Raw genomic sequence first — 49,991 nt, forward strand, 5'->3', positions numbered from 1 at the left:
AGCAAGGGTTTGGCATTGCTGATATTGCGGAAAAGAGAGGGCTGGTGGAAAATACGATCCAGGGTCATTTATCCCACTATATTGAAACCGGTGATTTGGATATTGACCAGCTGCTCTCGCCGGAAAAGCGATCCCGGATGGAGGAACTTCTTGCACACGCGTCGTATTCATCACTTAAAACGCTTAAAACAGACCTTGGGGACGACTTTTCCTATGGTGATATCAAACTGATGATGTCCCATTTGAAATATATGGATTCGGCAGGGAAGAATTAAGCAAGGTATGAGGGCGTTATTTTTTGGAGGCGTAGATTGATCAGTGCCCGGGTTTGGGATATTGAAGTCCCATCGCCTCAAAACTGATTTCCGGTTACTTATTTATAGATTTATTGACATATCCTGTTTTTGTTGTTACGGTTGCCGGCATATTATAACTATATTACAAGGAGGAACAGATGAAGAAGGAAGCTGTGAAGTTTTTTACTGTCGTCGTAATGTTTTTCTGTCTTGTCATCTCTGCCCAGGCCGGTGATTTCAAAAATGTTGTCGTCTTCGGCGACAGCCTGTGTGACAGCGGTAACGTGTTTGCCCTTAAAGGAGGAACCTATCCCCCGGCGCCCTACGAGGGCCGTTTCTCCGATGGGCCGGTGTGGGTCGAGTATCTGGTGAAGACCCTTGGTATCCCGGGGGCTTTCTGCAATTATGCCCACGGCGGGGCCATGACCGGCGAGACAAATACCTATGATGATCCTACGGGTTTCACCAACCAGGTTTTGGCCTATACCACGTTTCTGGATGCTGCCGCCGGCTTTCCCACCGCCTTTCCCCAGCCGAAGGAGACGCTGTTCATTATCTGGATCGGGGCCAATGATTTTCTGTCGCTGAGCACCGATGTTGCTACTGCCATCGGCAACGCTGTGACCAATGTCTATAACGGTATGACCCAGCTTGCCTCGGCGGGCGCTGTAACGTTTATGGTCGTCAACCTGCCTGATCTTGGCAGTACACCGAAAATGAATGGAGATCCCGCGCTTGCAACCCAGGGTGTTATGCTTGCCGGTAATTTCAACAGCGCGCTCGAAACAATGCTTCAAGGGTTTGAAGCTGCCATTCCGGCGGTTGAAATAATCCGGCTTGATACCTTTGCCCTGCTGACCCAAATTATCAATAATCCCGCGGCCTATGGTTTTACCAACGTGACTGATAAAAAGTTTGATGAAGATGCCGAAACCGTTGCCGAGGGGAATTATCTTTTCTGGGATGAAATCCATCCGACGACCATGACCCACAAGCTTGTTGCCGGCTTCGCGGCAAGCCTGCTGTCGTGCAGCAGTTGTGCGGGCGTGCCCAGTTTCGGAACAACAGATCTGGCACTGACGGTGCCCTACGCCGAACTGGGAACTGCCGCCGTTGGCTTTAAGCTTGATTATTGTGGCGTAGATCCAACTGTCGATCCGGACGGGTACTACTGGAAGCTCGATCCTTTGAGCATCACGGTGGATTAACTGAGATTACGGAATCAATGGGGTCATACTCGATTGATTTTGCTTTTACAAAAAAACCGGCTGTCGATGGAAATATCGACAGCCGGTTTTGCTATTTGGTAGGCGGTACTGGATTTGAACCAGTGACTTCCACCGTGTGAAGGTGGCACTCTCCCACTGAGTTAACCGCCCTAATGGCAGAGGTTTTATATCATGGTGATAAACAGGGATGCAAGATAAAATCATATTTTTTTATTGATTATTCATACACCTTTTCCTGCTCATCAAGGCCGCCGGCATCCTGTTCCAGGTTTCTGGTTTGCTGCTGTCGAGCGCCCAGCTCACGGTAGTATTCATGCTGAATCAGCAGGTTCATGATTTCATTGGTGCCGGTCCAGATCATCATCAGGCGGATATCGCGCAGCAGGCGCTCCACCGGGTAGACATCAGTGTAGCCGATGCCGCCCATCACCTGCATGGCGTTGTTGACCACATCCCAGGCGGCTTCGGTGGCCACTTTCTTGGCTTCGGAAACCAGGCGCCTGGCATCCCGGCCGCTGTCAATCAGGCGGGCGGCTGCATAAGATAGAGAGGTCGCCGCGTCGAGGGCGGCGATGCTGTCGGCGATTTTAAAATTTACTCCCTGAAACTTCATGATGGTACGGCCAAAAGCCTGCCGCCTGGTGGTATAGATAGTTGCTACTTCAAGTGCTCCCCGGGCGGCTCCCAGGGCCCCGCCGGCACTGGTCATTCTTTCGGGGATCATCATCTGGTTGAAGATTTCGCCACCGGCATTTTCCTCGCCCAACAGGCAGCTTGGGGGAATCCTGAGCTGGTCAAAAATAATTCTTCCCGTACCCCCACCCCGTGTCCCCATGAGGCCATAGACCTTTTTTACTTCTACCCCCATATCCCTTTCAACGATGAAAAGGCTGATGGACTTTTGCGGTGGATTTTCCGGGGCGGTTTTGGCGTAGACCAGGAAAACATCGGCACCTTCAGCCCCGACGACGAAACGTTTCTGCCCGTTGAGGATGTATTCCCCTCCTACTTTTCGCGCCGTAGTGGCGGCCCCGAAAAAATCGGAACCGCCCCGGGGTTCAGTCAGGGCCTCGGCACAGAATATCTCGGCGTTCAGGATCGGTTTTAAATATTTTTCTTTCTGTTCTTTGGTTCCATAGATACTCAGTGCTTCACCGACAATAGAGGGCATGGCATAATGACAGCCCAGGGTGGAGCCTAAGATGCCGACTTCTTCCATGGCTGTCATTTCCGCCACCCAGTTCAGCCCCCGGCCCTGGTAATCAGGGGGGAAACGCAGCCCCAGGAGATTTTTCCGGGCGGCTGAAGTGATAAATTCCCGGGCAAATTCAATTTCGCCGCTATCCATGGCCCTTACCAGTTCAGAGGGCACGTTTTTGACAAATTCACGGACTTCTTGTTTGAGTTTTTTTTCTTCTTCGGTCAGGAGAAAATCAAACATGATAATTACCTGCTCATCAGGACCTTGGCGATGGTCATAATTTCAGCTTCCTTGGTTCCTTCATATAACTCGAGAATCTTGGCGTCACGGTACCATCTCTGGACGTCGTATTCGGCAATATAGCCATAACCTCCATGGATTTCCAGGGCGGCATTGGCGCAGAAAACCGCCGTCTGGCCGCAGAAATATTTGGCCATGGCCGCCAGAGTATAGTCCGGGGTATCCTGGTCATAGAGCCAGGCAGCTTTATATACCATGTTGCGCAGCGCTTCTATGCGGATAGCCATTTCGGCCAGTTTTGCCTGGGTCAACTGAAAATTGCCGATGGAGGTCCCAAAAGCTTTTCTTTCCTTGGCATAACGGATTGAGGCATCCAGACATCCCTGGGAAATGCCTACTCCCTGGGCGGCCACCATGATCCGGGTCATGTCAAAGAAATGCATAACCTGGTGAAATCCCCTGCCTTCCTGGCCGATGAGATTTTCCTGGGGAACCAGGACATCTGCAAAGGCTATTTCGCCGGTATCACTGGCGCGGATTCCCAATTTACCTTTGATTTTAGTCTTGGTAATGCCGGCTGCATCAGCTGGAACGATAATCATGCTGAAGCGGTCATGGAGCCTGGCGGCATCAGGGTTGGTGATTGCCAGTACGATCATGAAGTCACAAATGGTAGCATTAGTGATAAACATTTTACTGCCATTAATGATGTAGTTGCTGCCGTTTCTGACCGCCCGGGTTCCAATGCCGGAAACGTCAGTACCGGCATTGGGTTCGGTGAAAGCACCGGCACTGACCATTTCACCGCGGCAAACCGGAGGCAGATACTTCTGCTTTTGTTCTTCAGTGCCGAATTGATAAATGGCTTCACAGCCGAAAGAGGCGACGACAATATTAATGCCGATACCCATGTCGACCCGGGAAAGTTCTTCGGTGATAATGCTGTTTCCCAGCGCACCGAAACCGGCACCGCCGTATTTTTCCGGCAGCCAGGAGGCGATCAGACCAAGGTCAGCCGCTTTTTTGTGAATTTCCGGAGTGTATTCTTCTTTTTGATCATATTCTTCGGAAAATGGGGCAATTTCATTTTTGGCAAATTTATAGGTCATTTCTTTCAGCATTTTCATTTCTTCAGATAACAGGTAATTCATCAGTATTTCCTCCATGCGTTACATGTTTTGCAGAATCTGTAGATTGATTGTTTCTCAGTTGTTGCCATTTAGCATTTAGCGATGTTGCTTGAAAAGAAATTTGCAAACAAGTTATATCATTTTCATGAATGAGCGCTCATTTATTTTTTGATGTTAAACATAAAGATGGTTTGGAGTCAAGATAAAATACTTTTTTATTGCAAAATTTTTTGAAGGATATGCTGTTGGATTAAACTCGGTAAGATTATTCCTGGATCGGAAATGTTGTGGTGGAAGGATCAAACTGTCTGGCTGTCACTTTAACGGTCCACATTTCGGGCTTTCACTTTCTTGCAGGTGAATCATTTCTGCAGGGGATGGTGGCAAGGAGAAGTGCTGTACCTGTTTGCTTTTTTTGATAATGCAATCAACGAAAGTCAGCATCTCCGGCATTAAATTTTTGTTTTTGTTTAAGACAATGGCAATGTCCAGGTGAAATTTATGTTTTCCCAGATTTACTCTTTTAACCAGTCCTTCTGATAACTCTTTGCGAATTTTGGTGCGGGTCAGAAAACCTATTCCCTTTCCTTCCAGTATTAATTCCTTGACCAGATCAGGACTTTCACACTCGATACTTATTGGCAGAGTAACCCCTCTTTTTTTGAATTCTCTGAGTATATATTTTCGGGTTGCGGACTGTTCATCCCGCATGATGAACTTTTCTGATTGCAGGTCTTTAAGTGAAGTATATGTTTGTTTTTGCAGGTGATAGTCAGGGGCTGAGAGTAAAATAACTTCTTCCTGTCCGAGAGGGTAAACGAGGAAGTTTTTTAAGGAAAGCTTTTTCCAGAGGGCCATGATAATAACATCAAGCTTGTGTTGCTTGAGGCTTTCGAGTAGGGAAATTGAACTTCCCGAAGTTACCTTGATGTGGCACTGGGGGAACAGGCCGGCATAGTTTTCGAAGATGTACGGCAAAATAAACTTGCCATAGGTAGGGGTTGTGCCGATGGTAATGTGGGTTTGTTCATCAGCCGCCATTTTTTTTAATTCAGCTTCTGCTTTATCCAGCAGTTTGAAAACTCTGTCAAGGTATTCGTAGAGTTTCCTGCCTTCAGGGGTGGGCTGAATTTTTTTGCAATTTTTTTCCCTGATTAATTTTATCCCGCAGCAGTTTTCCAGCTTTTTGATTTGCATCGATATGGCCGGCTGAGAAATAAAAAGTTTTTTTGCCGCGGTGGAGATATTATTATTTTTAACTGACTCATAAAAATAATAAAGTTGTTTAAGATTGTCTTTTAAAATTGACATAATTCCATGTAAATCAAATAGTTATATAGATTTTTTGGAGGTATATCTATAAGAAAAACTTATAGATTCAGTTAAAATAAATGACTTGTTTATAATGCTATTTTATGCAATTAATAAAAAAATGAAACCTCTACAACAGGTTGCAGTATAATCTATTTATATACTTATATCGGAGATAACAGTCAAATATAATCTTTGGGGGTTAGGGTCATGAATATACTTTTAGCACAGCATTGGGATGTCAAAAATGAAAAAGAGGATGATTATCTGTCTTTCATCGCCGAAAAATATAATCCGACCGTAACTTCCCTGGGATTGCGGATTGTGGGTGGATATTATGTTGAGGTTGGAGACGGTCCTTCTACTGTCGCTGTACTAAGTTCCGATAATATCAGCCAGGTCAATGAAATAGTGGTTTCGGAAGAATACCGTAAAATTACCAATGAGCTCAATTTTTTTGTCAGCAATCGTAGAGCGGCTCTGGGAATTTCAACCGGAAGGGTGGGCCTGGAAGTTTATGCCATTCAGGAAGGTGTCTGGAAATGGAATCATTATTATAATGTCAGGCCCAATAAAAAGGATGATTATAAACTTTTTCTGCAGAAAATCTCGAAGGATCTTGAGCAGTTGGATTTTGTTGAGCTGACCCAGGAATGGCATATGCTTTACGGGGGCACGGCTGATTACCTGCTGGAGATGACTTTTAAGGATCCGATAGATGTTTCACGCCTGTTGAATAATCAGCAATTCAGGGAGCTGGAAAAACTGGTTAAAAAAGAGCTGATCATTAATTATTCAAGCCGAATTTTAAGGTCCACGGAGAGATTTGAAAAACCCCGTTGGATTACCCTGTAAGCTGCGAGGTTTTACCTGAGAGGTCAGGTTTTTAGGGAAATGTCAGTAAATCATTAGCTGGTGAGGGGGTAAGTGATTATGGCTAAACAGTTTTTGGATCCGCATGATGTTCCGGTTATTGAAGGTACCGAAGGATGGGAAAGAATGTATCCTTATTATTATCAGTTTTCTACTGATGATAAAGAACGAAACGAGTACGAGAGCGGGCAGCTCTGGTATTACGATGGTCTTCATTATCCCGAACCGCATACCCCTTTTGATCTGATCTGGGATGAAGCCTGGTATCTGGCTCTTTCCCAGTATAACTCGAGAATTTTTATGGTACCGCCGGCCAAAGGCATAGATCATCGCATTGTCAATGGCCATGTTTATATTACCCCTATCGGCATCGCTGATCCCAAAGAAATTGAAGCTCGTATCCCTCTTTTTATGAAACGGGCGGGCTACTACTACCAGAACTGGGATAAAATTTATGATGACTGGGTTGAGAAAACCAAGGAACTGATTGCTGAATTGGAGGCAGTTGAATTTAAAAACCTGCCTGAAATGGAAGATGAGAGTGTGGTTTTCGAACATCGGGGGATGGGAAGCGGTTACGATCTTTGCGTTCAGTATGACCACCTGATTAATATGGGATTCAAGGTCTGGCAGTATCATTTTGAAATGCTCAATCTTGGCTATGCCGCCTATGTAACCTTTATCAATACCGCGAACCAGTTTTTTCCTGATATCCCGATGGCGACCCTGACCAAAATGGTTTCCGGCATCGATGTGGTCATGTATCGACCCGATATCGAGTTAATCAAACTGGCGAAGATGGCCTTGGAGTTGAAACTTGAAGGGAAACTGGATGCCCAAACCAGTTTTGCCGCCCTGCAACAGGAGCTGGGAAGTTCCGATGCGGGTAAGAAGTGGCTGGCGGCTTTCGAGGCAGCCCGCTATCCCTGGTTCTGGATCTCGACAGGGACCGGCTGGTTCCATCATGATAAATCCTGGAATGATGATCTGGATGTTCCTCTGGCCAACATCAAAATGCATATTGAATCCCTGCAGGCGGGCAAAGATCCCAGTCGACCGACCGAAAAGCTGATTGCCGAACGTGATCGTATTGTTGATGAATATCTGGATTTGTTTCAAAATGACGATGATAAAAAAGCTTTTGCCGAAGCTTTAGGTATTGCCCGTAAAGTTTTCCCTTATGTTGAAAATCATCTCTTCTATGTTGAACACTGGTTCCATTCAGTTTTCTGGAACAAGATGAGGGATTTGTCCCGGGTCCTGGTTGATGGTGGCATGATCAAAGATGTTGAGGATATCTGGTATCTGAATCGCGCTGATATCAAAGTGCTAATTGATGATATGGTCCGGGCCTGGGCCACCGGGATAGTACCGGCCGGTCGTAATAAATGGCCGCAGGAGATCGAATGGCGTAAAGGGGTAATGGCTAAATTCCGTGAATGGACACCGCCGCCGGCCCTGGGGGTGCCGCCCGAAGTGGTTACCGAACCCTTCTCCATTGTCCTCTGGGGGGTGACTACCAGTGTCCTGAAAAAATGGCTCACCAGTCTCGATACCGCCGATGGAGAGATCAGCGAGCTGCATGGATCGCCAGGTTCCAGCGGTGTGGTTCAGGGAAAGGCCCGGGTTATCAGAAAGGTCGAAGATCTGGCCCTGCTGCAAGCCGGTGAAATCCTGGTTGCACCCACGACTTCACCAAGCTGGGCTCCGGCTTTTACCAAAATTGCCGGGGCGGTTACCGATGTTGGTGGCCCCATGTGCCATGCCGCTATTGTCTGCCGCGAGTATGGATTGCCGACGGTCGTTGGTACCGGCAATGGTACTTCGGTCATCAAGACCGGCGACATGATCAAACTTGATGGTGATAGCGGGGTGGTGGAACTTCTTAAATAGGATAACTGGTTGAAACTGAAACGAGAGGGGTTGAAAATCCTGCGCCCCTCTCGTTACAGAAAAATCTTGACTACATTATCGGAAGTGAAAATGGAAAATCTAGAGGAAAGATTAACGCTTTGGTACAACGAACTGAAAGGGGATAATTTCCCTTTGGTCGGCAAGAAAAACGCGAATCTCGGTGAAATGTTAAAGGCCGGCATCCCCATCAGCCCCGGGTTTGCCATTACTATCCATGCCAATGACGTTTTCATGCGGGAGTCCGGGGTCAAGTCTGAACTGGAAAAATTAATTGCCAATGAGTGTCGGGAATCGACCCCTGATAACATTGCTTATTTAAGTAAGTTTGCCATGGCGGCCATAGAAAAAGCTTCCATGCCGCCGGCCCTGGAAAAACATATTCTGGAGGAGTATCACCGCCTATGTGAGCATTGTGGGGTTGAGGCTTTGCCGGTTGCGGTACGTTCGAGCGGGGCTGTGAGTATGCCGGGACAGATGGAGACCTATCTCAATATCAGGGGTGATCGGGATTTATCCGATTATATTCGCAAGTGCTGGGCAAGTTCGTATTGTGTCGAGGCGCTTACCTATCGGATAAATCGTGAGCTTGGAGTCCTTTTCAATATCGGCGTCGGCATTCCGAAAATGGTTAACTCCAGAATCGCCGGGGTTATTTTTACGATTAATCCGCTGAATGGCGATCCTTCAAAGATTTCTATCGATGCCAGCTACGGTCTGGGTGAAGCGGTGGTCAGCGGACTGGTGACTCCGGATACCTATTTGATTGATAAGATCACTTTGGATCCGGTCAAAATTGTCAGGGGAAGCAAAGAGATTGAGTGTGTCTATCGTGAAGGTGGCAGTGACATCGTCGAACGGGAGGTGGATGAAGAACGTCGCCAGATCAATGCTTTAAGTCAGAAAGAGCTGCGACATTTGTGCATTGTATCTAAAAAAATAGAAAAGTATTATGGTAAAGCCTATGATATAGAATTTGGGATTGATGCCGATTTGCTGTTCCCTGAAAATGTTATCATTCTCCAGGTTCGGCCGGAATCAATCTGGAACAAAAAAAAGGCCGAGAAAAAAACCGCGGAACCGACCGATGCCATGAATATGATTTTGAAACAATTGATGACTGGAGTTAAGTTCAATTGAACTTAAACCAGTCTCCAGTCTCAAAAGAATTAACCATTGCCAGGAGACAATTCAATTTTAAGAAGAATGGACGGGCATTAAACCAACAACACATACATTGAGGTGCAAAAAATGGATTTAAGAGAGTTTATTTCCAAGTGTGAAGCAGCCAACAAATTAAAGCGTATTAGCAAGGAAGTTGACTGGAACCTGGAATTGTCCCATATTTCCAAGATCAACGAGGAAAAAGATGGTGGAGCCCTGCTTTTCGAAAATGTCAAAGGCTATAAAAACTCGGTCCTGACCGGCGCCTATTCAACCAAGGAGAATTTTGCCATTGCCCTGGGGATGCCCATTGGCACTTCCATGTGTGAGATGTCAAGAAAGTGGATGCAGCTGGCCATCAAAAAACTCATTCCGCCGCGAGTGGTTAAAGATGGTCCGATTTTAGAAAATATTATCGAGCGCGATCAGGTCAACCTCTTTGATTTTCCGGTGCCGCAGATGTATCCACAGGACGGCGGGCGCTTTATTGGTACTGCATACTCACTGGTTACCAGAGATCCCGAAACCGGTTGGGTTAACCTGGGCACCTACCGTATGCAGATTCTTGATGAAAAAAGTGCCGGAATTCAGATCATCAAGGGTAAGCATGCCGATTTCATGATGAAAAAATATCTGGAAATGGGGAAAAAGATGCCGGCTCTGGCCGTAATCGGTGGCGATCCCTTAGGTTTTCTCACCGGTTCAACCCTGGTTTCAGCAGAGACCAGTGAATACGAAGTAATGGGGGCTCTGCGTGGTGAACCGATTGATGTTATTGAGAGTGAAAGTAATGGCCTGCCCTTCCTCGCTAATGCAGAAATTGTCCTCGAGGGTGAGGTTGACCCTAATTCTGATAACTGGCGCCAAGAAGGTCCCTTTGGAGAATATACTGGTTACTATTCAGGGAAAAAGAGTGATGAATGGCCTAAACCCTGGCTTGATGTTCAGCGTATATACCATCGTAACGATTACATCTTATGGTCCACCACGGTCGGGAAACCGATTACAGATACCCATATGATTCAGTCTTTGAACCGGACTGCAACCTTATGGACAGATCTTGAAACGGCGAGGGTTCCTGGAATCCAGTCGGTCTATATCCCGGCCTCATCCACCGGTCGTTTCTGGGCCATAGTTTCGGTCAAACAGATGTATCCAGGACATCCAAACCATATAGCCGATGCCGTTTACGGCTCAACCACCGGCCATTATGGCATGAAGGGAGTCATTGTTGTTGATGATGATATCCCTGCTGATGACTGGAACAAAGTTATGTGGGCCATGTCTGTACGTTACGATCCCAAACGGGATACGGAGATTATCAAACGGGGGCGTTCCACTCCGCTTGACCCCGCCCTGCACCATAGTGAACGTGAAATCGTTTCGCGGATTATCATCGATGCCTGTACTCCGTATGAATGGGATCGTAAGCCGATGGAGATTTTTCTTGATAAAGATATGGAGAAAAAAGTTCGGGACAACTGGGACAGTTACGGTATCTAAACAGTAAAGTTAAAGCTGGCGGAGCATTGCCAACAGCTCCGCCACCTTTGACTATTTTCAAATCATATCAACTTTCTGACTTGTATTGCCAGGGACATATTAGCAGGATGTTCGGGCTTGGCTCATAGCGGTATTGGCCGCCGAACGAATCACACGATGTGATTCGCGGCGGACGCCTCGGAAGCGGGCCATGGACGGCCGGCGAGAATGAGCGAGAGCCATGCCGGAACATCCCTGGAAATTTCTTTCCGCTGTTTTTAGAACAACTCAGAAAGTTTAACTATTTTCAAATCATGAAAAAAATAGAGTCAATTTACAGCGACAAAAATAGTGATTACTCATTAATGGCAACCATAATAGGTCTTGACAGCGATGATGTAGTTGTCGTGGTTACGGGAGGCTATGATCATATCGGCGCAATCGGTCTGGCGATTCCCCGGCCCAGCCTTGAAGATCAAAGCCGTACCAGTGCTACCTCATCCATATTAACCATGTTAGGGCATAAAGAAGATGTCGTGGCCAGGTATGTCAGCGAAGAAGTTGCGGCCGCCACTAACCGCAATGTCGTAGTTATAGCTGGGATTCATTATGATAATTTGGTTCAGGAGGATCTTGAAACTTTGCGTGAACAGTGGGTTGTACTGACAAAAAAAATAATCGCCCACATCAACCAATAGCAATTATCTGTTGCTTTATTTGAAATTTTAAAACTAATGAAAAAAAGAAAGATCATAATCGGTATATCAGGGGCATCAGGAACCATTTATGGCGTCAGACTGCTGGAAACGTTGAAAAACTACCAGGAGATTGAAACTCATTTGGTTATTTCTGATATCGCAAAAGAGATAATTCAACATGAAAACGGTCGGGATCCTGATGAAGTTTTAAGACTGGCTGATATCGTCCACCCGATTACTAATCTCGGGGCGGCAATTTCAAGCGGATCTTTTCTGACTGAAGGGATGATTATTGCGCCCTGTTCGATCAAATCCCTGTCCGGAATTGCCAACTCATATAATGACAACCTGTTGGTAAGGGCGGCGGATGTCTGTCTTAAAGAGAGGCGTAAATTGATTATCGTTTTGCGTGAAACCCCTTTGCATTTAGGGCACCTGGAATTGATGACCAGAGTGACCCGATATGGAGCCACTTTGCTGCCGCCGATGCCATCTTTTTATCATAATCCTGAAACTATTGATGATATAATCAACCAGACAGTGGGCAAGGTGCTGGATAATTTCGGCATAGTACATAATCTTTTTAAACGCTGGAAAAGCGAGGAGGCGGGAAATGACGCATGAATCACGATTGAGATTACTGGTAGCAGGGTTGCTGATTTTTTTAACCGTTTTGATCAGTGCATCCGCCTGGGCCGGCGGTGGGCAGAGTTATCCTGAAGGGGCCGAATCCTTCATGGTTGGAGCTGCTCCACCTCCAGGATTCTATTTTAAGAATTATGCCTATTACTACCATGCCAATGATTTGAAAGATGATCATGGCGATGATATGGATGTTTTTGATGATCTGACGGTCTGGGCCGAGGTTATGAGATTTATCTGGATCAGCAAGTATGAGCTCCTGGGTGGTAATTACGGCCAGCATGCCTTCCTGCCCTTCCTTGATGTCAGCCTTGATTTCAATGCACCGGTGGGGCCAAAATCCAAGGATAACTATGATGACAGCGACGTTCCCTATATCATCTACAGTCCCTTTCTCCTGACCCATCATTTTCTTGAAGGCAAACTACACACAGTATTCTCGCTGCCTGATATTTATATCCCCGTTGGTGATGAAGAAGGGAATATGGCTGGTGTCGGCCATAATTTCTGGACTTTTGAGCCGGTTTTTGCCATCACCTACATGCCGACACCGTCTTGGGAATTCTCCCTGAAATTCATGTATGATTTCAATACCGAGCAGGATGATTGTCCGACGCCTTATGGTTTCAATGTTGACCGTACCCCCGGTGACGAGTTCCATTTCGATTACAGTGTCTCATATGGGATTACAAAAAGCCTTCGGGTTGGCATCAATGGTTACTACTATAAGCAGGTAAGTGATGATGATTATGATATCGACAGCAGCTTGCCGGCCCCGGTCCGCGATCTTTTAGAAGATGATGAAGGCAATCATAGTCAAGTGTTTGCTGCAGGTCCGGGTATCTGGTACAATTACAAAAATATGTTTTTTGAGTTGAGAACCCAGTTTGAGTTTGAGGCCGAAAACAAGACTGAAGGTCAGAATGTCTGGTTTAATTTAGTCTATGCCTTCTAGGAGTGCGGGGGCCTGAAAAGGCTCTGGGTAATCACAAACTCGGGATGATGGCTGTCTGCACTTCATGGTGCCGGAATTGATATTTGTGACCGGAAGAGGCAGCTTTCATCCCTTATTTTGCCAAAAAATCGGTGTAGAACTAATAACAACTCAACTTTATTACTTGCATTGCCAGAGAACCATTGCCAGATGTTCGGGCTTGGCTCATAGCGGTATTGGCCGCCGAACGAATCACACGATGTGATTCGCGGCGGACGCCTCGGAAGCCGGCCATGGACGGCCGGCGAGAATGAGCGAGAGCCATGCCGGAACATCCCTGGAAATTTCTTTCAGCTGTTTTTAGAGTAATTCAGAAAGTTGAGTGACAAGATAAAGAGTGAGGGAAAGATGCGCGTAATCAGGTACACAGATGAGATGATTGAGGAGTTTAAGGCGGATGGTTACTGGACAACCGAAACTTTCTATGACTTCTGGGAGAAAAACGCCAGTGAACTGGCTGACCGGGAGGCGCTGGTCGACTCTAGGTACAGGATAACCTGGGGAGAAGCTCTGCCTTTGGTTAATTCGATTGCCGCTCATTTTATTTCCCGGGGAATTTCCAGGGACGCCCGGATTATTATTCAGGTACCGAATACCGCCTTTGGTTTCCTGGCCCGTATTGCTGCCGAAAGGGCCGGTCTGGTCGCCCTGGTAGCTTATCCCTACCTGCGGGAAAAAGAGCTTGACTACATGTTGGAAAGAACCCAGGCGGAAGCGGTGGTCTGCCCTTTTGAATACCGAAATTTTAATTATCTTGAGATGTTTAAAAATTTGAATCAAAAACATCAATGCATAAAATATTACTATCTGCTGGAGGAAGAGCTTCCTGCCGGGATGGGGGATGAAGTCTTCTCGTTGATCAAGGCGGCGCAGGAGCGAAAACAGCTTGGTGATGAAGAATACCGGCAGCGCCGTTTTGATCCCTGTCGTAATGTCTGTCTGCTGACCTCAACCACCGGGACCACCGGTATTCCCAAACTGGTTGAATGGCCAATCGCATCACGTCTCTGTACCTCTAAATCCCGGGTCGATCTTTGGGATTTGACCAGCGAAGATGTTACTTTTGCCATTGCCCCCCATGCCGGAGGTGCCGGGGGAACCCTGACCTATTTTGCTGCTCCCCTGGTGGGAGCCAAAGTGGTGCTGCTGGAAGATTTTGATCCTGAGCTGGCCCTGGCAACCGTTGAGAAAGAGAGCTGCACGGCAATCGGTGTCGTGCCGACCCATCTGGTCAGGATGTTGGAGAAAGATGTGGAAAAATACAATCTTTCCAGCCTGCGTTTTATCCGTTCGGCCGGAGGCTATCTCTCACCGCAACTGGCTGAAGATGCTGAAAACCGTCTCGGGGGAGCTATTACCAGCGATCTGGGAACTCAGGATGTGGGTTCTGTTTCCGGCTGCAAGGTAACCGACCCGGTTGATTTGCGGCGTCGGACTGTTGGCCGGGCCCTGCCGGGAAATGTCGTCAAACTGCTTGATGACGATGACAACGAGGTTCCTGAGGGCGAGGCTGGGGGTTTGTGGTTTAGAGGTCCCCACGCTCCGGCCGGCTATTATCGCGATCTTGAAACCACGATGACGGTTTTTCGTGAAGATGGTTGGACCACCACCGGCGATTTGGTAAAATACGATCGGGGCTGCCTGTGGATTATGGGACGCAAAAAAGATATGATCATCCGTGGCGGCCAGAATATCTACCCGGCCGAGATCGAAGGGTTGCTGAACGAACATCCCGCGGTTGCCAATGTTGCCGTGGTGGCTATGCCGGATCCTGAATTTGGCGAAAAAGCCTGCGCCTTCACGATTTTGAAAAAAGGCGGTTCCCTTACCTTTCAGGAGATGGTTGATTTTCTCAAAGAAAAGCAGATCGCCCGCTACAAGTTGCCGGAACGACACGAGATCATTGATGCTTTTCCGACGGTCGGTGATTCCGGTAAAGTGAATAAAAATACCTTGAAAACTATCATTGCCGATAAATTGAAAAGTGAGGCAGGGAACTGAAGGTTACCCGAGGTAAACATGGAAAAAACTATTCTTTTTATTGCCACCCTTGATACCAAAAACGTTGAATCCGAATATCTTAAGGAGGCGATCTATAAGATACCAGGTTGTCGGGTGCTGGTTATGGATATTTCCATGGCTGCCCATGCTGTCGGAAATGCTGATATATCCGCGGCCGAGGTGGCTCGCAGTGGCGGCAGCACCATCGAGGAAATTAATCAATCACGGGAACGGGCCAAAATTACCGCCATTATGATTAAAGGCGCGGTTGCTATTGCCAAAGAGTTGCTGGAGGACAAAAAGATCGATGGGGTTATCGGCCTGGGAGGTTCAACCGGCTCCCTGATGGCTACCGATGTTATGAGGGCTCTGCCGTTTGGGGTGCCGAAAGTGATGGTTTCAGCGACTGCGGCCCTGCCGGGCCTGGCCACCCGCTATATCGGTACCGGCGACATTATGCTCTTTCACTCGGTTATTGAGATCGCTGGTCTTTCACCTTTGCTGAAAAATGTTCTGGAACGGGCGGCAGCTGCCATCGCCGGTATGGTTCAGGTTGATACCCCTGCCAAAGGGACGTTGCAGTCGACGGGCAAAAAAGCCATTGCCATGTCGCAGTTCGGTATTTGTGAGGGGTGTGCCTCGGCGGTAAGAATCCGCCTGGAAGCAAAAAATTATGATGTTATCAGTTTTTCGGCGGCCGGGGTCTGTGACCGGGCCATGGAAGAAATGATTGCCAAGGGTCTTTTTGACGCGGTTATCGATCTGGCTCCGGGTGGGGTTGGAGAGTACCTGATGGAAGGGATGCGCTCAGCCGGTCCCCACCGCCTCGAAGCGGCCGGCAAACTAGGGATTCCCCAGATTATTGCTCCCAGTGGGGTGAACCTGATGAGCCCGCGCAAATCGCGCTACAAACCGGATTACCATAAGCGTAAAAAATTCGATCTCGATAAATTAAGGACGTTTCTGCGTCTCAATGAAGAAGAGATTATTCAAGTTGCCGTGGAGTTTGCTCGCAAACTGAACCAGGCAACCGGTTCGGTCAGAGTCCTTTTGCCCTTGCGTGGCTGGAGCTCAATTGATGGGTCCGAAAGCCAGATTTACGAGCCGGAGACCGATTATTTATTTATTGAAAACCTAAAGAAAAATATTAATAATAATCTGGTTGTTATTAAAACTTTTGATCTTAATCTTGAGGATGAAGCTTTTGCCACTCATGTGGTGGAGAACCTGTTAGATGTCTTACCTCAATGAAATAATTTCACAGTGGTTGCGGATGATAGTTAGAAGAAGAGATATTTTTCGCACCACCCTGGCTGATGACTGCGGGAATCTTGGCTACCTGGGGTTTGCGCCGGATGCTTCTGAGTATCATGTCGTCGTGCCGGTTGATCTGAAGCTGGCCCGGGGGGTTAAGGCCCTCAATCAACCTGATGATGGCACTCCTTTTGGTGGTTATCGGGGCTGGCACTATTATGAATGCCGTCCTTATCCTCGGGAACAGGGAAACGATGGCCGCCAGCTGCAGATAGACAGCAATGCTAAGCTGCTGACCATATGGATGCGTCAATTTGGCATTGAAGTGACTATCATTGATTGATAAAATAGTAACGATCTGAATGTAGGATTTTATTGTTTTTGGCTTACAGGCTGTCTTGAAAAATTAGAATTTTTGTTTGAGTACCAGGCAGGCGAAAATTATAACCGCAGGAATATATTTAATATTTTGAGGATTATAATTTTTGCCTAACGCAGTAATCGAGCAAAAAGGCCATTTTTCAAGGTAGCCTACAATGTTTGGAGGCACATAATGCTGTTACCCAAGTTTGATTATCACGCGCCTGCCAACCTGGAGGAAGCCTGTCAGATTATGGCCCACTATGGAGACCAGGCGCAGCTGCTGGCCGGTGGGACGGATTTGCTGATTGCTCTGCAGAAGAATCAGGTTTCTCCCTCACAGGTGGTTGCCCTTGATCGGGTTGAAGAGCTTAAAGGAATGGGGGTTGATGATGACGGCCTTTATCTGGGGGCTCGAACCACGGCTGCGGAGATTATGGATTGTGATTTTGGCCCAGGGGGGGACGCCTTGTCTCAGGCAGCTTCCCAAGTTGGTTCACCGTTGATTCGCAACCTGGCCACCGTGGGTGGTAATCTGGCGACGGCAATGCCAGCTGCCGATATGGTCCCGCCGTTGTTGGTTTTGCAGGCCAGCTTGATTCTGCAACGCTATGGAGATCAGCGGGAAGTTGAACTGAAAGATTTTTTTGTTTGTCCCGGAGAACAGGTCATGTTGCCGGAAGAGGTCATGAGTGTGATTTATCTTCCCCGATTGCCGGAAGCCACGGGAAGCGCTTTTGAAAAACTGGGGGTTCGCAAAGCCCTTGAGCGCTCCATCGTCAGTGTTGCTGCAGTTATTTCACTGGCGGATGATAACCGCACAGTGGTTCATGCCAGAATAGCGCTGGGAGCCGTGGCACCGACGCCGATGCTGGCGACAGAAGCTGCCGCGAGTTTGATTGGTAAAAAAGCAGTCGCGAAGAACTTTACCGCCGCAGCTAAGATTGCCGCCCAGGAAGCCCGGCCGCGCGGTCTGCGAACTTCCGCGGTTTACAGCCGCCTGATGGTGGAGACCCTGGCTGTCCGCGCTTTAACTAAGGCTTTTGAAGCTGCAAGGAAATAAAGGAGAAGATAAAACTATGAAGAAATGTCATATAACTTTTCAGCTTAACGGTATGACCACGGAAGTTCTGGTCAATCCTAACCAGACTCTGGTACGGATGCTGCGCGAAGATCTGGGTCTGACCGGGACCAAATATGGCTGCGGTGAAGGTGACTGCGGTTCCTGTACGGTACTGTTTGATGGTGAGCCGGTAAATTCCTGCCTGGTGTTGGCAGCCCAGGTTGACGGTCACCGGGTAACAACTATTGAAGGCGTGGCTGATGGAGATAAGCTTCATCCCCTGCAGACCTCATTTATTGAAAAAGGAGCCATTCAATGCGGTTTCTGTACCCCGGGAATGATTCTGTCGGCTAAAGCCCTGCTTGAAAAGCAGCCGGATCCCAGCGAACTTGAGGTCCGCACTGCGATTTCAGGAAATCTCTGCCGCTGTACCGGTTACCAGAAAATTGTCGAGGCAATTATGGCAACCGGGAAATCAGCCTGTGGGTGTTCTACAACTGATGAAAAAAAGTGTTGTGGGGAGGATTGATAATGAAGAAGAAACAATTTGAGGTTATAAACAGTCGGGCTCCCCGGGTTGATGCGGCGATTAAAGTCACGGGTCAGGCGCAATATGCCGATGATTTGCAGCGCTCCGGACAACTTTATGGAGCGATTTTACAAAGTCCATTGGCCCATGCTCGAATTCTTAATATTGATACCAGCCGGGCGCTGCGTTTGCCCGGGGTGAAAGCGGTTATTACCGCTGAAGATGTTGGTTTAACAAAATATGGTGTTTCTCCGGCCCGTTATGACGAAACCTTGTTTGCCCACGACCGGGTCCGCTACGTCGGGGATGAGATCGCCGCGGTGGCCGCAGTTGATGCCGCCACGGCTCAGGAGGCGCTGAAACTCATCAAGGTTGAATATGAGGAATTACCGCTTGTCTTAACCCTTGAAGAGGCACTGGCTGAGGGTGCCCCACAGTTGCACGATGATTATCCCGGCAATATCAGCGCCGAGGTGCACCAGGAATTCGGTGATGTTGCCGCCGCTTTCAAAGAATGTGATTTCATTCATACGCATAGGTTGGTCAATAAACGTCAGGACGGTGGTTTTATCGAGCCCCACGCCTGCATTGCCGAATATGATCATGCCGGTAGGTTGACTCTTTACACCTCAACTCAGGTTTCCCATTATGTCCAGCGAACCGTAGCTATGGTGACGGGTATTCCCATTGGCCGGGTGCGGGTCGTCCGCCCCTGTGTTGGTGGTGGATTCGGTCCCAAATGCGAAGCTACACCTCTGGAGATGAGCGCCTGTTTCCTGGCGATCAAGACCGGCCGGCCGGTGAAGGTAACCTATTCCCGGGAGCAGGTTTTTCTCCATTCCCGGGCCCGGCATCAGTTTTTTCATGAAATGACCACCGGGGTTAAAAAAGACGGGACGATTATGGCTTTGGCTCATGCCTGTAAGCTTGACGGCGGCGCTTATACTTCGTTTGGTATTGCGACGGTTTACTATGCCGGCTCGTTGCTGGGGGCTCCCTATCGGCTGCCGAATATGAAATATGACGGTTTCCGCGTTTGCACTAATAAACCGGCTTGCGGCGCTCAACGCGGCCATGGCGGAGTGGCGGCACGGGCTTGTTTTGAACAGCAGCTGGATATTATCGCCGAAGAGCTCAAGATCGATCCCGTTGAATTGAGAATGATGAATCTGATGGAGACCGGAGATGCCACTTGCAACGACCTCAACATGTCTTCCCTGGGAATGAAAGAATGTGTTGAGGCAGTTAAAAAAGGCTCCGGCTGGGAAAAGAAAAAAGGGAAACTGCCGGCCGGTAAAGGAATTGGCATGGCCTGTGGTTTCTTTGTTTCCGGGGCCGGTTATCCGATTTATCGTTCTGATACCTTTCATTCAACCGCGGAGATCAAGGTTGCCGAAGACGGAGGTACGGTTATTGTGCGCAGCGGCATCGCCGAGATTGGCCAGGGGGCTGATACCATGGTGGCCATGATTGCCGCTGAAACTCTTGGTATTCCACTCGCCGATGTCAGGGTTGATTCCGGCGATACCGACTATTCAGTTGATCTTGGGGCCTACTCTTCAAGACAGACCCTGATGTCAGGCCACGCGACCAAGGACGCGGCGGAAAACGTCAAGGTACAGATCCTTGAGGTCGTAGCCGATAAATTAAGTGTAGATGTGAAAAATCTGGATATTAAAGGTGGTTTTATTAAGGTTAAAGGTCGGAAAAGAGTCGATATCAAGCCATTCCGGGACTATTATCGCAAAGAACATCGAGGTTGGTCCAACCTGCCTGAAGGTGAAGAGTTGACTTTTACCGAAGCGGCCCGCATGGCTTTTTTGGAAAAAGGTACCATTGTCGGCACTGGAAAATATAAACCGCCGATCCTGGGAGGTAAATTCAAGGGTGCGGCAGTTGGTACCTCGCCGGCCTACGGTGGTTCATCCCAGGTTGTTGAAGTTTCGGTTGATCGTGCTACCGGCAAAATAACCGTTGATGCCATGACTGATGCTCACGATTGTGGCCTGGCCATCAACAAGACGATGGTTGAAGGACAGATGCAGGGTTCCTTAAGTATGGGTTTGGGTGAGACCCTGTTTGAAGAGGTGAAGTTTGATCAAAAGGGCAGATTGATGACTCCTTCCCTGGGTGAATATCGTCTTGCCACCGCCTTGGACATGCCCAACATCAATACCCTGGTGGTTGAAAGCGGAGAGCCCAATGGTCCCTACGGGGCCAAAGAGGTGGGTGAAGGAGCTATCATGCCAACCATCCCTGCTATTCTTAATGCGGTCTATGATGCCACCGGCGCCCGCATTACGGAATTACCCCTGACCCCGGAACGAGTGCTGCTGGCTTTGAAGGAAGCCCGGGAGAACAGTTAATAGTGGATGAGAATGCGGGAAAAAGTGGTCTGGATTATTATCAGTCGGTAAAAGAGTTTGTTGAAACCTCATTTGCCGTGGTTGATAACCAGTTGGTTCCCCTTCACCTTGAAAGAACCGTGAATTGGTTGCTGGAGTTGTATCCAGAGGCTGACGAAGCACTGCTCATTGCCGGGATTTCCCATGACATCGAGCGGGCTTTTCGCGAGGAGAAGGTGTACCGGAAGATGTTTAATTCCGATAGTGGTTTTCTGGATAGTTCTTTTCTTGATTACCATCAGCAGCGCAGTGCGAAAATCATCTTTGATTTTCTCCAAAGCCTTAATTGTCCAACAGCAATGAGCAAAAAAGTATTTCACCTGGTGTCCCATCATGAAACCGGAGGTGATTTTGAAACTGATCTGTTGAAAGATGCCGACAGCCTTAGCTTCTTTCAGACCAACGTCGATCTTTTTGTCACGATCAAGGTCAAGGAATCGAGTGTAGATAAAGTCAAAAATAAATTTATCTGGATGTTTGAACGTATCTCCACGCTGAAGGCCAAAGATATCTGCAGCTCTTTTTACCAGGATGCCATGGCCCGGTTAGCCAGGCTCGAAAACTGATTTAAAACAATGAATATTGCGATATTTGATTTTGAGGGCACGCTGGTTGACTTTCAGTGGCAGCTCAAGGCCGCCATGGAGGAAGTCTATCCGCTCATTGAAGAGTGTATATCCTCATGTGATCTTGATCGGGAGATTGTTGTCAGGGCTGATTACTGCCGACTCTATAATTATCTGCAGAAAAACATCTCAAATGTTGACCTGCTTAAAAAAATCACAAATCACATTGACACGGTTTTTGATTTTTATGATGCTGACGCAGCCCGGCGCTGGAGCCTTTATTCTGAAGTTCCATGGCTGCTCTCGACGCTTAAAAAAGCTGGTTGGGGTCTGGCGCTGGACTCAAATGTCGGGCGCCGGTCTCTCGACGCCATGCTGGATAAATTTTGCTTGGGAAGTTACTTTGATCTGACAGTCAGTCGCAACGATGTTGCTATGCTCAAACCGGAGATTGAAGGGGTTAATCTCATAAAGGCTTATTGCCGGGAAACATCTTTCGTTGTTGAGCAGATTTTTATGGTGGGTGACAGCGTTACCGATATTGAAACGGCCCGCAACGCTGGTATTAAGGTGGTTAGCTTGGTGAATGGTGAAGATAAGACAGAACGTCTGCGGTTGCACAAACCAGATTACTTGATTGAAAATCTGGCAGAACTCAAAACCATCTTTTCCTTACATTAAAATGACTTCCGGCAGATTCTCCAGGCTGTTAATGATGGCATCCGGATCTTCTTCTGCCAGCATTTCATGATTGTCAAAGCCGCTTAAAACCCCGATGGTTCTGGTCTCTGCCGCTTTGCCGGCTCTGATATCTATCTGCGTATCGCCCACATAAACACATCTTTCCGTTTTCGTTGCCAGTCGCTTACTGCATTCAATCAGCGGGTCTGCTGCCGGTTTTTTTCTGGCGGTATCATCCGCGGTCAGGATTTCCTGCAGCAAATGGATTATTCCCGCTTCTTCCAACGGTTTTAACTTCGCATGCATGTTTTGCCGGGGCGTTGAAGTAACTACGGCTATTTTGAAACCTTTTGCTGATATGTGTTGCAGGATTTCTTTTGCCCCTGGCAGCAGTTGTACCTGGCCGTTGAACATCTCGGGAGCAAGCTGCTTGGCAATAATCCAGGCTTCATCTTTCAATTGCGAATGATCGTCAAACATTGAGGCCGGAAAAAGTTTTTCCCAGAGAAAGGTGCCATCCCGGCTGGCTTTTTGTATCTGCTTGGTGCAAACTTTGGGAAGTTCCAGTTTATCGAGTACCGCATGGACAATCCGGTGATAAATTTTGACGGAATCAATAATGGTACCGTCAAGGTCGAGCATGATTGCTTCGACTATCAATTTTTTACCGGCTTTAGACCGGAGTTTCCGGCAGGCATCCGTCCCGTTGTTAATGGTGACTGAAACCAGGTCGCCATCATTTTTTCCCAGAGCTTTATGAACTGCTACCGGAGCCAGGATCTCAAGGATGTTCCGGCTATGAATCCTAGTCTCTTTAGCCGGAAATAGAACCGCTGCCGGTATTCCTTCCAGGTTCGCTGGTACAATCCGGGATGAGCAAAATTTCGGATCTGGAGACTTAAGTTCAACTACTGCACTGCTCAAAGAAGGTTCGATACTGGTGATGCCTTGGGGAGATATATCTATATTCAGGGTTCCGGGAAAGGGGACAAACCCGAGTTTTTCAGCACACTGGGCCATGACCCAGTCGAGTTGGGTGAAAAATGCAGCCTTTCCAGTGCCGGTGACAATTTTACCCGTAAAAGTGTGTTCGCATTTCATCTGAAATATCAGGGCTTTCTTTTTGAAAATTTTACGAATTTAATCTTGAAACCATTTTTTCTTATTAAAATCGTCAGCTGATATCGGCAGATTACCTTCTCCCTTGACCATTGACTTAAGCTTTAAGACAAGTTTGTGATCCTCACCCAAAGCAGCTTTTAACGAGTGGATAGCCCTCCTGACCGTCTGGTCCAGAAAATCCTGGAAATCTTGTAGTACTTCAGTCGGTAGATTGTTGTATGCCTGGCAGATATTATCTGTCCAGACGGAAAGGGCCAACAGATCGAGATCTTCGACACCGCTTTTTTTATAGACATAGCCCTCGAGGGATCCGACCGAGGCGGCAAACTGATAAATTGTAGCATAGATAGACATTGTTTTTCCTCTTACCACTCCAGCACTGCCGCCGCCCAGGTCAGGCCGCCGCCAAAAACGGTTAACAGAACCAGGTCGCCTTTTTCGAGGAAACCGCTGCGGTTGGCTTCATCAAGGGCGATGGGAATGGTGCCGGCCGAGGTGTTTCCATAACGGTCAATATTAATAAATACCTGATCCAGCGGTTTTTTGAACTGTTTGGCCAGCATTTCAATGATTCTGAGATTCGCCTGGTGGGGAATGACTTTGGTAATCTGATCGGCTGAGACCCCGGCTTTATCCATTGCTTTGCCGGATATCTCCACCATATTGCGGATGGCGTGCTTGAAAATCTCTCTACCTTGCATGCTAATGTAATTGTATTCCGGTTTGAAATCTTCCCGGCCCACCGGATGAAGTGACCCCAGGCCGGGGAGATGGAGCAGATCTCCCAGTTTGCCGTTGGACTGCATTTCCACCGAAAGTATTTTTGCCCCCTGGTTTTCCCGGGCTGCCACCACGGCGGCTCCGACCCCATCACCAAAAAGGACTGCCGTAGTCCGTTCATTCCAGTCCATGTGGTGGGAAACCAGTTCGCCGCCAATTACCAGTATGTTCAGTTCGGGATCATTTTTCAGAAAACGGTCAGCAATAGCCAGCCCGTAAACAAAGCCGGAGCAGGCGGCACAGATATCAAAGCCGGCGGCTTTATCGGCGTTAAGCAGGGTCTGCATTGTGCAGCCTCCGGATGGCATCAGGGTGTCGGGGGTCAGGGAGCCGACGATAATCATGTCAAGATCAGCAGCATTTACCTGAGCCATTTCCAAGGCTTGTCTGGAGGCTGGCAGGGCGAAATCGGAAAACTTTTCATCGGGTAAGGCGATGTGCCGTTCTTTTATTCCAGTACGCTGGATAATCCATTCATCTGAAGTATCCATGATTTTTTCGAGGTCGAAATTAGTGAGGATGTTATCCGGAGCTGCGGAACCGGTTCCCAGTATGACAGTTGATTTCATGGTCTTCTCCTGATGGGAGCGGATTTTATCCGAAGAATTGTTCTCCAACTTTTTTAAATACCGGCAATGACCGCTCAATAGATGCGTCATTGATGCAATAGGCCAGGCGGAAATATCCGGGACCCCCGAAGCCGCTGCCGGGTACTGCCAGGATATTGTGGGTTTGCAGTGTCCGGACAAATTGTACGTCATCGCTGATGGGACTTTTAGGGAAGAGATAGAACGCTCCTTTGGGTCTTTCAAGGGTAAAACCGGCAGCAACCAGACCGTCATAGAGAAGGTCACGTTTTCGCTTATATTGGGAGATATCAATAGCAGATCCCTGGATTCTGGCCACCAGCCGCTGCATGATTCCCGGAGCATTAACGAAGCCGAGAATCCGGTTGCTGAACAGGACGCCGGCGGCCAGGGAGCTGAAATCATCGGCATCAGGATTCAGGGCCAGGAAGCCAATGCGCTCGCCGGCAAGGGAGAGCTCTTTAGAATATGAATTAGCAATGATGCTGTTTTTATAAAAAGGAAAAACCGGGGGAACCACCGCGTCATCATAAATGATTTTACGGTAGGGCTCATCGGAAATCAGGTAGATGGGATGGCCGATTTCAGCTGATTTGCGTTCCAGCAGTTCACCCAGTTTTTGTATCTGGAATTCCGGAAAAATGGCCCCGCTGGGATTGTTGGGCGAGTTGATGATCACCGCCTTGGTTTTTTTGTTTATTTCTGCTTCTATGGCTTCCAGGTTCAGGGTGAAGTCAGTCAGGGGATCAGCGGTTTTCAAAATGCCGCCGTGGTTGTCCACATAAAAATTATATTCGACAAAGAAAGGCCGTGGAGAAATGACTTCATCACCGGGGTTGAGAATGGTTTTAAAAATAACGTTCAGCGCTCCGCCTGCCCCGCAGGTCATGACCACCGAATCAGCCGGTACACTGATTTTCTGCTCATGGCTCAGGGTGTTGGCCACCGCCTGCCTGGTTTCAGGGTAGCCGGCATTGGGCATGTAGCCGTATTTCATCGGGATACGTTCCTGGATAATCTTAACCAGTTCTGTTTCGACTTCTGCAGGTGGATAAACATCCGGGTTGCCAAGGGTGAAATCGTAAACGTTTTCAGCTCCCAGCCGGGCTTTTAACTCGGCTCCTTCCTCAAACATCTTCCGGATCCATGATGAACGATCCATAAAATTTTTAATTTTGTCAGCGATAGCCATGTCTAGTTTCCCTTCTCTGAGAGGAATTGATTGATTACGTTGAGTACCTGCTCCATCTGTTCAGGGGTGCCGATGGTGATGCGAATGCCCTGGTCAAGGGGCGGGGTGCTGAAGTAGCGAACCAGTATCCGGTGTTGTTGCAGATATTGGTACAAATCACCGGCCTGATACCCTGCAGGGGGAATAGTAAAAATGAAATTTGACCGGCTTGGATAGCTGGTGAATTTTTTTTCGGTTAATTGCTGGTTGAATTCCTCTCGCATCTTTTTTATTCTGGCAACAATTTCTTCCAGGTAAGCCTGGTCCAGCAGGGCGGCAGTGGCTGCTTCCTGGGCCAGGAGGTCAAGGTTATAACTGTCCCGGGTTTTGTCCATTTCAGCGATCAGCATCGGGGCGGCAAATGCCAATCCAACCCGCATGGCGGCCAGGGAGTATGATTTTGAAAATGTGCGGGTGACTACCAGGTTGGGACATTTATCCAGCAGGGACAGGGCACTTTCTTCGGCAAAATCTGCATAGGCCTCATCTACTACCAGGATGCCATCAAGTTGGTCGGCTATTGTCTTGATGTAATGGTTGGAAAATCCCAGGCCGTAAGGAGCATGGGGACTGGTGAGGAAAAAAAGTTTTATCCCTGTTGTTGTAACAACTGATTCAGGGGTTGCCGGATCAAAGGCAAAAGCTTTAGAATTTGCACCGCGAATTTGGGTTAAAACCGGGTAGAGAGAATAGGAGGGGTCAAAAAATCCCACCTGCTCACCGGGGTCAACAAAAGTGTCCAGCAGTATCCTTATTAAGTCATCGGAACCATTTCCAGCCATGACCTGTTCAGCAGTTACACCATATATTTCTGCTGCCGTCTGTCGCAGGCGACTGCTGACCGGGTCTGGATACAGCCGCAGTCTTTCATAATTCTCCGCTGCTTTTCTGATTGCTGCCGCTACTGCCGGAGATGGTGGATAAGGATTTTCATTGGTATTCAGCTTGATCATCCGGCTGCCGCGGGGGGGTTGAAAACCGGGAGTATAACCGGCCATTTCCCCGATTGCCGGACGGACATAAGGTGTCATACTCATAATAATTGAGCCGCTTCCTTGGCAAAATAGGTGAGAATCAGATCGGCCCCAGCCCGTTTGATTGACAGCAGGGTTTCCATCATCACCCGGGGGCCGTCAATCCAGCCAAGCTGATCAGCCGCCTTGATCATGGCATATTCACCACTGACATTGTACGCCGCCAGCGGATAATCAAACTCTTCCCGCATTAAGCGAATGATATCAAGATAGGGAAGGGCCGGTTTGACCATGATCAGGTCAGCCCCTTCCTGAATATCCTGGTCAGCCTCCCTGATTGCTTCCCGGACATTGGCCGCGTCCATCTGGTAACTTTGCCGGTCACCAAACTGGGGCGGGGATTCAGCCGCATCGCGGAATGGTCCATAGAACGCCGAGGCATATTTTACCGAGTAGGCCATGATCGGGGTTTCTTCAAACCCTTCATGATCCAGGGCTTCCCGGACAACTCCTATACGGCCATCCATCATGTCGGAGGGAGCGACCATATCAGCCCCGGCCCGGGCATGAGATACGGCTTCCCGGGCCAGAAGTTCCAGGGTTGGATCATTGAGGATTTTTTCTCCCTGGATTATGCCGCAATGTCCATGGGAAGTGTATTCGCATAAACAGACGTCGGTAATCACCTGTACCTGGCTGGCGGTTGATTTGATCGCCCTGATGGCCCGCTGAATGATACCCTGATCGTCATAAGCTTCGCTGCCCATTTCGTCTTTATGCTCAGGGATTCCAAAAAGGATGACCCCGGGAATTCCCAATGACTCCACTTCCTCCATTTCCTTGAGCAACATGTCAATGGAAAACTGGTAATTTCCCGGCATGGAGGATATTTCCTTTTTGACCCCTTCTCCGGGGCAGACAAACAGGGGATAAATGAAATTGTCGACGGACAGTCTGGTTTCCCGGACCATGCGGCGAATGGTTGGATTAGCCCGTAATCGTCGGGGGCGATAGATAGGGAAATACATGATATACTCCTTAAAGTTGATGACTTTGTAAAAACTTCACCTTCTTTATTATGATGCAATTTTCGCCATTGCAACGTACGGTAAATGAATGGTGTATGGTACAAGGTGTACGGTATAAGGAACCTTTAACCTTTAACCTTTAACCATTCTTTTATAGCTTCTATCAATCCTTCGACCGTATACTGGCTGGCTTCAATCAGGACATTCAGTCCAAGTTCCCGGGCAGTTGCCGTGGTTATCGGTCCAATACAGGCCGTTGGCAGCTGGCGGATACGCTCGGCAATCAGCGGTTCATGACAATGGTTGACCAAATTGCTTACCGCTGAAGAACTGGTAAAAGTCAGGATATCAATATTTTGTTGATCCGTAAATAATTTATTGATCTTTCCGGCCGATTTTTGCGGAAAGACGGTTTGGTAAACCATAATAACGTCTACCTTAGCTCCACGCTGACGCAGGGTTTCCGGCAAAATCTCGCGGGCTTTCAATGCCCGGGGCAGGAGAAAATACTTGCCGGCGACCGGGGTGTCTGCCAGTGCCTGCAGGATACCTTCTCCCTGAAATTTTTCTGCGACGATTTTGCTTTCCAGTCCTCGTTTTCTCAGGGCGGCACTGGTTTTTGGCCCGACACTGATAATGTTGCAATGCTTTAACCGGGACAGGTTGTGATTAAGATCTTCAAATCGGTTGCAGAAAAAATTTACCCCGTTAACGCTGGTAAAAATCAACCATTGGTACTTCTCTAATGAGGCAATTGCCTGATCCACAGAAACCCAGGAGTCAGGTGGAATTGTCTCAATAGTGGGCAGGAGAACTGGGATGGCCCCTTCACGGCGCAGCAGAGAGACAAAACTTTCAGCCTGGCTTTCAGGACGGGTTACCAGGATATGTTTGCCGTTCAGAGGACTGTTACTGGTTTTCCTGCTCATAACATTCCTGCAGAATTTCTTTAGCCCCCCGGCTAAGCAGATTTTTGGCCAGTTCAATACCTAACTGGTCAGGGTCCTCATCGGTGGACATGGTTTCTTTGATTATGGTACTGCCATCTATTTGGGCCACCAGCCCGGTCAGGGTCACGGTATTTCCGTTTACGGTTGCATAGGCGGCAATGGGAACCTGGCAGCCACCTTCAAGGGTTCGCAAGAAGGCCCGTTCAGCGGTTACCGCCAGGCTGGTTTCCCGGTGGTGGAGGAAACGGATGTAATCGTCGGTTTCCCGGTCATCCAAACGGATTTCCAGCCCCAGGGCACCCTGAGCGATGGCCGGCAGACTGAGCTCTATGGGTAGAACTTCGGTGACCTCGCCATCAAACCCCAGACGTTTGACCCCTGAATAGGCGAGAATAATGCCGTCATAATCATGGTTAGAAAGTTTTTTCAGCCGGGTATCAACGTTGCCCCGCAGGTCTTTAAGCTCCAGACCGGGATAGTGGTATTTCAGCTGAGACCGGCGCCGCAGGCTGCTGGTGCCGATTACCGCCCCCACAGGCAGTTTCTCCAGGGGGATTCCCTGGTAGGAAAAAAAAGCATCCCGGGGGTCTTCACGTTTTGGGGTGACCACAATGCCCAGACCCGGAGGTAGTTCGGTAGGTACGTCTTTCATGCTGTGAACCGCCAGGTCAATGGAGCCATTCAACAGGGCATCTTCAATTTCTTTGACAAACAGCCCCTTGCCGCCAACCTTGGCCAGGGGTACATCGAGAATCTTATCCCCTTTGGTTTTTATCAGGGTAATGGATACGTCCAGTTCAGGGTGTTGGGTGGTCAACTGGGATTTAACCCATTCAGCCTGCCAGCGGGCCAGGGCGCTGGCCCGGGAACCAATAATCAGCTTTTTTTTCTTCATGTCCTTTAACCTTATACCTTTCACCTTTTTTTCATTCGGTGTCATTAAGTTTATACATTTGTCGAACGATTTCCACCGGTAATTGCTCGCCGTATTCGGAATGTTCCTTGATAAAGCTGATGGGCTGGTGCAAAAGTTTATTGACAATTGCCCCGGCCATGGCCTCAAGTTTTTTTTGTTGTTTTTTTGACAGGTCGGGAAAACTGGACAGGGTTTTTTCCAGTTCCTGTCGGCTGATTTCATCAGCCATCCGGTGCAGGGCTTTGATGGTCGGAGCCAGCTGGAGTGATTCAAGCCAGTAAATGAACTTTTCCACTTCAATATCAACCAGAGCTTCAGCCCGTTCTGCCTCCTGTTTGCGATGGTCAATATTCTCTGTTACCACGTCCTGCAGGTCATCAACATCATAAAGAAAAATTCCATCCATATTGTTGACAGCCGGGTCAATATCCCGGGGAACGGCGATGTCAATGAGAAAGATCGGCCGGTGTTTGCGCTTTTTCAGGGCCGGTCTCAGATGTTCCGGTTTAATCAGGTAGGAAGGTGAACCGGTAGAAGTGAGCAGGATATCAACCCGTTGAAGTTGACTGTGAAAATCCTTGAATTCAATCGCAGATCCATCGAATTCATCTGCCAGTTGCCGGGCTCGCCGGTAGGTGCGGTTGGTAACCAGAACCTTTTTTACTCCCTGGTTGACGAAATGACGGGCAGCCAATTCGCACATTTCCCCGGCGCCAACCAGCATGACAGTTTTATCGTTTAAATCACCAAAGATTTTCCTGGCCATTTCCACGGCGGCAAAACTGACCGATACCGCACTATTGGCTATTTTTGTCCGGGTACGTACCGATTTGGCTACTGAAAAGGCCCGATGCATGAATTTGTTAAGAATCAGGCCGGTAGCTTTATGTTCTGAAGCCAGGGCATATGCTTCTTTCAGTTGGCCAAGGATCTGCGGTTCACCAATGACCATGGAATCAAGGCTTGAGGCAACCTGAAAAACATGCTGAATGGCTTCCTGGTCACAATAATAATATAAACTGTCAGCGAATCGGGCGGCCGGGAGATCTTTGAACGTGCCGATGAAATCTACCAGTTTATTTCTGGTAATTTCTGCATCTTCACAGATGCCGTAAATTTCCACCCGGTTGCAGGTAGAAAGGATCATACTTTCCTGCAGCCCCACATCCTGCTGTAGCTGCTGCAGTGCCTGGGGAATGCTGCCTTCGGCAAAGGCAAGGCATTCACGGACTTCTACCGGGGCGGTTTTATGATTGACTCCCAGAGTGACAATATTCACTTTATAACCTCAATGGGCGCCATAGGCATGGAGCCCCGACAGGAGCAGGTTAACGCCGAGAAACGTAAACATGATGGCCACAAAACCGATAATTGAAAGGATGGCGGCTTTTTTCCCCCGCCAGCCGGAGTTTAAGCGCCCATGCAGCAGGGCGGCATAGAGGAACCAGGTAATCAGGGACCAGGTTTCTTTCGGGTCCCAGCTCCAGTAGGACCCCCAGGCCAGTGAAGCCCAGATAGAGCCGGTTATGATTCCCAGGGTTAAAAACGGGAAGCCGATGCTTAAACAGGTATAGCTGAGCTGATCAAGCTGGTTTAATGATGGCAAACGTTTGAACAAGTTGCTGATGCGTTTGGTTTTAATCAGGTGTTCCTGGATTAAATACATGATTCCCAGACCGCAGGTTATGGCCAGCAGGGCGTTGCCGGCAAAACTGAAGACCACATGGACCGGCAGCCAGAAGCTTTTCAATGCCGGTGGGTGAGGCTTGACCGGCTGGATAATCAGCAGGCTCCAGAGCAGGCTGATGGTGGTTAACGGGTTGATGAAGGTACCGAGAATTGAGACTTTAGCGGTTCGTGAAATCCACAGGTAGATACCTGCCAGGAAAAGGGAAAAACAGGATAGTGATTCATGAAGGGTGGTAACCGGAAAAGCCCGGCTTTCCCAGAAACGCCAGCCGAAAGCAGCCAGATGGAGGATGAAACCACAGGTTATGAGCCAGTTTTCAACCTTGCTGGTTTTGGGGGAGCTGCGGTATATCTGGACAAAACCGGCCAGCATGCCCAGCGCATAGCAGAGCAGGGCACCGGTAAGCAAAAGAGAATAGGATGAAAAAATCATACAGAAAAAACCTTCATGGGCTTCATGTTCTTCATGGTAGAATAAAGAACTAATTTTAACAAGTCAGTTTAGCCGTAGCGTAAACATTCGACTACGTTTTCAGAAAAGATAAAAATACTCTCACAGAGGCACAAAGTCACAGAGAACCCGAGTCATTTGCCCTCTGTGACTCCGTGTCTCTGTGAGAAATAATAAAAATTTGTCAATCTATAGACAAAGTCGAATATTTACACCGTAGCTGACTTCAGTATTGTTCAGTCAAGTTGTTGTTAATAATGTCATATGGAAGTGGTATGACATGTATCGTATAGCGGGAAAAGGGGAAAATTGTCAACCTGTTTATGGGGTTATGGGAATCTGGCGGGAGTTGCTGACGGCATCTTTAACGAGGTATTGAAGCAAAAAAGGCGGCAGAAACTGCCACCTTTTGAAACAGGATTCAGATCGTTATTTGAGAAAAAAAGAATGGTCGGGATGAGAGGATTTGAACCTCCGACCCCTGCGTCCCGAACGCAGTGCTCTACCGGACTGAGCCACATCCCGAGTGCGGAATTCCTTATGATATTATTCTCAGAAAGTCAAGGGTAAATATTTGCCTGACAAAAAGCAACTGCTAAAAAAATATCGTTTCAACATGGAATAAACCTGCTGGGCGAAAACGCTTTTTCGTGCTATACATCGGCTAGAAAAATCTTGACTCGGGTTTGTTAGTTTGTGTATGTTCCAAAGTCTTTATGCCCTGCGATTATGATGATATCCTAAACCTTGGATAAATTTCCATCATCATCAATAACTACAAGAGCTAAATATAGTATAAATGCCTTGGTTTTATCGCACTTGCAAAGCCAGGGATCATCATTTTTTTAGTGACACATCCTTTCACTGGTTGAGTGGGGGATGGATTTTATTGATTTTTATAAGGGTCTCAATTGCAAATAGGGAGAAAAGATCTAAATGAATCATATTGGTTTTAAGGTTTCCGGTAGATCGCATACCTGCGGTGAGCTGCGCCATGTAAATATCGGCAGTCGGGTTATGCTGGCTGGCTGGGTACAGAACTGGCGGGATCATGGTGGAGTGGTCTTTGTGGATTTGCGGGATCGTTATGGTTTGACCCAAGTGGTTTTCAACCCTGAGATTTCATTGGGGTCCCATAAACTGGCCCATTCCGTGCGCAGTGAATTTGTCCTGCAGGTGGAGGGGGAGGTGGCTGCCCGTCCGGAGGGGACGGTGAATGAAAATCTGGCAACGGGTGAAATTGAGATTATTGTTGACCAGGTAAAAGTACTTAACCAGGCGAAAACCCCGCCCTTCATGGCGGATGATCCCGGAGACATTTCGGAGATTTTGCGGCTCCAATATCGTTATCTTGATCTGCGGCGACCGGCCATGCAGCAGGCGATGATTTTCCGCCACCGGCTGACCAGCCTGGTGCGGTCATTTTTAGATGAACGTGGGTTCCTGGATCTGGAAACGCCCATGCTGACAAAAAGCACTCCGGAAGGAGCCCGAGACTACCTGGTTCCCAGTCGTACCAATCCGGGAGAGTTCTTTGCCCTGCCTCAGTCCCCCCAGCTTTTTAAACAATTATTGATGGTTTCCGGATTCGATCGTTATTTTCAGATTGTCAAATGCTTTCGGGATGAAGACCTGCGGGCTGACCGGCAGCCGGAATTTACCCAGATCGATATGGAGATGTCTTTTGTTGAACCCGGGGATATTATTGTTCTGATTGAAGAATTGATGACGGAAATCTTTAAGCGCCTGCTTGATATTGAGCTGCCGGCATCGTTTCAGCAATTGACCTATGAACAGGCTATGGCTGACTACGGTCTTGATGCTCCAGACCTGCGTTTTGAGCTGAAATTGATTGATCTGGGGAAAGTGTTTGCCGCCAGTGGCTTTAAGGTTTTCCGTTCGGTGTTGGATGGCGGTGGCATTATCAAAGGTCTTAACCTGAAGGGTGGAGCAACACTCTCCAGGAAGGAAATCGATGACCTGCTGGATGTGGTGAAAGTATATGGGGCCAAGGGTCTGGCCTGGATTAAGATCACGGCGGATGGCTGGCAGTCGCCGATCGTCAAATTTTTCAGTGAGCCGGAGGTTGAAGCACTGAAAGATGCCATGCAGGTAGAAGCTGGAGATCTTTTGCTGTTTGTTGCCGATCAGCCGGCCATAGTCAATGAATCCCTGGGGCGATTGCGATTGCATCTGGCTAAAATGATGAATCTTATTGATGAACAGCAGTTTTCTTTTTGTTGGGTAACTCATTTTCCCTTATTGGAATATGACGGCAAGGAAAAAAGGCATGTGGCTATCCACCATCCATTTACCGCGCCTCTGGATGAAGATATTCCTTTGTTGCAGACAGACCCCGGTGCGGTTCGTTCTAAGGCCTATGATCTGGTGCTGAACGGCATCGAAATCGGTGGTGGCAGCATCAGGATCCATGATTCAAACCTGCAGGAACGGATTTTTACCCTTCTGCAGATCGGTCCGGAGGAGGCCCGGAAAAAATTTGGTTTCCTGCTGGATGCTCTTGAGTATGGGGCACCGCCACACGGAGGGATTGCTTTTGGCCTTGATCGCATGGTGATGTTATTGCTGCGTCTGCCATCCATCCGTGACGTTATTGCTTTCCCCAAAACTCAGAAGGCTACCTGCTTGATGACTGGAGCTCCAACTGCTGTTGGCAGCCGGCAATTGAGGGAACTGGCGATAAAACTGACGTAAAGGCGAAAGGCTAAAGGTTAAAGGTTAAAGGATACACGGGATCGGGGACAGTACTTTAGTGCTGTCCCCATGCGAAGCAGGGCGAAGCAAAAGTGCAAATCTGTTCCGTGAGAGGGCGAAGCTAAGGTTCCTTGTACCGTACACCTTGTACCATACACCATTCGTTTACTGTACGCTGCAATGGTGAAGGTTGCAGTATAAGGTCGAAGACGGCTTTTTTACGACGCTATCAATTGATGGAGGAATTTTATGGGACAGACCCTGGTGGAAAAGGTTTTATCAGCCCATGCCGGGCGAGCGTTACAGGCTGGAGATATGGCAGTCTGTAATGTTGATGTGTGTCTGACTCAGGATGGTACCGGGCCCCTGGCCGTGCGGCAGATTGAAAAACTGGGGATTGAAGGGGTTAAAAATCCGGAGAAAACGGTACTGTTTATTGATCATGCGGCTCCAAGCCCCAGCAAAGAGTTATCCAATGACCATATGTTATTGCGTGCCTTTGCCGAAAAAACCGGTAGCCGGCTTTCTGAAATTGGTGATGGTGTCTGTCACCAGGTGATTATGGAAAAATACCTGAATCCGGGAGAACTTTTAATTGGTGCTGATTCGCATACCTGCACCGGTGGTGCCATTGGTGCCTTTGCCACCGGAATGGGTTCAACTGATGTGGCGGTGGGAATGGTTTTGGGAAAAACCTGGCTGCGGGTTCCTGAAACGTTGAAATTTATAATTAGCGGAACTTTGCCGCCGGGAGTTTATTCCAAGGATATTATTTTACATATCATCGGTATGATCGGAGCCGATGGAGCGACCTATAAATCAATGGAATTTGCCGGGGAGACCATTGAACGGATGACGGTTCCCGAAAGAATGGTGCTTTCAAATATGGCGGTTGAGGCCGGAGCCAAGTGCGGGCTGATTGCCAGTGATGAGATGACCGGCAAATTTATGGAGGAAATGGGGCGTAAGGAATTTTTTAAGCCGATCAAGGCGGATACTGATGCCGTTTATGAGCGCGTTTATAAACTCAATGTCGCCGAAATCAGCCCCACGGTTTCCTTTCCTCATACGGTTGATAATACCAGACCCATTGATCATGATGATTGCCGGGATATTTCCATCCAGCAGGTTTTTATCGGCACTTGCACTAATGGTCGTATCGAGGACCTGCGGATTGCCGCTGCGATGCTCAAAGGGCGGAAGGTACATCATGGGACCCGCTTGATTGTGACCCCGGCTTCCCGGCGGGTATATGGACAGGCTCTGCGGGAAGGACTGTTGGAAATATTCAATGATGCCGGAGCTTCAATCAATACCCCGGGTTGTGGTGCCTGTGTCGGGGTTCATCAGGGAATTCTTGGTGATGGAGAACGCTGTCTGGCAACCCAGAACCGTAATTTTCAAGGACGAATGGGCAATGTCAAGGGCTTCATTTATCTGGGATCGCCAGCGACAGCCGCGGCGACGTCCTTGGCCGGGAAACTGGTTGATCCGCGAAAATATCTTTAAGACAGGAGAATACTATGTTGAAGGGAAAAGCCTGGTTATTTGGTGATGATATAAGTACCGATCATATAGCTCCGGGACGTCTGTTTCACTTGCGTTCCAATCTGCCGGAGCTGGCTGAGCATGTACTGGAAGATGCACGACCGGAGTTTGCGGGAAAAATGGCCAAAGGTGATTTTGTCATCGGTGGCCGGAATTTTGGCCTCGGTTCCAGCCGGGAGCATGCGCCGACCATTATCGCACTGGCTGGTGTCAGTGCAGTTGTCGCAAAATCGTTTGCCCGGATATTTTTTCGTAATGCTATTAATGTGGGGCTGCCGGTCATTATCTGTGATACCGATCGTATTAAAGAAGGTGATCAGCTGGAAGCTGATCTGGAAAAGGGAGTTTTTAAGAATATTACCCAGGGGTACGAAGAATCATTTCCGGCACTGCCACCGGTGATGACGGCGATTTTGGCGGAAGGCGGGTTGGTTCCATATGTGCAGAAGCACGGAGATCTGGCAATCTGAAGGCTGAGTTGAAAAATGGCCTTTTTGCGTAAAACTCTATTGATAACTCAACTTTCTGAGTTGCATTGCCAGGGATATATTGGCAGGATGTTCGGGCTTGGCTCGTAGCGGTATTGGCCGCCGAACGAATCACACGATGTGATTCGCGGCGGACGCCTCGGAAGCCGGCCATGGACGGCCGGCGAGAATGAGCGAGAGCCATGCCGGAACATCCACGGATATTTTTTGAGATTTCTTGCAGCGTTTTTAGAGTAACTCAAAAAGTTGAGTTGATAAGTTTCTAACGTAGATAAATGGTTTTTTTTAAGGAGAACTGAATGTCTGATCAAAATATTCCAGGAACGTTGATTACGTATCAGAATGGTGAATACCTGGTTGCGGATGATCCGATTATTGGTTTCATCGAAGGCGACGGCATCGGTCCTGATATCTGGCGGGCAACCCGGCCGGTTCTTGATGCAGCCGTGGCCAGGGCTTATGGGGGGCGCCGGCAGATTGCCTGGAAGCCACTCCTGGTGGGTGAAAAAGCCTATCAGAAAACCGGCTCTTATCTCCCTCCTGAGGCGCTGGAAGAAATCAAAAAATACCGGGTGGCTATCAAAGGTCCCTTGTCAACCCCGGTGGGCGGCGGAATCCGCAGTCTCAACGTGGCCCTGCGGCAATATTTTGATTTGTATGCCTGTATGCGTCCGGTTTGCTATTATGATGGAGTTCCCAACCCGATGAAGCATCCGGAGCTTCTGGACGTGGTGATTTTCCGGGAGAATACCGAAGATGTCTATGCCGGAATTGAATGGGAGTCAGGTTCTCCTGAAGCGGAAAAATTGATTGCTTTTCTGCGGGATCAATTGGGGGCCGACATTCGTCCGGAATCAGGAATCGGTATTAAGCCAATGAGTCCTTCAGGCAGTAAGCGTCTGGTACGTAAAGCGATCGAATATGCCATTGAACATCAGGTGCGGGTGGTGACTTTGGTGCATAAGGGGAATATCATGAAATTCACCGAGGGTGCCTTCCGTCAGTGGGGTTATGAAGTGGCCCGGGATGAATTTGCTGATCAGGTGATTACCGAGGAGGATTTGTATGCAAACTATGATGGTGTCCTGCCAACTGGGAAGATACTCTTAAATGACCGGATTGCAGATGCTATTTTCCAGCAGCTTCTGCTGCGCCCGGCTGAATATGAAGTGCTGGCAACCCCCAATCTGAACGGCGACTATCTTTCTGATGCCTGCGCGGCCCAGGTGGGTGGGCTGGGAATGGCTCCGGGGGCCAATATTGGTGACGGAATCGCTATTTTTGAAGCAACCCACGGCACGGCCCCCAAATATGCCGGTTTGGACAAAGTGAACCCCGGGTCGCTCATTCTTTCAGGTAAGATGATGCTGGACATGCTGGGTTGGCCGGAGGCGGCGGAAATGGTTGAAAAGGCGTTGCAACAGGCCATCATCAACAAGAAAGTTACCTATGATCTGGCCAGGCAAATGGATGGGGCTCAAGAAGTTGGCTGCCGGGCCTTCGGTGAGCAGATTATCTCGTGTATGTCTTGATGGATTTTATCCGGGCTTCAGTCTTTCCCCGGTAGCTGAGCTGCTTAGTTATTAAACATCATATTTGACAAAGTTGGTCCCACCGGCTAGATTAATCATAAGCTGGTGGGGCTTTTTTGGTTCTGCTGGACAACAGGGAGTAAAAAAGAAAGTACGAGAAAACTGCAGGGTATGTCTGATATTTTTACCGCCCATTCATTAAACCCCCGATATCTGCTTATCGCCGGGATCTCATTTGGCTATCTGCTTCTTCTTTTTGCCGTGGCTTTCTATGCTGACCGGCGTGAAGCTCTGGGGAAAAGTATTGTTTCCAATCCCTATATTTATGCCATGAGCCTGGCAGTTTACTGCTCATCCTGGACTTTTTACGGCAGTGTCGGTGAGGCCGCCAATACCGGCTTCAAGTTTTTGACCATTTACATCGGCCCGACCCTGACCGCTTTTTCCTGGTGGTTTATTCTCCGCAAGATGATCCGCATAAGCCACGAAAACAACATTACTTCCATTGCCGACTTTCTCAGTTCCCGTTACGGTAAATGTCCACGCTTGGGAGCTTTGGTGACCGTTTTTGCGATTGTCGGCATTATGCCCTATATTGCCTTGCAGTTGAAAGCTATTTCCACAACTTTTGATATTCTGGTGCATGCTTCTTCACAATCGGAGATAACTCCCATGACTATTGTCGGCTTGCCGACCATGGCTCTTGCACACAAATACCCCTTTTTTTATGATACTGCTTTTTATGTCTCCCTGGTAATGGCTCTTTTTGGCATTTTTTTTGGTGCCCGTCATCTGGACGCTGCCGAAAAACATGAGGGAATGGTTGCTGCCGTAGCCTTGGAGTCAATAGTGAAATTGGCGGCATTTCTCATGGTGGGGATATTTGTAACCTATGGCATGTTTGATGGATTTAAAGATATCCTTGATCAGATCAGCCACAATGACCTTTATAAACACCTGCTGCTGATTAATACTAGTCGTGCGAACAGCTACCAGTCATGGTTTACTATGGTGGTACTCTCCATGGCGGCGATCATATTTCTGCCCCGTCAGTTTCATATGGCAGTGATTGAAAATCATGAAGAAAAGCATGTTAAAATAGCCATGTGTCTCCTCCCTCTGTATCTTTTTCTGATCAACCTGTTTGTCATTCCTATTGCTTTTGGCGGTTTGTTGAAGATAGGCGGGCTTGCCTCCATGGCTGATACCTATGTGCTGACCCTGCCGCTGCTCCGTTCTAAAATGAGCTTATCAATCCTGGTGTTCATTGGCGGCTTGTCAGCTGCCACCGGCATGGTGGTGGTTTCATCCGTTACCCTGAGTACCATGCTGCTGAACAGCCTGATCATGCCGATATTTCTGGCCCTTAAAATCAAGGCTGACCTGTCCGGCTGGCTGATTCAGATTAAACGATTGGGTATCCTGCTGGTCATTTTACTGGGTTATGTCTTTTTTCGCCTGATTGGTGAATCATATATGCTGGTTAATATGGGGCTCATTTCATTCTCAGCCGCCATCCAGTTTGCCCCGGCAATCATTGGGGGTTTGTATTGGAAGGGAGGGACCCGCTACGGAGCTATGAGCGGGATTTCTCTGGGCTTTTTTTTCTGGGTTTATACCCTGTTAATCCCCGCATTTATTCGTTCAGGATGGCTGTCGGCTTCCCTTCTGCTGGATGGCCCTTTTCATATATGGTGGTTGAAGCCGACGGAATTGTTTGGCCTGGTGGGATTTGATTTATATTCCCATGCCCTGTTCTGGTCTTTGACCGCCAATGTTATTGCTTATTTTACGGTTTCTCTCCTCGGTTCCCAGGAAGATATTGATCGGCGGCAGGCAGAGAAATTTGTTGACGTTTTTCGACCTACCGTTGATCGCTTTATTCGTGAAAAGCGCTATGCCAATTTCCCGGCTTTGTCTGAGCTTGAAAAGATGATGGCCAAATTCATCGGCAGGGAAAGAGCACATAAGACCCTGGTTGACTTTTTTGGCACCGAAGATTTTACTGATAAGCTGGCAGAGATGAGTGATCAGGCCCGGATGGAGTTGGCATTACTGATTGAACGAAGTCTTGGGGGTTCAGTCGGTTCATCAGCAGCCAGGCTGATTTGTGATAATTATATGAAAACCAAGGGTTCGGAGATGGAAGATGTCTTTGATATCTTCGGCAAAATATCTCTCTCACTGGAAGCCAGTCAGGAAGAGTTGCAACACCGGGTTAAAGAAATGTCGGTATTATACGATGCCAGCCGATTGGTTGCCTCAACTCTGGATATTGACCAGGTTATGGAGAATATCCTTGATTTACTGATGGATAAATTCGAGGTGGATAATTGTTCCATTCGTCTGCTTGATGATGATGGTATGCTGCGGATAAAACATCAGCGGGGCCTGCGTCCTGAATTTGTCAAAACCGCTGAACGACGGCCAACGATGGAATGCTATTCAGGAGAATGCTTTTTGACCGGCAAGGTAATCTATCTGCCGGATGCTGAAAAAATCAGTAAACCATTATCCACTAATTTGATTACCAAACAGGGGAACAAGTCTTTTGTCCAGGCGCCAATTATATCCGAGCATAAGATTGTCGGGGTGTTAACTGCCGCATCAATAAAGGAAAAAGGATATTTTTCAGAAAAGTTTATGGATTTGTTCGAAACTATAGCCCGGCAGTTAGGGGTGGCAATAGAAAGTGCCAGGCTATATGACAAGCTGGCAAAATTTAATAAGGAACTGGGAGTAAAGGTGGCTGAACGGACCATTGAGCTGGAGCGCAAATCGATGGAATTGGAAGAAGCCAACAAAGAATTGAAAGTGCTGGACCAGCTTAAATCAGAGTTTCTGGCCAATATGTCCCATGAATTGCGCACGCCGATGAATTCCATTATCGGTTACACTCAATTATTGCTTGATGGGGTTGATGGGCCGATTAATGATGATCAGAAAGAAAGCATGGAGAAAGTGGAACGAAATGCTGAACATCTGCTTTCCCTGATTAATGATATTCTTGATTTGTCAAAGATAGAAGCCGGCAAGATGGTGCTTGAACTGAAGCCCCTGTCCCTGGAGGTTGTCGTAAACGATACGGTTGACACCATCGCGCCGTTGGCGGAAGATAAACAACAAAAACTGGTTGTTGAAGTTGCGGCTGATCTGCCGCAAATTATGGCTGACGCGGATAAACTCCGGCAGATATTGATTAATCTGTTGAATAACGCGATCAAATTTACTTCCCGCAATGGGATTATTACCCTGAATGCTGATTTCTGGCAGGGCATCTCTCCTGCCGGTCTTGATCCCGAAAAAGATTATCTATTAATCTCGGTAAAAGACACCGGCATCGGGATTAAAAAGGAAGACCTGGACCGTCTGTTTGGTGAGTTCATCCAAATTGACGCCTCGGCCAGTCGGAAATATGGCGGTACCGGTCTGGGCTTAAGTATTACCAGGCGATTGGTGGAAATGCATCATGGTGACATCTGGGTTGAGAGTGAATATGGCAAAGGCTCCACTTTTTCATTTGTTATCCCTTTTGCCGAACCTCTGCCGGCAGAAATGATGAAGAAGATGACCGAAAAACAGGTGCTTGATACTCCTGTGGCAGGAGAAGTTTTTGATTCTGAGGTAGTCACCGGGTTGACCGATGAGGTAAAAGAAAGTAAACGGGAATTAAATAAAATGATTGTTACGGTTGCCAGTGATCCTGATCGTTCCCGTACCATTCAACGTTATCTTGGTGATGCAGGTTTTACCGCGGTGGCCTCATTCGGCCTGGAAGAGGCGTTGGCGAAGATTATAGAAGACAAACCGTTTTTGCTGGTAGTCGACCTTAGTTTTTATTTGAGTCGGGGCTGGCAATTAATCCAGGGGCTGAAAGATGATCAGGAACTGGATAATATTCCTATTATTATTGTTTCTTTACAAAACCAGGATGAAGGTCTGATTATTGGCCCGGATGGTTATTTTATCAAACCGTTGAGCAAGGATGACATAGAGGTTCAGATCGGGAAAGTACTTGATGACTCGAAAATCAGTGGAGATGTTTTGATTGTCGATGATGAGCCATTCGCGGTTGATCTGGAGAGGAAGATTATAGCGGAAATGGGCTTGGAGGTGCGTACGGCCTTCAGTGGCCGGGAGGCCATGGCAAAGTTACAGGAAAAAGCCCCCGGCCTGGTTATCCTGGATTTGATGATGCCGGAGATTGATGGTTTTCAGGTGGCTGAATACATGAAATCGGAAGGAAGACTGCGGCAGATTCCCATTATTGTGGTAACGGCTAAAGATCTTGATCCACAAGAGATTATCCAGTTGAAAAATCAAGTGAATAAGGTTATCAAAAAAGGGGTTAATATGCGAGATTTGTTATTATCGGAAGTTGATAAATGGTTTGCCCAGCAGGGAAAAGAAGATGGATGATAAGCAGAAACAGGTGATTATGGCGGTTGAGGATAATGAGGATAATCGTGATTTGATTGTTAAAATTCTCAGCCATCGGGGTTATGATGTTATTGGAGTCAGTAACGGCAGCGAGGCCCTGGCCCGCCTGGCTGAGGTGGCGCCTGATCTTGTTTTAATGGATATCAATCTGCCCGGTATGGATGGCTACGAAGTAACCAGAAGGATTCGCGATAACGAAGTTTTTGCTAAGGTTCCCATTGTCGCGCTTACCGCCCATGCCATGCACGGTGACCGGGAAAAAAGCCTGGCTGCCGGTTGTAACGCCTATGTGGCCAAACCCATTGATGTGCATACCTTTCCGGATATTATTGCCGGTCTGTTATCCGGGGAAAAGCGATGAAAGAGATAATCCTGATTGTTGACGATAATATGGACAATGTTGAACTGCTGCGTAAAAGGTTGAGAGCGGTTGGCTATGAAACCATTGAAGGCTATGATGGGGAACAGGCAGTTTCCATGACCCGGGAACAGCATCCTGATCTGATTTTGCTGGATGTGATGATGCCCAAACTCAATGGATTTGAGGTTTGTGAAATCCTGAAAAAAGATGAAGCTACCCGGCATATTCCGGTCCTGATGCTGACTGCCAAGCGGGAAATTCCGGACAAGGTTAAAGGTTTCGATCTTGGTGCTGATGACTATGTTACCAAGCCGTTTAATTTTCAGGAATTATTGGCCCGGGTCAGGTCCTTGTTGAAAATCCGCAGTGGTTATCGCAAACAGGTTGAAAAAGAACGTCAGAAGGCTTTGGATCAGATGGCTGAGGGGGTTGCCCATGAAGTGCGAAATCCGGTAGTTTCCATTGGCGGTTTTGCCCGGCGGATTATTGACGAATTGCCGGATAGCGACCAGAAGAAAAAATATGCCCAGGTAATTATTAAAGAAACTGAGCGTTTGGAGCGGATGGTCAAGGATATTGCCGATTCCAGGCTGGTTCCTGATGGTATCAGGCAGGGTGAAGATATCAATGTGATAATCAATGATACTTTGTTGCAGCTTAGCCGGTTATTGGAGAGAAACCGGATAGAAGTAAAAAAGGAATTTGCCGCTGATTTACCCCCGGTGTTTGTCAATCGCAAAAATATTATTATTGCCCTGATGCAGGTAATGACTAATGCCGCGGAGGCGATGGAAGAAGGTGGCAGGTTAACCATCATAACTACGGCAGCTGATAATATCTGGGTCCTTGTCGAGATTATTGATAGTGGTCGGGGTATCGCGGCGGAAGATCTGGAGAGTATTTTTGATCCTTTCTTTACGACGAAAATGTCAGGCGCCGGCATGGGTCTGCCCCTGGTCCGTAAAATTATCGATGATAATCAGGCAATGATCAGGGTTGAAAGTAAAGAAGGTAAAGGAACCAGGGTGGAGATTAGTCTGCCGGTTGAAAGTGCCGGGAGCTAGCTTGTGTTTATCCGGAAACTATTTTTTCCTGATGAACGCTTTCAGTGGTCAGCTTTCAGTTCATCTGGTAATGATGGTTTGACTTTTAATGTGATTTCTTTGCGGATTGCTACGGTTCCGGGTTTTGCCCCACGGGGTTTGCTGACATAACGGGCTTTGGTGCAGGCGACGGCCACGGTTCCGCCGCTTCTGGCTTTGCTATGATAAGCGGCAATGGCGGCAGCCTGTTTCAGTATTTGACGATCAGGATCCATCCCTTTTTGCCTGCGAAGCAGGACATGGCTGCCCGCCATACCCCGGACATGAAACCACCAGTCATCCGGATGGGCGGTTTTTAGACTCAAGCGGTCATTGTCGGTGTTGGTTCTACCGGCCAGGACTTCCCATCCATCTTCCAGTTCATAGTGATACAGCTTTGGTGGCAGGGGATGATGAGGCGGCGATTTAACCGGTTTCATGATGGTTGGTTGCCGTTTGGCGGGCAGACTGCGGAAATTCTACAATTAATGGCTGGAATCATACTGGTAACGCACTGTTTCCCGGCTTCGATAGCTTCCGCTGCCCGATCAAACTCCAGCAGGCCAATATGGGCAACACGCGGATTCAGTAAAATATCAGGCGGATCGCCGGCCATGCGACTGCGACTCAAGCGATCCTGCATGATGGCAATGGAACCGGCAAGCACATCAAAAAGACCAGGCGTAGGGATTTTTGGTTCAAAGAACTGAGAGACCATGGCGTCCGTCCGTTGTTTTAACTCTTCGGAAATTTTGTGTAAAAGAGAGGTCTCTACGCTGGGCTCATCTTTATCATGTTGATAGGCATGGGTTAAATGACCTGTATGCCGATTAATAAGATCCTGGTTAAGGTTGATGGCAATGACTAGCTCAGCTCCCAGGGCCCGGCAGACGGAAACCGGGACCGGGTTAACTAAGCCACCATCCACCAGCCAGCGGTTGTGCAGGTGAACGGGGGTGAAAATTCCCGGAGTGGCAATGGAAGCCCTGATGGCATCCAGCAGCGGTCCTTCCTGGAACCAGATTTCCTGCCCGGTTTCCAGGTTAGTAGAAACACAGGCATAAGGTTTGGGCAGGTTTTCAATAGCGATGTCACCCATTTGTTGCCGAAAAAAATCTATCAGTCGGCTTCCTTCAACAAAGCCACCGCCGCGTAGCAAGCGGATATCAAGGTATTTGATGATTTCTTTACGTTCCAACTGCAGGAGCCATTTACGCAGGGCATCAAGTTGTCCAGCAAGGTAAAACCCGCCTACCAGGGCGCCAATGGATGTCCCACAGATGATATCTGGAATGACATCTATTTCTTCCAGTTCGTTGATGACGCCGATATGAGCCCAGCCACGGGCTGACCCTCCACCTAAGGCCAGGCCGATTTTTGGTTGCCTCGGCAAATGGTGGTTATTTTTCCATTTTTTGCTCATGATTACTCAAATTGAAGGGGGAATGGGAGAATATTTCTTAGTGTTCATTCGGAAACATTCATTTCCTGATGAATGCTTTCAGCGATCAGCCGTCAGCTGTCAGTAAAACATTGGAAAAACAGATGGTTAAGGTGACTGCAGAAAGCAGAGAGCTGATTGCCCATCCGGAAACACTGGTTTCCGGGTGGAAATTACCTGGCTTGTGAAAGGGTGTAAAAATAAATGATGTAAGCATAGGCAACATAGAGGATGAAAAGAACGCCAATCCAAACCATGAATTTATTGATTGTTTTCAGCAGGCGATATTTACGCAAGGCTTTTTTCTGATCATTTTTCTTGTCAACCATAAAACAGTTTTTACCATAGTGGCATTGATGTATCAAGAAAAAACTGCCGTGCATATCCCGCTTCTGCGGGGACATTGCTTCGCCCTCTTCGAAGGGGACAGAATTGAATTCTGTCCCCGTATAGAGACTGTTTGAGATATCATCTGAATAGTTAATATTTTTTAAGAAACATGGCAAAAAGTCCTTGCATCTCTAGATGTTTTCATGTATAAGCGCACCCTTTCAGGGTGAATGTCCTGAATAATTGTTGCTTGTTTGCTGTGCACATCGTCTGGAGAGTTGAAAAACAATTAAATAACTGACAAACTTCACTTCATCCCTATCCTATCCACAACATTGATGGATTCGTGAAAAATCGAATAGTGTCCCATCATTATCAATAATTATAACAGGTTAGAGATTACAAATATCCCGATTCCGGATTTTTGCGAAATCGGGGAAATTAATCGGCCCTTTGTATTAAGCCGGTATGGCTGGTTGTTGTAAACCATTGACATGCCGGTTGGTTAACTTGAACGTTACTACTGGAACTAAAGGAAATGGAAAAATGAACAAGGACATTCAGAACGTTAGGAATATTGGTATCAGTGCTCATATTGACTCGGGTAAGACTACCTTGACTGAGCGCATTCTTTTTTATACTGATCGTATTCATGCCATCCATGATGTGAAAGGTAAGGATGGGGTTGGGGCAACCATGGATTCCATGGAACTGGAAAAGGAGCGGGGGATAACCATCGCCTCGGCTGCTACCTCTTGTGAATGGAAGGATTATGAAATTAATATTATTGATACCCCGGGTCACGTTGACTTTACCATTGAAGTAGAACGATCATTGCGGGTGCTGGATGGTGCCATCCTGGTTCTATGTTCCGTTGGCGGAGTCCAGTCCCAATCCATTACCGTTGATCAACAGATGAAACGATATAAGGTCCCCAGCATTGCTTTTATTAATAAATGTGACCGCAGCGGTGCCAACCCCGACCGGGTGATCGAACAACTACGGGATAAATTGGGACATAACGCGGTTGCCATCCAGATACCTATCGGCCTGGAAGCCGATTTTGAAGGGGTTGTCGACCTGGTGGCAATGAAAGCTGTCTATTTTGATGGTGACAATGGTGAGATTGTTCGAGTTGAGGAAATCCCGGCGCAGTTGCAGGCGGAAGCAAAAGCCAAAAGAGAAGAATTGATTGACGCGGCTTCCATGTTTTCCGATGAACTGACGGAGGCGATTCTTGAGGAGCAGGAGATCCCGGCTGAAATGATTTATAGCGCTTTGCACGACGGAGCCCTGAACCGGGAAATTACTCCCGTATTTGTCGGCTCCGCTTATAAAAACAAGGGTATTCAACCTCTACTTGATGCGGTGAATGCTATTCTTCCCAGTCCGGTAGAAATAAAAAATGAAGCTCTTGATTTGGATAAAAATGAAGAACCGGTAACCCTTTCCAGTGAACATACAGGCCCGGTGGTTTCTCTGGCCTTTAAACTGGAGGATGGTCCCTACGGACAGTTGACCTACATCAGGGTGTACCAGGGAAAACTGGCTAAAGGCGACACGGTCATTAATGTGCGTACCGGGAAAAAGGTAAAGATTGGTCGTCTTGTACGTATGCACGCCAGCCAGATGGAAGAGATCGAGTTTCTGTCTGCCGGTTATATCGGGGCTCTTTTCGGAGTTGATTGTGTGTCTGGTGATACCTTTGCCGCTCCCAACCTGAACCTGACTATGACTTCCATGTATGTGCCCAGTCCGGTTATCTCCCTGGCCGTGGTGCCTAAGGATAATAAGGCCCAGGTCAATATGTCCAAGGCCCTGAACCGTTTTTCAAAGGAAGATCCTACTTTCAGAGCTTATGTGGATGATGAAACCAACGAAACCATTATTGAGGGAATGGGTGAGCTGCACCTGGAAGTTTATGTTGAGCGTATGCGCCGGGAATATGGTGCGTTAGTGGAAACCGGCCAGCCCCGGGTTGCCTATCGGGAAGCGATTACCAGAAAAGCTGAATTTAATTATATTCATAAAAAACAAACTGGTGGTTCCGGCCAGTTTGGTCGGGTTGCCGGCTATATGGAACCAGTGGCTGATGATGATTTTGCTTTTGAAAGCAAGATTGTTGGCGGTTCCATCCCCACCCAATATATTTCTTCCTGTGAAAAAGGTTTTAAGGCTTGTATGAGCAAGGGTCCAAAAATGGAATTTCCGGTTACCGGAGTCAAAATAGTGATTAATGATGGTTCTTCTCACGCGGTTGATTCATCTGAAATGGCCTTTCAGGCGGCAGCCCGTGGCGCTTTCCTGGAGGGATATGCCAAGGCGAGCCCGACAATTCTGGAGCCGATTATGAAGGTGGTGGTGGAAACCCCCACTGAATTTCAGGGGTCAGTGATGGGAACAATCAATCAGCGTCGGGGGATTATCCTCGGTACTCAGGATGAAGGTGCCATGTGTGTGATTGAATCCCAGGTCCCCCTGGCTGAAATGTTTGGTTATTCAACCGTTCTGCGTTCTTCCACTCAGGGGAAAGCCCAGTTTACCATGGAGTTTTCCAGCTATAAAAAAGTGCCTCAGAGTGTTGGTGAGGAACTGGCTAAAAAGTATGCCGAATCAAAGAAAAATGTTGCTTAAATTGCAGAAAAAGCGGTTGTTATCGACAGAGTCACAGCCGGCAAAGTCACGGATAATTTACCTTAGACAAAGGAATATTGTGATGTTGAAAAATGATCTTATTGTACGCAATCCATTAAATGCTCTTGGGGATCAAAACGATGAAATTATTGCTCCTGGAAGTTTTGGGGCAATTTTATCGCGGGCCGGAGTGGGAAAAACCTCATTATTGATTCAGGTAGCTTTAAATGCGCTTTTGCGCCAGAAAAATGTTTTGCATATCAGCCTTGAAGATCCCGTTCGCAAAGTAAACCTCTGGTACAAGGAGGTATTTTACAACCTGATTGAACAGTTTAAAGTAGATCAGGGTAATGTCCTGTGGCAGGAAATTCTGCCCCATCGTTTCATTATGACCTTTAATGCTGATAACTTTTCTGCCGCCCGTCTCCAGGAGCGGGTAATTGAGCTTTTGGATCAGGATATTTTTGCCCCCCGGCTGATGCTGGTTGACGGCTTGAATTTCTCCGCCTCGCAGCGGGAACAATTACTGGCCATCCATGACCTGGCGGTTGAGCTGGAATTGCCGGTATGGTTTACTGCTCGGACTCACCGCCATGAGCAGGAAAATGCCGCCGATGGTATTCCCGTACAGCTGCGTGATCTGGATGATCTTTTCAGTGCAATTGTCAAGCTTCAGCCCCAGGGGCAGGAAATATATCTTAAAGTGATCAAAGGTTGTGAGAGCAGTGTAAATCAACCGGCTATTCAACTTGATCCGGCAACCATGTTATTGAAAATTAACCAATAACCTGAATAAAACTGTCAGTTTTTAAAGGCAAAGCCGAATCGGCTTTGCCTTTTTTAATCGTTTACGGCTCTTACCCCTCTTACAACAAGTTTGAACTCAGACGAATAACATCGGGAAAGTTATTCTATTGGTAAAAGAGATAGCGATTTCAATTTACGATAAAATGTCAACAGGACTTTTTTGAAATTGGTATTTAATTCCAACAAGCGTTTTGGGTCAATCCGCAAGGTCTCTCGATCAAACCATTTTTCAGATAAATACAAACTTCGGTTCATCTCTATTTGTAGCCAGGGTTTTGGTTTGTTACCATAAGTTCTGGTAATGTAGCCGCCTTTAAAAGGTCTGTTGATGGTAACGTCTTGTTCTTTCAGCTCAAATATCTCAATAAAACTATCTTGCAACAATTTAGTAACAACAGGATCACAAGCCTTGCCTTCGGCGTCTCCTAAATTGATCAGTGGTCTCTCCCCCTGATCCGGAGCAACTGAAGGAGCAACTGCTGCCATAGAGTGACAATCCATGGCCAGTGCTATTTTTTTATTTTGGAGTGCCGCGCTGATAGATGCATGGTAAGGTATATAGTATTTTTCCAGTAAAACCTTGATCATTTCGGCATCAGGTTGTAATTCGGTTTTGTATATTGGACGGCTGTAGCAGGTCGCACTTTTAATGACCCCATCAGTCATCTCCGGCGGCAGCATATCCTGAGCTCGGCTGGCATCGACAAATGCCCGAGCAATATTAAATTTTACTTCCGATAACACAATGTCAGTTGATTCGTAAATCTCCTGGGTGAAACTGTCAGAATCGTCAAAAAGATCGTTGTCGGTTATACAGACTCTGGATTTTAATTCATCAGGAAGCTCAGTGCCCCC

Annotated in this window: 45 protein-coding genes and 2 tRNA genes; 26 read left to right on the top strand and 21 right to left on the bottom strand. The window is 47.8% G+C overall.

From position 1 onward, the window contains the following. A partial coding sequence (locus U9P07_01445) for a helix-turn-helix domain-containing protein (GenBank protein ID MEA2108070.1) occupies positions 1-275 on the top strand: 275 nt, incomplete at its 5' end. 179 nt (positions 276-454) lie between these two features. After that, positions 455-1,504, top strand: coding sequence for an SGNH/GDSL hydrolase family protein (locus tag U9P07_01450; GenBank protein MEA2108071.1), 1,050 nt, complete (start codon positions 455-457; stop codon positions 1,502-1,504). A 96-nt stretch (positions 1,505-1,600) separates the two neighbouring features. Here U9P07_01450 and U9P07_01455 read toward each other — a convergent pair. The 4 genes from U9P07_01455 to U9P07_01470 form a co-directional block, all read right to left on the bottom strand. Continuing rightward, a tRNA-Val gene (locus U9P07_01455) sits at positions 1,601-1,675 on the bottom strand. Positions 1,676-1,742: 67 nt separating this feature from the next. Beyond that, complete coding sequence (locus U9P07_01460) at positions 1,743-2,966, bottom strand: acyl-CoA dehydrogenase family protein (GenBank protein MEA2108072.1); 1,224 nt, start codon at positions 2,964-2,966, stop codon at positions 1,743-1,745. Between the two features lie 5 nt (positions 2,967-2,971). Next, on the bottom strand, positions 2,972-4,117 hold the full coding sequence (locus tag U9P07_01465) for an acyl-CoA dehydrogenase family protein (GenBank protein MEA2108073.1): 1,146 nt from the start codon (positions 4,115-4,117) through the stop codon (positions 2,972-2,974). A 294-nt stretch (positions 4,118-4,411) separates the two neighbouring features. Then, positions 4,412-5,407, bottom strand: coding sequence for a LysR family transcriptional regulator (locus U9P07_01470; GenBank protein MEA2108074.1), 996 nt, complete (start codon positions 5,405-5,407; stop codon positions 4,412-4,414). Between the two features lie 210 nt (positions 5,408-5,617). Between U9P07_01470 and U9P07_01475 the strand changes: the two genes are divergently transcribed. The 4 genes from U9P07_01475 (at position 5,618) to ppcB (ending at position 10,858) form a co-directional block, all read left to right on the top strand. Next, positions 5,618-6,262 carry a hypothetical protein gene (locus tag U9P07_01475; protein MEA2108075.1) on the top strand — a complete coding sequence of 215 codons (645 nt, stop codon included), beginning with the start codon at positions 5,618-5,620 and terminating at the stop codon, positions 6,260-6,262. A gap of 78 nt (positions 6,263-6,340) precedes the next feature. Next, on the top strand, positions 6,341-8,173 hold the full coding sequence (locus tag U9P07_01480) for a PEP-utilizing enzyme (GenBank protein ID MEA2108076.1): 1,833 nt from the start codon (positions 6,341-6,343) through the stop codon (positions 8,171-8,173). 90 nt (positions 8,174-8,263) lie between these two features. Further along, positions 8,264-9,331, top strand: coding sequence for a PEP/pyruvate-binding domain-containing protein (locus U9P07_01485; GenBank protein MEA2108077.1), 1,068 nt, complete (start codon positions 8,264-8,266; stop codon positions 9,329-9,331). Between the two features lie 111 nt (positions 9,332-9,442). Continuing rightward, positions 9,443-10,858 (top strand): phenylphosphate carboxylase subunit beta, encoded by a 1,416-nt coding sequence (gene ppcB / locus U9P07_01490; protein MEA2108078.1) that lies wholly within the window; start codon positions 9,443-9,445, stop codon positions 10,856-10,858. Between the two features lie 99 nt (positions 10,859-10,957). Here ppcB and U9P07_01495 read toward each other — a convergent pair whose 3' ends face one another. Next, the gene (locus U9P07_01495; GenBank protein ID MEA2108079.1) at positions 10,958-11,080 is read right to left on the bottom strand and encodes a hypothetical protein; all 123 of its coding nucleotides are present in this window, start codon (positions 11,078-11,080) and stop codon (positions 10,958-10,960) included. 122 nt (positions 11,081-11,202) lie between these two features. Here U9P07_01495 and U9P07_01500 point away from each other — a divergent pair, with 122 nt between their 5' ends. From U9P07_01500 to U9P07_01510, 3 genes are read left to right on the top strand one after another with little or no spacing between them, the layout of a single operon-like run. After that, positions 11,203-11,535, top strand: coding sequence for a hypothetical protein (locus tag U9P07_01500; GenBank protein ID MEA2108080.1), 333 nt, complete (start codon positions 11,203-11,205; stop codon positions 11,533-11,535). A 36-nt stretch (positions 11,536-11,571) separates the two neighbouring features. Then, positions 11,572-12,159 (top strand): UbiX family flavin prenyltransferase, encoded by a 588-nt coding sequence (locus U9P07_01505; protein MEA2108081.1) that lies wholly within the window; start codon positions 11,572-11,574, stop codon positions 12,157-12,159. Continuing rightward, positions 12,149-13,132 carry a transporter gene (locus U9P07_01510; protein ID MEA2108082.1) on the top strand — a complete coding sequence of 328 codons (984 nt, stop codon included), beginning with the start codon at positions 12,149-12,151 and terminating at the stop codon, positions 13,130-13,132. The genes U9P07_01505 and U9P07_01510 overlap by 11 nt, the downstream gene beginning before the upstream one ends. A gap of 139 nt (positions 13,133-13,271) precedes the next feature. On the opposite strand, the gene U9P07_01515 is transcribed toward U9P07_01510, so the two are convergent. Beyond that, positions 13,272-13,436 carry a hypothetical protein gene (locus U9P07_01515; GenBank protein ID MEA2108083.1) on the bottom strand — a complete coding sequence of 55 codons (165 nt, stop codon included), beginning with the start codon at positions 13,434-13,436 and terminating at the stop codon, positions 13,272-13,274. An 83-nt stretch (positions 13,437-13,519) separates the two neighbouring features. On the opposite strand from U9P07_01515, the gene U9P07_01520 reads away from it, so the two are divergent. The 8 genes from U9P07_01520 (at position 13,520) to U9P07_01555 (ending at position 22,030) form a co-directional block, all read left to right on the top strand. Next, positions 13,520-15,172, top strand: coding sequence for a class I adenylate-forming enzyme family protein (locus U9P07_01520; GenBank protein MEA2108084.1), 1,653 nt, complete (start codon positions 13,520-13,522; stop codon positions 15,170-15,172). A gap of 18 nt (positions 15,173-15,190) precedes the next feature. Further along, a complete protein-coding gene (locus U9P07_01525; protein ID MEA2108085.1) occupies positions 15,191-16,423 on the top strand; it encodes a Tm-1-like ATP-binding domain-containing protein in 1,233 nt (410 codons plus the stop codon). Then, entirely contained in the window at positions 16,407-16,769 is a 363-nt protein-coding gene (locus U9P07_01530; GenBank protein MEA2108086.1) for a hypothetical protein, read from the top strand. Before U9P07_01525 ends, U9P07_01530 begins: the two co-directional genes overlap by 17 nt. A 210-nt stretch (positions 16,770-16,979) precedes the next feature. Next, positions 16,980-17,849: an FAD binding domain-containing protein gene (locus tag U9P07_01535; GenBank protein MEA2108087.1), complete on the top strand. Its 870-nt coding sequence runs from the start codon at positions 16,980-16,982 to the stop codon at positions 17,847-17,849. A gap of 16 nt (positions 17,850-17,865) precedes the next feature. Beyond that, positions 17,866-18,378 (top strand): (2Fe-2S)-binding protein, encoded by a 513-nt coding sequence (locus U9P07_01540; protein MEA2108088.1) that lies wholly within the window; start codon positions 17,866-17,868, stop codon positions 18,376-18,378. A 2-nt stretch (positions 18,379-18,380) separates the two neighbouring features. After that, a complete protein-coding gene (locus U9P07_01545) occupies positions 18,381-20,744 on the top strand; it encodes a molybdopterin cofactor-binding domain-containing protein (protein ID MEA2108089.1) in 2,364 nt (787 codons plus the stop codon). A gap of 2 nt (positions 20,745-20,746) precedes the next feature. Further along, positions 20,747-21,349 (top strand): DUF4202 family protein, encoded by a 603-nt coding sequence (locus U9P07_01550; protein MEA2108090.1) that lies wholly within the window; start codon positions 20,747-20,749, stop codon positions 21,347-21,349. 9 nt (positions 21,350-21,358) lie between these two features. Beyond that, positions 21,359-22,030 carry an HAD family hydrolase gene (locus tag U9P07_01555; GenBank protein MEA2108091.1) on the top strand — a complete coding sequence of 224 codons (672 nt, stop codon included), beginning with the start codon at positions 21,359-21,361 and terminating at the stop codon, positions 22,028-22,030. Here U9P07_01555 and U9P07_01560 read toward each other — a convergent pair. From U9P07_01560 to U9P07_01610, 11 genes are all read right to left on the bottom strand, one after another. Further along, the gene (locus tag U9P07_01560; protein ID MEA2108092.1) at positions 22,022-23,131 is read right to left on the bottom strand and encodes an HAD-IA family hydrolase; all 1,110 of its coding nucleotides are present in this window, start codon (positions 23,129-23,131) and stop codon (positions 22,022-22,024) included. The genes U9P07_01555 and U9P07_01560 overlap by 9 nt on opposite strands. A 39-nt stretch (positions 23,132-23,170) precedes the next feature. Continuing rightward, positions 23,171-23,506 carry a hypothetical protein gene (locus U9P07_01565; GenBank protein ID MEA2108093.1) on the bottom strand — a complete coding sequence of 112 codons (336 nt, stop codon included), beginning with the start codon at positions 23,504-23,506 and terminating at the stop codon, positions 23,171-23,173. A gap of 11 nt (positions 23,507-23,517) precedes the next feature. Next, a complete protein-coding gene (locus U9P07_01570) occupies positions 23,518-24,501 on the bottom strand; it encodes a beta-ketoacyl-ACP synthase III (protein MEA2108094.1) in 984 nt (327 codons plus the stop codon). A gap of 25 nt (positions 24,502-24,526) precedes the next feature. Beyond that, positions 24,527-25,711: a pyridoxal phosphate-dependent aminotransferase gene (locus U9P07_01575; GenBank protein ID MEA2108095.1), complete on the bottom strand. Its 1,185-nt coding sequence runs from the start codon at positions 25,709-25,711 to the stop codon at positions 24,527-24,529. 2 nt (positions 25,712-25,713) lie between these two features. Further along, positions 25,714-26,787, bottom strand: coding sequence for a histidinol-phosphate transaminase (hisC, locus tag U9P07_01580; protein MEA2108096.1), 1,074 nt, complete (start codon positions 26,785-26,787; stop codon positions 25,714-25,716). Continuing rightward, positions 26,784-27,752, bottom strand: a complete 969-nt coding sequence (gene hemB / locus U9P07_01585; protein MEA2108097.1) for a porphobilinogen synthase — start codon at positions 27,750-27,752, stop codon at positions 26,784-26,786. Before hemB ends, hisC begins: the two co-directional genes overlap by 4 nt. Positions 27,753-27,877: 125 nt before the next feature. Further along, positions 27,878-28,681 carry a uroporphyrinogen-III synthase gene (locus tag U9P07_01590; protein ID MEA2108098.1) on the bottom strand — a complete coding sequence of 268 codons (804 nt, stop codon included), beginning with the start codon at positions 28,679-28,681 and terminating at the stop codon, positions 27,878-27,880. Beyond that, positions 28,662-29,597, bottom strand: coding sequence for a hydroxymethylbilane synthase (hemC, locus tag U9P07_01595; protein ID MEA2108099.1), 936 nt, complete (start codon positions 29,595-29,597; stop codon positions 28,662-28,664). Before hemC ends, U9P07_01590 begins: the two co-directional genes overlap by 20 nt. A gap of 31 nt (positions 29,598-29,628) precedes the next feature. Continuing rightward, positions 29,629-30,897: a glutamyl-tRNA reductase gene (gene hemA / locus U9P07_01600; protein ID MEA2108100.1), complete on the bottom strand. Its 1,269-nt coding sequence runs from the start codon at positions 30,895-30,897 to the stop codon at positions 29,629-29,631. Between the two features lie 9 nt (positions 30,898-30,906). Beyond that, a complete protein-coding gene (gene ccsB / locus U9P07_01605; GenBank protein ID MEA2108101.1) occupies positions 30,907-31,740 on the bottom strand; it encodes a c-type cytochrome biogenesis protein CcsB in 834 nt (277 codons plus the stop codon). A 466-nt stretch (positions 31,741-32,206) separates the two neighbouring features. Beyond that, positions 32,207-32,283: transfer RNA gene (locus U9P07_01610), tRNA-Pro, on the bottom strand. A gap of 411 nt (positions 32,284-32,694) precedes the next feature. On the opposite strand from U9P07_01610, the gene aspS reads away from it, so the two are divergent. The 7 genes from aspS to U9P07_01645 all read left to right on the top strand — a co-directional run bounded on the left by aspS (position 32,695) and on the right by U9P07_01645 (position 43,906). Then, positions 32,695-34,473 (top strand): aspartate--tRNA ligase, encoded by a 1,779-nt coding sequence (aspS, locus tag U9P07_01615; protein ID MEA2108102.1) that lies wholly within the window; start codon positions 32,695-32,697, stop codon positions 34,471-34,473. 249 nt (positions 34,474-34,722) lie between these two features. Then, positions 34,723-35,982: a 3-isopropylmalate dehydratase large subunit gene (locus U9P07_01620; protein ID MEA2108103.1), complete on the top strand. Its 1,260-nt coding sequence runs from the start codon at positions 34,723-34,725 to the stop codon at positions 35,980-35,982. Between the two features lie 14 nt (positions 35,983-35,996). Next, positions 35,997-36,491, top strand: a complete 495-nt coding sequence (locus U9P07_01625) for a 3-isopropylmalate dehydratase small subunit (GenBank protein MEA2108104.1) — start codon at positions 35,997-35,999, stop codon at positions 36,489-36,491. Between the two features lie 317 nt (positions 36,492-36,808). Beyond that, positions 36,809-38,041: an isocitrate dehydrogenase (NADP(+)) gene (icd, locus tag U9P07_01630; GenBank protein MEA2108105.1), complete on the top strand. Its 1,233-nt coding sequence runs from the start codon at positions 36,809-36,811 to the stop codon at positions 38,039-38,041. 171 nt (positions 38,042-38,212) lie between these two features. Further along, on the top strand, positions 38,213-42,460 hold the full coding sequence (locus U9P07_01635) for an ATP-binding protein (GenBank protein MEA2108106.1): 4,248 nt from the start codon (positions 38,213-38,215) through the stop codon (positions 42,458-42,460). Next, on the top strand, positions 42,453-42,842 hold the full coding sequence (locus tag U9P07_01640) for a response regulator (GenBank protein ID MEA2108107.1): 390 nt from the start codon (positions 42,453-42,455) through the stop codon (positions 42,840-42,842). Before U9P07_01635 ends, U9P07_01640 begins: the two co-directional genes overlap by 8 nt. Then, the gene (locus U9P07_01645) at positions 42,839-43,906 is read left to right on the top strand and encodes a response regulator (GenBank protein MEA2108108.1); all 1,068 of its coding nucleotides are present in this window, start codon (positions 42,839-42,841) and stop codon (positions 43,904-43,906) included. The genes U9P07_01640 and U9P07_01645 overlap by 4 nt, the downstream gene beginning before the upstream one ends. 41 nt (positions 43,907-43,947) lie before the next feature. Here the strand turns inward: U9P07_01645 and U9P07_01650 are convergent, their stop codons facing one another. The 3 genes from U9P07_01650 to U9P07_01660 all read right to left on the bottom strand — a co-directional run bounded on the left by U9P07_01650 (position 43,948) and on the right by U9P07_01660 (position 45,769). Beyond that, the gene (locus U9P07_01650; GenBank protein ID MEA2108109.1) at positions 43,948-44,364 is read right to left on the bottom strand and encodes an NFACT RNA binding domain-containing protein; all 417 of its coding nucleotides are present in this window, start codon (positions 44,362-44,364) and stop codon (positions 43,948-43,950) included. Then, positions 44,361-45,347, bottom strand: coding sequence for a patatin-like phospholipase family protein (locus tag U9P07_01655; protein ID MEA2108110.1), 987 nt, complete (start codon positions 45,345-45,347; stop codon positions 44,361-44,363). Before U9P07_01655 ends, U9P07_01650 begins: the two co-directional genes overlap by 4 nt. A gap of 191 nt (positions 45,348-45,538) precedes the next feature. After that, a complete protein-coding gene (locus tag U9P07_01660) occupies positions 45,539-45,769 on the bottom strand; it encodes a hypothetical protein (GenBank protein MEA2108111.1) in 231 nt (76 codons plus the stop codon). Positions 45,770-46,241: 472 nt separating this feature from the next. Between U9P07_01660 and fusA the strand changes: the two genes are divergently transcribed. Continuing rightward, complete coding sequence (fusA, locus tag U9P07_01665) at positions 46,242-48,329, top strand: elongation factor G (GenBank protein MEA2108112.1); 2,088 nt, start codon at positions 46,242-46,244, stop codon at positions 48,327-48,329. A gap of 82 nt (positions 48,330-48,411) precedes the next feature. Beyond that, a complete protein-coding gene (locus U9P07_01670) occupies positions 48,412-49,116 on the top strand; it encodes a cytoplasmic protein (GenBank protein ID MEA2108113.1) in 705 nt (234 codons plus the stop codon). Between the two features lie 119 nt (positions 49,117-49,235). Here the strand turns inward: U9P07_01670 and U9P07_01675 are convergent. Beyond that, the coding region (locus U9P07_01675) for an N-formylglutamate amidohydrolase (GenBank protein ID MEA2108114.1) at positions 49,236-49,991 on the bottom strand (756 nt) is incomplete at its 5' end.

The organism is Pseudomonadota bacterium, assembly GCA_034660915.1.
Taxonomy (GTDB): Bacteria; Desulfobacterota; Anaeroferrophillalia; order Anaeroferrophillales; family Anaeroferrophillaceae; genus DQWO01.

Bases quoted from the DNA above. Each gene is read 5' to 3' on its own strand.
- U9P07_01635 (MEA2108106.1), top strand. From the start codon at position 38,213: ATGTCTGATATTTTTACCGCCCATTCATTAAACCCCCGATATCTGCTT.
- U9P07_01555 (MEA2108091.1), top strand. From the start codon at position 21,359: ATGAATATTGCGATATTTGATTTTGAGGGCACGCTGGTTGACTTTCAG.
- U9P07_01570 (MEA2108094.1), bottom strand. From the start codon at position 24,501: ATGAAATCAACTGTCATACTGGGAACCGGTTCCGCAGCTCCGGATAAC.
- U9P07_01625 (MEA2108104.1), top strand. From the start codon at position 35,997: ATGTTGAAGGGAAAAGCCTGGTTATTTGGTGATGATATAAGTACCGAT.
- U9P07_01545 (MEA2108089.1), top strand. From the start codon at position 18,381: ATGAAGAAGAAACAATTTGAGGTTATAAACAGTCGGGCTCCCCGGGTT.
- U9P07_01460 (MEA2108072.1), bottom strand. From the start codon at position 2,966: ATGTTTGATTTTCTCCTGACCGAAGAAGAAAAAAAACTCAAACAAGAA.
- U9P07_01500 (MEA2108080.1), top strand. From the start codon at position 11,203: ATGGCAACCATAATAGGTCTTGACAGCGATGATGTAGTTGTCGTGGTT.
- hemC (MEA2108099.1), bottom strand. From the start codon at position 29,597: ATGAAGAAAAAAAAGCTGATTATTGGTTCCCGGGCCAGCGCCCTGGCC.
- U9P07_01540 (MEA2108088.1), top strand. From the start codon at position 17,866: ATGAAGAAATGTCATATAACTTTTCAGCTTAACGGTATGACCACGGAA.
- U9P07_01480 (MEA2108076.1), top strand. From the start codon at position 6,341: ATGGCTAAACAGTTTTTGGATCCGCATGATGTTCCGGTTATTGAAGGT.
- aspS (MEA2108102.1), top strand. From the start codon at position 32,695: ATGAATCATATTGGTTTTAAGGTTTCCGGTAGATCGCATACCTGCGGT.
- U9P07_01655 (MEA2108110.1), bottom strand. From the start codon at position 45,347: ATGAGCAAAAAATGGAAAAATAACCACCATTTGCCGAGGCAACCAAAA.
- fusA (MEA2108112.1), top strand. From the start codon at position 46,242: ATGAACAAGGACATTCAGAACGTTAGGAATATTGGTATCAGTGCTCAT.
- ccsB (MEA2108101.1), bottom strand. From the start codon at position 31,740: ATGATTTTTTCATCCTATTCTCTTTTGCTTACCGGTGCCCTGCTCTGC.
- U9P07_01525 (MEA2108085.1), top strand. From the start codon at position 15,191: ATGGAAAAAACTATTCTTTTTATTGCCACCCTTGATACCAAAAACGTT.
- U9P07_01475 (MEA2108075.1), top strand. From the start codon at position 5,618: ATGAATATACTTTTAGCACAGCATTGGGATGTCAAAAATGAAAAAGAG.
- U9P07_01520 (MEA2108084.1), top strand. From the start codon at position 13,520: ATGCGCGTAATCAGGTACACAGATGAGATGATTGAGGAGTTTAAGGCG.
- U9P07_01535 (MEA2108087.1), top strand. From the start codon at position 16,980: ATGCTGTTACCCAAGTTTGATTATCACGCGCCTGCCAACCTGGAGGAA.
- U9P07_01640 (MEA2108107.1), top strand. From the start codon at position 42,453: ATGGATGATAAGCAGAAACAGGTGATTATGGCGGTTGAGGATAATGAG.
- ppcB (MEA2108078.1), top strand. From the start codon at position 9,443: ATGGATTTAAGAGAGTTTATTTCCAAGTGTGAAGCAGCCAACAAATTA.
- U9P07_01450 (MEA2108071.1), top strand. From the start codon at position 455: ATGAAGAAGGAAGCTGTGAAGTTTTTTACTGTCGTCGTAATGTTTTTC.
- U9P07_01670 (MEA2108113.1), top strand. From the start codon at position 48,412: ATGTTGAAAAATGATCTTATTGTACGCAATCCATTAAATGCTCTTGGG.
- U9P07_01575 (MEA2108095.1), bottom strand. From the start codon at position 25,711: ATGGCTATCGCTGACAAAATTAAAAATTTTATGGATCGTTCATCATGG.
- U9P07_01505 (MEA2108081.1), top strand. From the start codon at position 11,572: ATGAAAAAAAGAAAGATCATAATCGGTATATCAGGGGCATCAGGAACC.
- U9P07_01530 (MEA2108086.1), top strand. From the start codon at position 16,407: ATGTCTTACCTCAATGAAATAATTTCACAGTGGTTGCGGATGATAGTT.
- U9P07_01465 (MEA2108073.1), bottom strand. From the start codon at position 4,117: ATGAATTACCTGTTATCTGAAGAAATGAAAATGCTGAAAGAAATGACC.
- U9P07_01590 (MEA2108098.1), bottom strand. From the start codon at position 28,681: ATGAGCAGGAAAACCAGTAACAGTCCTCTGAACGGCAAACATATCCTG.
- U9P07_01515 (MEA2108083.1), bottom strand. From the start codon at position 13,436: ATGGCTCTCGCTCATTCTCGCCGGCCGTCCATGGCCGGCTTCCGAGGC.
- icd (MEA2108105.1), top strand. From the start codon at position 36,809: ATGTCTGATCAAAATATTCCAGGAACGTTGATTACGTATCAGAATGGT.
- U9P07_01470 (MEA2108074.1), bottom strand. From the start codon at position 5,407: ATGTCAATTTTAAAAGACAATCTTAAACAACTTTATTATTTTTATGAG.
- hemB (MEA2108097.1), bottom strand. From the start codon at position 27,752: ATGTATTTCCCTATCTATCGCCCCCGACGATTACGGGCTAATCCAACC.
- U9P07_01565 (MEA2108093.1), bottom strand. From the start codon at position 23,506: ATGTCTATCTATGCTACAATTTATCAGTTTGCCGCCTCGGTCGGATCC.
- U9P07_01660 (MEA2108111.1), bottom strand. From the start codon at position 45,769: ATGTCCCCGCAGAAGCGGGATATGCACGGCAGTTTTTTCTTGATACAT.
- U9P07_01510 (MEA2108082.1), top strand. From the start codon at position 12,149: ATGACGCATGAATCACGATTGAGATTACTGGTAGCAGGGTTGCTGATT.
- U9P07_01485 (MEA2108077.1), top strand. From the start codon at position 8,264: ATGGAAAATCTAGAGGAAAGATTAACGCTTTGGTACAACGAACTGAAA.
- hisC (MEA2108096.1), bottom strand. From the start codon at position 26,787: ATGAGTATGACACCTTATGTCCGTCCGGCAATCGGGGAAATGGCCGGT.
- U9P07_01495 (MEA2108079.1), bottom strand. From the start codon at position 11,080: ATGGCTCTCGCTCATTCTCGCCGGCCGTCCATGGCCCGCTTCCGAGGC.
- U9P07_01645 (MEA2108108.1), top strand. From the start codon at position 42,839: ATGAAAGAGATAATCCTGATTGTTGACGATAATATGGACAATGTTGAA.
- U9P07_01650 (MEA2108109.1), bottom strand. From the start codon at position 44,364: ATGAAACCGGTTAAATCGCCGCCTCATCATCCCCTGCCACCAAAGCTG.
- U9P07_01620 (MEA2108103.1), top strand. From the start codon at position 34,723: ATGGGACAGACCCTGGTGGAAAAGGTTTTATCAGCCCATGCCGGGCGA.
- U9P07_01560 (MEA2108092.1), bottom strand. From the start codon at position 23,131: ATGAAATGCGAACACACTTTTACGGGTAAAATTGTCACCGGCACTGGA.